Below are 57,671 nucleotides of genomic sequence, written 5' to 3'. Positions count from 1 at the left end.
CTTTGAACGCCGCCCTGCCCGCGTGTCCATGCGTGTCGAGCGTATAGCCAAAATCGGCGGTGAGGAGCGATGCGTCGAGACAGCGCGAGCCGTTGACACCGCCCTCCTCGGCAACGGTGAAGACAATCTGGAGATTGCCGTGCGGGATGTCATCCTCCTTCAGACAGCGCAGTGTCTCAAGGATGGCAACCACCCCCGCCTTGTCGTCCGCACCGAGGATGGTCGTACCGTCGGAGCGGATGACACCGTCCTTTAAGACCGGTTTGATATTCGCGCACGGCTCAACGCAGTCCATGTGCGCCGTCAGCATGACGGTGGGGACATCCGCGACGGTGCCCTTGAAGTTCGCGACGATATTGCCCGTGTTTCCACCGAGTGCCTTGCCCGCCCCGTCCTCGTGAATCTCCGCCGCACCGAGATCACGCAGACGCGCTGTCAGCAGATCGGCGATCTCACGCTCATCGAGTGTGGAGCAGCGGATGGAAACCAGTTCGAAAAATTCGTCCAGTACACGCTTTTTGTCAATCATGGCTGCCTACTTTCCAAGGAAGAGGACGATCATAAAGGTAATCGTGGCGAGCAGCATCGGGAGTGCGTTGCGCTTCGACAGCTCCATCGGGCTGACCTTGGCAAGCCCCGCGCAGACGAGTGCCGCACCCGCGACGGGGGACATCGAGCGTCCGATCGAGCCCGCCATCTGCGCCAGCGAGCCAAGGTCGATGATGCTCATGCCGAACGATGCCGCCTGCGGCGTGATCGCACCGTTGAAGGCAAGCGCAGCAGCATCGCCCGAGCCGGAGATAATGGCGATGATGAATGGGCCGAACGCGCCCGCAATCTTTGCGATGGACTCCGATCCCTTCATCGCCTCGATGAGTGCGTCCGTGAGCCCCATCGCGGACATTCCTGCGGTAAAGACCGCCGCAGAGACGATGAGACCGATGACACCGCCGTACGCCTCGCCCATGCCGTCGAAGAACTTCTTCGTGATCTCCTGCGGATTCTGCCGTGTGACGATGAGGGCGAGCACCGTGCCGACGATCATTGCCGTCGGGACATCCGTGAGCGGCAGGACGGCGATCTGCTTGCTGCCGAGGACGAGCAGGACGAGCGGCACAAGCGGGACGAGTGCGTAGAGCGGATTGACCTTGAAGTCCTTGCCGCCCTCCTCCTTTTCGAGCTGTGCATGATAGGCGAGGCGGCGCGCCTCGTCGGGCCCTTCCTTACGCATTGCTGCAATGATGGTCAGTGCGACAACGGCGACGATGGATGCGACAATCGCGGCGGGCACCTGCGCCATGATGACGGTCATGAGATCGGTCTGCGCGAGATCCGCGACGAAGATGTTGTGCGCCTGTCCCGGGCTGATCGCACTGCCCCATGTCCCTGCGAGGACAGCCGCGCCCGCCATTGCGGGATGGACACCCGCCGCCATGAGCGTCGGGATGAGGATGCTGCCGACCGCCGCCGAGCAGCCCGCCGCGCTCGGAATGGCGATGTTGATCCACCATGTGAGCAGCGTTGCGAGCGGGATGAGGATGAATTTGCTCCGCGTAATCACTCCCGAGATGGACTCGACGAGATGGCGGTCGCAGGTCGTGATCTTCATGACGAACGAAAAGCCCATGACCGTACAGATCACGGGCACGAGTGAACCGTGTACCATCGTCTTGCTGAACGTCGCGACTGCATTGCCCGTGACACCGCCGATGAAGCACATGAGAAAGCCCGCAGCGAGGAGCACCATGCGCGTCTCATACTTCTTGATGATGGCGGCAAAGGCAAGAATGACGATGATTCCACCTGTAATTGCCAATGAAAAGACCTCCTTTGAAATAATCGAAAACCATACAAGTCTTCGACAAAAAAGAATAAATTCCTTCATACAAAAGGGACTATTGCACGAAGCTAGAAAACTTCATGCAACAGTCCCTTGTTATTATGTCAGCGGTATCGCTACAAGCGCCCCTTTCACCGCTTGCTGACCTGTCCAAGAAGCAAGCCCATAGGGCGCAGCTGATTGGGAAACAGGTCGTATGCGAAAACGTCCCAAGAACACGAGCGTTAGCGACGTGTGATTGGTTGACGTTGACCGCTCGCGGTCCCCCTCCCCTCGTGACGCACGGGGGAGGCTGGAATTATGGCATCTTAGCTTCCCCCGTCGCAACGGGGGAAGTGGCGAGCGCAGCGAGCCGATAGGGGCGTTCATGCAACAGTCCCTTTGTTGGCTGTTATGCAATTCCCGGACGCGTCATCTGGCGCGGTGAGAGGATGTGATTCAGCTCCTTTTTCGAGAGAATGCCCTGCTCAAGGATGATCTCGCGGATGGGCTTGCCCGTTGTGTACGCCTCGCGTGCGAGCTCGGCGGACTTCTCATAGCCGATGTGGGGCAGGAGTGCCGTCACGATGCCGACACTGTTGTCGAGCCATTTTTGACACTGCTCGACGTTCGGCTTCAGATCGATGAGGAGCTTGTCGACGAAGGTGTTGACCGCGCGCGTGATGTAGTTCAGCGAGTTGAACATATTGAACGCCATGACCGGCTCCATGACGTTCAGCTCGAACTGTCCGTTCTCCACCCCGAGCGTCACGGCGAGGTCGCCCGCGATGACCTGATAGCACGCCTGATCGAGCACCTCTGCAATAACGGGGTTGACCTTGCCCGGCATGATCGACGAGCCCGGCTGCCGCATCGGGAGGTGCAGCTCGTTCAGCCCGCAGCGCGGTCCCGATGCCATGAGACGGAAGTCGTTTGCGAGCTTGATGAGGACGAGTGCCGCATTCTTGAGCGCGGAGGAGAAATCTGCAAATGCATCCGTGTTGTTCGTCGCATCGATGATGTTCTGCGACGTACGGTACTGCTCGCCCGTGATCTCCGAAAGCCGTTTGGCGACCGCCTTGATGTAGGCGGGCTCGGCGTTCAGCCCCGTACCGACGGCAGTGCCGCCCATGTTGATCGTGTGGATGTGCCGCTGGACATAGCGGATGCGGCGCATGGAGCGGCGCACGGCAGAGGCGTACGAGCCCATCTCCTGTCCGAGCGTGATGGGAACGGCATCCTGCAAATGGGTACGTCCCATCTTGAGGATGGCGCGGAACGAGGTCGCCTTTTTCTCAAGCTCTGTGGCGAGACGGTCGAGCGATGCGAGAAATACCGTGCTCTTTGCCGAGAGGCAGACCTTGATGCCCGTCGGGAACGCGTCGTTTGTCGACTGCGCCATATTCGCGTGGTTGTTCGGCGAGATGATGTCATAGCGTCCCTTCGGATCGCCGCGCAGCTCGAGGGCGCGGTTGCAGAGCACCTCGTTCATGTTCATGTTGATGGATGTCCCCGCACCGCCCTGAATCGGGTCGACGGGGAACTGCTCGATATGCCCGCCCGCGATGATCTCGTCTGCCGCCTGCACGAGCACGTCGCCGATCTCGTGCGGGAGACGGCCTGTGTCCATGTTCGCGAGAGCCGCTGCCTTCTTTACCTGTGCGAGTGCCTTGATGAAATCGGGATCGAGCTTTTGTCCCGTGATGTTGAAATTCTCGATGGCACGCATCGTCTGCACACCGTAGTAGACATCATCGGGGACTTCCAGTTCACCAAGAAAATCGTGTTCCGTTCGCATGATACTCTCTCCTTTCGATGACTGCTGTATTGTCAGTCCAGTGCCTCAATCATTGCCGTAAAGCCCTTGACGAGCGTCTCAACACCCCTTGTTGGGTACTGGCTCTCAAGCCCCTTGCGCACAGCCATCTGCTCGGGCAGGTAGGGGATGTGGACAAAGCTTGCGGGGATGTGCGCCTTGCCCGCTGTGGTGAGGAGGTGGTTGCAGACATACGTCCCTGCCGAGTTCGACACGCTCGCGGAGATGCCCGCCGCCTTCATGTTGGCGACCTTCTTCTTGACCGGCAACGTCGCCCAGTAGGCGATGGGGCCGTCCTTCGCGATGGGGGCATCGACGGGTTGATTGCCCTTGTTGTCGGGGATGCGGAAATCGTCGATGTTGATGCCAATGCGCTCGACCGTAAATCTCATAGCTGTCGAGTGCCTCCTTATCGCTCTCCGTCACCGACCAGATTCCGAGGGGCGTTGCCGTGCCCTTTTTCTCTGTGAGTGTCAGATAGACGCGCGGCGCACTGCCGCGATACTCTAGCGCCGTGTCCGCGAGCTGCGCAGTACCAACAATCACTGCGCTTGGACATCGCTCCCGCATTGCCGCGACATTCAGATTACTGCCATAGGCAGCATAGAGTCTCTTCATCACATTCCTCCTGTTTTTCAACAATTGTATACAGTATACAACATAATGTAAAGAATGGCTATGGGTTTTGAAAAATAAAAATTGTTTTGTGTATGTCGGACATAAGAACGAGGGGGCTGCTCTCCGAAGTAAAGCTTCGGAGAGCAGCCCCCTCGTTCTTATGAATGGTAGGATTTTGTGTGGTCAGTGAATCTCAATCTGCTTGCGTGCGGGTGCGTCCGCCGTCTTCGGCAGGTTCACCTGCAGCACGCCGTCCTTGAACTCTGCGTGGATGTTTGCGTCGTCGATGCCGTCGATGTAGAACGAGCGGCTTACCTCGCCCGTGTGACGCTCGCGGCGGATGTAGTTCCCCGCATCGTCCTTCTCATCGTTGGATTCCGTGCGCGAGGCGGCGATCGTGAGATAGCCGTTCTCGTAGTGGAGGGCGATGTCCTCCTTCGTCATGCCCGGCAGATCGGCGGTCAGCTCGTAGTGATCGCCGCTGTCCTTCACGTCCACCTTGAACGAGCTCGCGCCCCAGTTCGCAGCGGGGAAGTCATCGCGGAAGAAGGAATCGTGCATTGCGTCCAAGAGTGCGAACGGATTCGCGTTGTCACGCTGTGAGAGGTTCCGACGGCCGGCAAAAGGTACAAGTCCAAACATGGTAATCAACTCCTTAGAGGTTTGCGGCATATGCGATGTTTGGTATTCGATATGCCATTCAGTTGCTTTTGATTGGGCAGGTGATTTGAATCACCTTTCGATTGTTATTATATCTCAAATAGTCAAAAAGTCAATATGTCAAAAAGAAAAAATTGAAAAATTTTTGGAAGGGACTATAATAGGGAAAGCAACACCATTGATTTTACGAGGAGGAATGATATATGGAGAAGGATATTCTTTTTATCGGCTATCCGAAGTGCTCGACCTGCCAGAAGGCGGAGAAGTTTCTGCGTGCGCACGGGTGCGATGCTCCGATGCGTGACATCAAGTCGGAGAAGCCGACGGCAGACGAGCTGCGTGCGTGGCACGCGCAGAGCGGGCTGCCGCTGAAGCGTTTCTTCAACACGAGCGGGATGCTCTATCGCGAGCTTGCGCTCAAGGACAAGCTGCCCGCGATGACGGAGGAGGAGCAGTACGCAGTGCTTGCCTCGGACGGAATGCTCGTAAAGCGTCCGCTCCTCATCACGAAGGATCGCGTGCTCACGGGCTTCCGCGAGAAGGAGTGGGCGGAGCTTTTTGCGTGAGAGAGGTGTATGTATGAAGCGCGAATATATGGACGGCATTCTCTATGCCCTGCTCTTTGCGATACCGGCGTATATTCTGGGGCTGTACTTTCCGATTGTGGGCGGCCCCGTGTTCGGCATTCTGCTCGGTATGCTGTTCGCGAAGAAACGGCGGCCGCAGGCGACCGAGAGCGGTATCAAATTCACGGGCAAGAAGATTTTGCAGTATGCGATCATCCTGCTCGGCTTCGAGATGAATCTCTTTCATGTGGTGGAGGTCGGGGAGCAGTCGCTCTACGTCATGATCTTCACGCTGCTTGCGGCGTTTGGCGCGGCGTTCCTGATGGGAAAGGTTCTGGGGATGGACCGCGATATGACCGCGCTCGTCGGGGCGGGAACAGCGATCTGCGGCGGCTCTGCGATTGCGGCGGTCGCGCCCGTCATCGGGGCGAAGGATCGGGATGTCGTGATCTCGATTGCGACGATTTTTTTCTTCAACGTGCTTGCGGTCTTTATCTTCCCGTTCCTCGGACACACAATGGGAATGTCGGACGCGGGATTCGGCATGTGGGCGGGCACTGCCATCAACGACACGTCGTCGGTTGTTGCGGCGGGCTATGCCTACAGCCATGATGCGGGCGCGTATGCGACCATCGTAAAGCTGACGCGCACGCTGATGATTGTGCCGGTCTGCCTGTTCTTCGCACTGCTCATGATGCGCGGTGCGGCGCAGAGCGGCGCAGGCTTTTCGCTGAAGCGCATCTTCCCGATGTTCGTGCTCTACTTCGTCCTCGCGTGCATCGTGAACACGACGGGCATTCTCCCCGCTGAGGTTTCGCATGGGCTTGGGATGCTCGGCAAGTTCTCCATCGTGCTCGCGATGAGTGCAATCGGATTGAATACGGATCTGCCGTCGCTCCTCAAGCACGGGACGCGCCCCCTTTTGCTCGGCATGGTCTGCTGGATCGCCGTCGCGGGGACATCGCTCATTGTGCAGCACGCATTGGGGTTGCTGTGAGGTGAACGATGACGGCTGAACATGAAATCGAGCTCCGCCCGTTTCCGCCTTTTTTGCCGCCCAATGCAACCGTACTCATGATGGGCTCGTTTCCGCCCGCCGCCGAAAAACGGGCGATGGAGTTCCACTACCCGAACTTCCAGAACGATATGTGGCGCGTCTACGGGCTGGTGTTCTTCGGCGATGCGATGCATTTTCAGCGTGTAGGGGAAAAGGTGTTTGACGCGGAGAAGATCAAGGCGTTCCTCACTGGGCGCGGCATTGGCTCGTGCCCCGGCGTGCGCCGTGCCATTCGTATGCATGGGAATGCCTCCGATGCCTACTTGAAGGTTGTGGAGACGGTTGAGCTGCCCGAGATTTTGGAGAAAATCCCGCATTGCCGCCGCATCTGCACAACGGGCGGCAAGGCAACGGAGATCCTGCTCGCACTGCTTGAGACGGAGGTCAAGGCAAAGGACTTCAAGACGGGCACGACGATAACTGCGCGCTGCGGTGACCGTGACCTCTTCGTCACGCGCCTGCCGTCTACCTCGCGTGCCTACCCAATGAAACTGGAGAAGAAGGCCGAGGCATATCGGAAGTTTTTCGTTGAGGCAGGCTTTACGGTGGCAGAGCAGAATAGGTAAACAAAAACGGCACGCTGTGCGTTTTGCACACAGTGTGCCGTAATTTTTGTTTTTTTAGAAAAGATCCTTGGCGAGGACGATGGTCTGTTCGCGTGAGGGGCCGACGGAGACGATGCCGAGGGCGATGCCTGTGATCTCTGCCATGCGCTCAAGGTACTTGCGCGCGTTCTCGGGCAGCGCGTCATAGCTGCGGATGCCCGAGATGTCCGTCTTCCAGCCCGGGAAGGTCTCGTAGACGGGTTCGACCTCGGCGAGGACGTTGAGGCTTGCGGGAACACCCTTCAGCAGCGCACCCTTGTACTTGTAGCCCGTGCAGATCTTGATCTCGTCGAAGCCGTCGAGGATGTCGAGGCGCGTGACTGCCATGTAGTCAATGCCGGAGAGCAGCCCCGCATGGCGGACGACCACGGCATCGAGCCAGCCCGTACGGCGGGGCCGTCCCGTGACCGTGCCGAACTCATGCCCCGCCTCGCGCAGCTTCTCGCCGATCTCGTTCAGCTGCTCGGTGGGGAAGGGACCCTCGCCGACACGCGTGCAGTATGCCTTGACAATACCGATGACCTTGTCGATCTTTCGCGGCGCAACGCCCGCGCCGATGGTGACACCGCCCGAGATAGGGTGCGATGCAGTGACGTACGGGTATGTGCCGTAGTCGATGTCGAGCATGGTCGCCTGTGCGCCCTCGAAGAGAACCTTGCGCCCCGCGTCGATCTCCTCGTTGAGGAGCGGGATCGTGTCCGTGACGAGCGGACGCAGACGCTCGGCGTAGCCCTCGTACTCCGCGAGTACTTCCTCGTAGTCGAGCGGCTCGTGATGGTAGACGGCGGCGAGCTCGCCGTTCTTGCTGTCGAGGTTCTTCTTGAGCTTCTTCGCGAACTCAGCCTTTTCCATGAGGTCGCAGACGCGGATACCGATGCGGTCGTCGCGATCCATGTAGCAGGGGCCAATGCCGCGCCCCGTTGTGCCGATCTTGTCCGCGCCGCGCTGTGCGTCGCCGATGCCGTCCATCAGGCGGTGATAGGGCATGACGACATGGGCGCGGTCGGAGATGCGGATGTTCGAGGTGTCGATGCCGCGCGCCGCCATGGCGTCCATCTCCTGCAGACAGACCTCGGGGTCAAAGGCGACACCATTCGCGATGATGTTGTGCGTGCCCTTGTAGAGGATGCCCGACGGCAGGAGGCGCAGCTTGTACTCCTCACCATTGGCGACGACGGTATGACCTGCGTTGCAGCCGCCCTGGAAGCGGACGACGGTGTCTGCCTGGCTTGCGAGGTAGTCGACGATCTTCCCTTTGCCCTCGTCGCCCCACTGTGTGCCCGTAATAACGATGGTTGACATGATAAAGTCCCCCTTAATCCTCTCTCTTAATTAAAGATCAAAGCGCGCAAAGATGGAATCCACATGGCGCAGGAAATACTTGTAGTCGAAGCACGCGTCGATCTCTTCCTTCGTCAGATGTGCGGAGATGTCCGCGTCCTTCTCGACGTTCGTGCGGAAGTCCTCCTTTTCGAGCCAGCGCTTCATGGCGTTGCGCTGTACCCATACGTAGGCGGTCTGACGTAGGATGCCCTTGTTCACCAGAGCCGTGAGGATGCGCTGACTGTAGATCAGTCCGCCCGTGCGGTTCATGTTGTGCAGCATGGCGTCGGGGTAGACGAGGAGTTTGTCGACAATGCCCGTCAGCTTGTGCAGACAGTAGTCCACGTTGATGGTCGCATCGGGCAGGATGACGCGCTCGACAGAGGAGTGCGAGATGTCGCGCTCGTGCCAGAGTGTCATGTCCTCCAGTGCCGCGACGGCGTTGCCGCGCACGAGGCGTGCCATGCCCGAGACGCGCTCGCAGTTGATCGGGTTGCGCTTGTGTGGCATCGCCGACGAGCCCTTCTGCCCCGCCTTGAAGAACTCTTCCGCTTCGCGGATGTCTGTGCGCTGGAGGTTGCGAATCTCGGTTGCGATTTTCTCCATTGTGCCCGCGATGATGGCGAGCGTCGTGACGAACTCGGCGTGACGGTCGCGCTGGATGACCTGTGTCGCGAGGCGGACGGGGGTGATCCCGAGCTTTTTGCACGTCAGCTCCTCGATGCGCGGGTCGATGTTGGAGTAGGTGCCGACCGCACCCGAGAGCTTGCCGACGGAGACGATCTCCTTCGCCCGCGTCAGACGCTCGATGTCGCGCTCGATCTCCGCGCTCCAGAGAAGCATCTTCAGTCCGAATGTCATCGGCTCTGCGTGGATGCCATGCGTACGTCCGATGCAGGGCGTATGGCGGAATTCCTCTGCACGGCGGCGCAGCACCGTACGGAACGCATTCAGATCATTGAGGATGATCGCGGCGGCATCGCGCATCATGACGCAGTACGCCGTGTCCTTGACATCGCTTGAGGTCAGCCCCTTGTGGATGTATTTCGAGTCCTCGCCGACGTTCTCCTCAAGGTTCGTGAGGAAGGCGATGATGTCGTGGTCGGTGGTCTTTTCGATCTCGTTGATGCGTGCGACATCGAACTTCGCGTTCGCCTTGATGTTCTCCACAGCGGCGGCGGGGATCTCGCCGAGCTCCGCCATCGCCTCGCACGCGGCAATCTCCACGTTCAGGATGGTTTGCCACTCGTTCTGGATCGACCAGAGATGCCCCATCTCCGGACGTGTATAGCGTTCGATCATTTGCTTCCTCCTGCACTGTGCATGAAAGACATAAAACAACACCCATATCATAGCTCTGTATGCGTGGAATGTCAATCATGCACCGCGCAGCAGGAATATTTGGGCATTATCATTTTCATTTCAGAGGAGGTGCGTTATAATAGAACAAATGAGAGGGGGCGATTTCATGGCGTTTCGGCGTATTCTTGCCATCGGCGATGTTCATGGATATGCGGACAAACTGCGTGTCCTTTGGAAAAAGATCGGATTCGGCGATCAACAGGATATGCTTGTTTTTCTCGGCGACTATGTCGATCGTGGGGAAAAACCCGTAGAAGTCCTCCGTTTCGTGCGGGAGCAGGTTGCGCGTTATGAGAACGTCCACGCACTCTGCGGCAATCATGAGGCGATGATGCTCGCCTATCTGAAAGAGTACGGGCTGGGGAGGACGTTTCTCGGACACTTCGATGTTTGGCTGATGAACGGCGGGAAGGTGACAAAAAAGCAGCTCGCGGCTCTGAGCGCGGCGGAGGCGAACGAACTCATCGCCTTTGTCAAGGCACGCCCGCTCTATCATCGCGTGCAGCACAACGGGCAGAGCATCCTTTTTGTCCATGCGGGTATCAACCCGCATCGACAGAAACAGACCTCGAACGACCTTCTCTGGATTCGTGAGGAGTTCTTTGAACACTACAGCGGTACGGAACTTGTCGTCGTCGGGCACACGCCGACGCAGTCGATCGGTGGGCTCGACATGAACCGGAACACACCGCTCTTTTTGAAGAACAACATCATCGCCTGCGATACGGGGAGTTTCCTCCCCGACGGGCGGATCAGCTGCGTGGATGTTGCACGGTATCTCGTGCTGCGTGCGGAGGGGTGCAAACCGACGGCAGAGGAGTGCGCTTCCTGCTGCATGCAGTCCGTGTGAGTTTTGGATGAAAATACACATATAAAGGAATGGATGGATGACAAAGAACAAGATAATGAATCGACGCAGGTTTATCAAGATGGCTGCCGCAACGGGGGTACTTGCACTTGGCGGTGCGGCACTCTGGAAGTTCGGCGGGCTGGGTGCACTTCGGGATACGGCACTGCGCCAGTTCCCGGGAACATTGTATGTGGAACGTCTGCGGCAGCTCGTAGCGGCGGACGCGGGACGGGGACGCGTCCTGATGTGGGAAGTGGCATCGCCCATCGACCAGCAGATGGTTGAGGTGCGTGTGCAGGGGGCGGAGGAAGTCATGCGCCGCTATGCCGTGACGGATGAGCGGTTTACAGATGATGACATTGAGGTCTGTCAGTATGCGACGGAGCTCGATCGGCTGATGCCGGGCACACGGTATCAGTACCGTATCACGGCGGGCGGTGCGGCCACGGACTGGCAGGAACTCTATGCGCCGACGGGGAGCGAGTCGTACAAAATGCTGATCTTTCCCGACTCCCAGTCGAGTGACTATGCAGACTGGAAGCAGCTCGCGCATCTTGCGTGGGCGCGCAACACAGACGCACAGCTCTTCGCCTGTATGGGCGATCTCGTGGACAACGGCGAGGATCGTCTGCAGTGGACGGAGTTCTTCGGCGGCATCAAGGAGATGCAGCGTTCAATCCCGATGGCACCCGTCATGGGGAATCATGAGACGTACAACCTCGACTGGAAGGTGCGTCTGCCAGAGGCATATCTGTCGTATTTTAAGACCCCATCAAACGGGAGCAAGGTGTTTGATCGCTACTACTACTCCTTTGATTACGGCGATGTGCACTACATTGTGCTCTGCACGCAGCAGAAAGAAATCGATGCGTTCAAGAGTGGTCTGGTCGCGGAGCAGATGGCATGGATGCGCCGCGATCTCAAGGCGCACCGAAAGCGTTGGAACGTTGTCCTCATGCACAAGGATGTCCTGCAATATCGGATCAACGGCCGTCCCGAGCGCACGGAGGGGATTGACGAGGACAATGGGCGGGTGTGGATGCCCGTCTTTGATGAGCTCGCGATTGATGTTGTGTTCACGGCGCATCTGCACACCTATCGGAACCGCGGGCACATTTATCATTTTGCAAAAACGCCCGACAAGAAAGGTCCGCTTTACATTCTCACAGGCGTTGCGGGCAACGTGCGCTACCCGAATCTCTGGATCGACCATGCCTTCGACGAGGTGACGCTGCCGCAGCCCGAGACGGACAACTATCTCACGATGGAGGTCACACGGGATGCACTTGAGATTGCGTGCTTCCTGCCCGACGGCACGGAGATGGATCGCGTGCGCGTGACGAAGAAGTAGAGCCAAAAATATTTTGTCCCCGTATCGGAAAAAGGATACGGGGATTTTTATATATGAACGGCACAATAAACGTCAACCAAAACAAAATAAATTGGTTGACAGTGAAACACGAAACGTGTATGATAAAGCAAGTTTATTTCACCGATAAATGCGCTTGGAGGTATCTGAACATTATGAAGCTACGAGAAATAATCCTTTGCGGGCTATTCATCGCACTTGTTGCGGTCGGTGCATTCGTCCGCATCCCCGTCGGGACGGATGTCTACACGCTCCAGTTCCTCTTTACGCTGCTGGCGGGGCTGATGCTCGGCGCACGGCTTGGGGCACTTGCGGTGGGCACATACGTCCTGATGGGGCTGGTTGGGATTCCGGTCTTTGCCTCGGGGGGCGGCCCCTCCTATGTGCTGCAGCCAACGTTCGGGTATCTCGTGGGCTTCATTGTGCAGGGCTGGGTGACGGGCGTATTCGTCCGCACGGGCGCACCGACCTTCCGCCGCGCACTTGCCGCGTGTCTTTTGGGCATGGTGGTGGTCTACGTCTTCGGCATCTCGTATTTCTACTTTGCGTCGAACTATATCATCGATGCACCGATCGGCTTCTGGGTGGCGATCTGGTACTGCGGTGTGCTGCAGGTTCTGCCGGACTTCCTGCTCTGCGTTGCGGCGGCATACATCGGCGTGCGGACGCAGCGGGCAGGGCTGTGGCTGTAATGGGGCGGGTTCGCTCAGTAGCACGACAGCATATCGCACAAGATACATAGGTCAGCAGAAAGGGAGTTCATTGATAGCATGGGCAAGGCACTATTTATTACAGGAACAGGAACGGATATCGGCAAGACTTACGTCACGGGACTGATCGTAAAGAAGCTGCATGATGTGGGGCTGCGTGCAGGCTACTACAAGGCAGCACTCTCGGGTGCGGAGGTCGCCGCCGACGGGACCCTGCTGCCGGGCGATGCGCTCCACGTAGCGCACGCTGCGGGGCTTGCGGCGGAGGATACAACGGTCTCCTATATTTACCGCGACGCGGTATCGCCCCATCTCGCCGCGCAGATCGAGAACCGTCCGATGGACTTTGACAAAGTGGAGCAGGACTACCATGCGGCGAAGGAGCGCACCGACTATCTGACAGTGGAGGGGAGCGGCGGCATCATCTGTCCCCTGCGCTGGGACAACACGGAGCACGTCGTTCTGGACGATCTTGTACTGCGGCTCGGGCTAGGCGCACTCGTCGTCGCGGATGCAGGGCTCGGCACGATCAATGCGGCTGTGCTGACGGCAGAGCATTTGAAGATGCGCGGCATTCCGCTCAAGGGCTTTATCTTCAACAACTGGACGGGCGGCAGAATGCAGGAGGACAATGCGAAGATGGTTGAGGCACTGACGGGGGCGCGCGTGCTTGCCTGTGTAGAGCACGACGCTATGGAGCTGCCGATGGCGGCGGATGCACTCGCCGCACTGTACCAATAAAGGAGAGAGAAGGAGAGCATTATGCCGACGATTGAGGAGCGCGACCTGCGCCATATTTGGCATCCCTGTGCGCAGATGAAGGACTACGAGGACTTGCCGCCGATGGTGATCGACCATGCAAAGGGGGCGTGGCTCTACGATGTGCACGGGAATTCGTACCTCGACATCGTGAGTTCGTGGTGGGCAAACCTCCTTGGGCATGCGAACGAAAAGATCAACGCACGGATTACGGCGCAGCTCGACCGTCTCGAGCACGTTATCTTTGCGAATTTCTCGCATCGCCCCGCTATCGAGCTTGCTGAGCGTTTGGCGCAGCGCGTCCCTGCGGGACTGACAAAGTTTCACTTCAACGACAACGGTTCCTCGGCGGTCGAGGCGGCACTCAAAATGGCGTTCCAATACTGCCACCAGACGGGACGCTCGGAAAAGACGCGCTTTATGTGCCTCTCAGAGGGCTATCACGGCGAGACCATCGGCGCACTCTCGGTCGGGAGCATGGACCTCTTCGCTAAGATGTATCAGCCGATGATGATGGACAACATCCACATCGAGGCACCCGACTGTTACCGCTGCCCATACGGGAAACAGCGCGAGAGCTGCGCGTGTGAGTGTTTCGTCCATGCGGAGCGTGCCTTTGCTGAGCATGGGCACGAGACAGCGGCGATGATCGTCGAGCCCCTCCTGCAGGGGAGCGCGGGGATGCGCATCTATCCCGAGGCGTATCTCAGAAAGCTGCGCGCCCTCTGCGACGCGTACGACGTGCTCCTGATTGCAGACGAGATTGCGACGGGGTTCGGGCGTACGGGACGGCTCTTTGCGTGTGAGCGTGCGGGCATTACGCCCGACCTCATGTGTCTCTCGAAAGGCCTGACGGGCGGGTATCTGCCGATGTCGATCACCGTTGTGAAAGAAAAAATCTATGAGGCGTTCTACGCCGATTGGAACGAGGGCAAGGCGTTCATGCACTCTCACACCTATGCTGGCAACCCACTCGGCTGTGCGGCGGCACTTGCCGTACTCGACATCCTCGACGAGGAGAATGTATTGGAGCAGGCGGAGAATACCGCCGCATGGCTGACAGAGCGCATGACGGATGCCTTCGGCGCACATCAAAGCGTCGGCGAGATTCGCCACATCGGACTGATTCACGCGGTCGAGCTCGTCGAGGATCGCGTGGAGAAACGTCCCTTTGACGGCAAGAAACGCCTCGGCTATGCCATCTATCGCCGCGCATTGAAGAACGGGCTGCTCCTGCGCCCGCTCGGCGACGTGCTCTACTTCAACCCGCCGCTGAATATCAGCAGAGACGATCTCGAAATCGCTATTGAGCGAATGAAGCTCTCGATGGACGAAGTGCTCGGCGCATAACGCGACAGAAAAGGAGACATCCGACGGGGTGTCTCCTTTTTGATGAAAAGCTGCGCCGTATGGTGATTGAACAAAATGCGCTTCAATGCTATAATGACAGCCTTTTCAATCCCCTCCCTTTCCTATATAGGGTGCAGGATTTTTTCGGTGGATTTGTCTACAACTTGTCTACAAAATTACTTGCCTACAACCTCACCGAATATGCGAGCCGTTTCCTTTTTCATCTCGTCCGTGTCATGCGTATAGAGATTCTGCGTGATCGTCGCGTCCGCATGGCCGAGGCGGGCGGCTACATCGACGGGTTTTGCACCTGCTTCGATGAGTTTTGTCGCGTGCGTATGGCGGAAGCTGTGCGGGTTGAGGTGGAGATTCCGCAGCAGCGTTTCTATGCGCGCGTGCTTGTGCGGGAGTCCGCTTGGCAGGATGCAGAGGAGCGGGCGGCGGATATGGTCGGCGGGCGGTGGCATCTTCTTTGGAAGAATTACAAGCCTGTGATCCTCTGTCGATTCATAGACGATTTGATACGCCTCCCCTAGGAGCATCTCTTGCTTCGCTTGTGCCGCTTTGAGCGTGCGGAAGTAGGAAAGTAACGCGGTGTCCGCATAGAAAGAACGGGCGCTTGTGGGCGTTTTCGGCGTCTCGAAGTATCCTGTCCGCTGCCGCTGGCGTACGATGGTGATTTCTCCTGTTGTGAGGTCAACATCGTCCCATGTGAGCCCGAGTGCTTCGCTGAGACGCAGCCCCGTGTGATATAGGATTTTGTATGTGTGGTAGTATTTTTCCTCTGCGGGGATGGCGGCGAACTGTTCCGGGGTGATGATTGTGCGCTTTATGACTTTGCGCGGTGCGCTGCGGGGGATGGATATACCTGCGGCTGGGTTTGCCGTGATGAGTTCGGCGGGATAGACAGCGTACTTCAGGGCGATAGAAAGAACCGCCTTTGTCTGCTGTATCGTCCCGTGGGACAGTCCCTTTCTTGCAAGTGTCTGAACCAATAGGTCGATATCGCGGGGGCGAAGTTCCTGCACATACAGATTACCCAGATATGGGAGGATGCGTGAGTTGACTGTATCGCAATAGCTGATATTCGTCATTCGCTTCACGTTTGGACGCACGACATTCTCGAGCCACGAAGCAAGGTAGTCCTGTAGTGTCACTTTCTCGGACGTAATGCCGATATTCCCACTCTTCCAGTCGGCATAGGCTTTCACCCCTGCGTCAAATGCTTCATCCTCGGTGGCAAAACCTCCTTTTTCTTTCATGCGGCGCGGATTCTTCGAGATGTCGAAGCTATAGGAATAGGTGTTTCCGCGCTTGCGTATGCGTATCTTGGACATAAATAAAACCTCCTTGTGTTTACAAAGGAGGCGAATCATGGTAGAATTTAGGTGCTTTGGGCATGATTCGCGTCATGTCTGCCGCTCGGTGTTCGTAGCATCGGGCGGTTTTTAATTTGATTTTTTTTGCACTTTGTGCGATAATCAATATGTAGAAGCTGACTTGTGATGGATAAGGCTGGGTTCCCGAATGGGAGTAGGCCTAAGGCTTAGAATCCTTTGCCCCTGGGGTTGGCTTCCCTACTTTGGTTTTAAGACTCTGGACGATATGTTCAGGGCCTTTTTTGATTTGCTCCACAATCAGGTTGATTGCTTTGTCGCTATATGAATAGGTTGGATTTGTGTTTCGGTCATAGACATAGCAGTAGCAGGGGTCGCTTTTCAGATCATAGAACCTGACAAAAAGGTTGAAGACATATGCGTTGAATGTATGTCGTTTGCTTTCGTCCGGCGTAGATGGATTTACAAAGGGGATTTTATCTCTCTCTATGAGGGCTTGTATGCGCCCCAAGCATTCTCGCATACGATAAGGGCATGATTTCTGCATATCATGACGTTCTTTCAAAATGAAGGCAGCGTGTTCAGCGTCCTTTGTGATAGAGAAACTGGCAGCGGCTTGACCTTGCTTTTTCGTTATATAGAAATCATGTTTGACTGGAATGGCAAAGTTGGTATGATCCACTGTGTTGATTGTTCTGCCGATTGATGACATGATGGTCAGGATGTGCTCAGCTAAGCTGTCTGGGTATCTGGCACGTATTGAATCCTCTGTTACTTCTTCCATTCTTACAGAAAGCGTGAGGAAGTTGCTGCCCAGTTTGTCGGTGATGTCGATATGGAAAAATTGCAGCAGTTTGTTCATATAGTTGATGACGCAGGATTGAAACAGCGGTACATATATTTGCTCATATTCCTCTGTGATGAAATGTGTGCTTGTATTGCGCAGGTCGATAATTTTTTCAAGATTGATTCGTAGAGGATCTTTGTCGTTTGTGAACACTTCCTTTATGCAGGCGTTCAATGACTTTGTCCGTTGTTTATCGCCTTTGTAATAAATGGCAGCTTCGCCGTAGGTTTGCATGATATGGGCTTTGAGCAATAGTTCCCATGCATTGCAGATAAAGAAGCTGAATCCTTCGACCCGGTAACGAATGGTGGGTTTGTTGTAGAGTTCGACCGCAACAATAAAAGCCTCTTGGCTTTTCTCAAGTAGTTTTTCCGATAAGGATATTTGGGCGTTGTTCACGGTGTCGCTCCTTTGATGTTGGTTCACCGCTCTCTCTGTTGGCGCAGGGAGGGCGGTTTTTATGTGGGAAGAAATCGGCTCTTTTTCCTACTTGGATGTTCAACTGGGAAAAAAGAGCCGATTTTTCCTAGTTGGTTAGATGCTCTGAACTGTGCTATACTGTATGCGTTGCCTCCTCCATACCGGCACGGGAAGGAGGTGTGTCAAGGATGTTACTATCGTTTTTGCTCTCCGTCTTGGCGGGGATAGTCTGCCACTATCTCTGCAAATGGCTTGACGGATGAGAAAAAGGCAACAAGCCTAGGCGCTAGTCCCTGCCTGCAATATGGGAACAGAAAAGCCCCCAAGTTCGCACCTTGGGGGCTTTTCGTGTGTCGTAATGTCACTATCGTTTGCCAAGCACATTATAACACAAGTCCCCGATGAGATGCAAGTGATGCGTTACTGCCGCCCTAGGTGCGGTCTTTTTTTATGCCATTTTTGCAGCGCGAATCAGGCAATCTTCTCCACCTCAATGGGCGTGCTACATTCATAAAGATGCTCTGGCGCGATATCTACGTCATCGTTCCAAATGACTGTGCCGTATGCTGCCTTTGCTCGCAGGAAGAAAGGCAGGCTTTTGAGCGGGGCGAAGATTGGCTTCTCAAGCAGGGGATGCGCGTCATAAATGCGCTGCGTGCCGCCCGTGAAGGTGATAAGCAGGGTATAGTCCTCTCGTGCCTTCACATCCTCAACAATCCATACAGGCTGTTTCATGGTGTCCACTCCTTGTGTATCAATAAATCTTCCAAGTAAAAAATGGACTTCGCGCGGGTCGGGGTGGCGTTGATTGATGATACGTGTTACCTCGTCGCTGTCAATCTCGGTGGAGTAGGCGAGCAGATGCGCAGCGTATTCATTCGCCTCTGCCTCAAGACGACTGCGAACGTAATAGGCGCGGTCGGGGTGAAGATAGTAACCGTATCCTGCGTGCAGACGTGCGTGTCCGAGTTCGTGGCAGACCGTCACCTTTTGCCCTGCATAGCAGAGATCTTCATTCAGAACGATGTATTTGCGCCGCAGGACGTGGACGAGAAAACCACGCATATCATCGGGCAGGGGAAGGTGTACGATTGTTATGCCGAGATCGCCCGCGAGCTGAAACGGGTCGCAGGTGCGGTATTTGTTGACGAGATTCTTGACGCGGACTTTGATGTTGAGCATAGCACATCAGTCCTTCTTCCGTTTGTTCTGCCTTTTCGCATCCCAAAAAACGAACTCTAGGGCACTGCGTAATTTCTGCTGGTCTTCCTCGTCAAGGCGGTATATATCGCCGTCAAATAACACCTCTGTTTTGTTGAGGAATTTCGCGAGATCGTTCATGTCACGTTTGGAGGGGGAGGATGGTTTTTCTGCGGCAGGTGTTTCCCATAAAGTGTTCATATCCACATTGAAAAAATCTGCAAAAGCCTCCAACACCTCAAAACTAGGCTTGCGACGACCGCTTTCATACATGCTTATGGAGCTTTTTGCCAATCCAGTTCCGTTTGCCAATTCTTCTTGTGTGAGCCCCTTTGACAAACGTAGCTTTTTGAGTGTATCTGAGAAAGCCACACTACCACCTCCGATGTAATTAAGATACCACGAAAAGTGGATTTTCGCAATAAAAAGTTTACTTTAAGTGTTGACATTGTTTTGGAATCGTGGTACACTCACGGTGAATATCTGAGAAAGGGGGGATTTCGGTGAATAGAGCATTGATTGCTCAACGGCTTATCCATTTGCGCGGGAAGCGGACACAGGCAGAGGTGGCAAAAGCCGTTCATATCAGTAAGTCCGCACTTTCGTCGTATGAATCTGGTGCACGGATGCCGCGTGATGAAGTGAAGATCGCACTTTCTAAGCTGTACGGGAAATCCGTTCACGAGATTTTTTTGCCTGATTAGTTCACTTAAAGTGATAAAGCGAGCAAAAAACACATCTCAACGAGGCAAAGGAGGTGAGGGGATGAAACGTCTGATTGAATGGCTTGATAATTGGGTGCTTGAACACGAGGGGACGATGCTCCTGCTCAATATCTTATTCATATCAATCGCTGTTGTGTGTACGGCTCTCAACGTAAGAGGGCTGCTACGCTAGTAATGGTGGCGATGATTCCACTGATCGCGGCAATCCATGCGAGGCGTTGATTCTTCTGTCGTTCTTGGTAATGGTACAGGATGTCCTTTCCTGCATCGTCGAGTTCAAACCGATCATCGGGGAGGAAGTGATGTTCTTCTTCGGGGGAATATCTTGTCGGTGTTATTTGCGATAAAAGGCGTTCTTCGTCCAGATGGCTGTGTGTGACGTAGTAAAGTGCATTTTCTGTGAGTTCGGGGATGGCACGGAGGATTTGCTCGTAGGTATCTGTTCCAGATGCGACAAGCGAGACGAGTTTCTCTTTGGTCTGTGTGTTCATGTAAATGCTCCTTTCTGTACTGATTATACCACGGCGGAAAGGAGGACAACCACTGCGAGGGAGGTGAGGGGATGGAGGTCGTTCCAACAACGCGGGAAGCAGCGGAGGCGATGGACGGCGCACGCGGCGAACTGGATGAACTGAACGGGTACATCAAGACGCTTGAGAACATCAAAGACCGCATGATGAAGGTCGATTCGTTTGAGGTCAAGGGTTCTGCGGGGCTATCGCCTGAGTCGTACTCTGTCTATTGTCAGATCGTAGAGCTGCTGGAAAATGTCGGTGTCAAACAGAAGGATGATAAGCAGACGAAGGTCGCGCGTATGAATGCGCTCCTCTTCGCTCATCACGCGGATATCTTTGCCAAAGCCATGCGCACGCAGAAGGGCAACGAGAACTATACCGCGATAGATTACTTCAAGAAGCGGTTTGATTTGCGCTATGGCGGGAAGGATATGCGTTCGGGTGATGTACTTCATCAGGCGGCGATGCGGCGCAGTGATGCTGTAAACCTGGAAGAATTTAGTCGACGGATGCGTGTGCCGGACGCTGACAGCAGCAGTCGAAACAAGAAATTCCTGCGAATGACATCCCCTAGTGGTGCGGTCGTTGATGTTGCTCAAGATGATATGATTCATACGCATAATCGTCATCCTGAAATGACGGATGCAGATTACACAGATATTCAAGAGAATATGGAGAACTTCCAGCGTGTTCACTTGGATATGACAAGCAAGGGAGATTACGGCGGCAAAACGATTCTGTGCAAAATAAAAACGCCACGCGGAGCGGCGGGCGTGGCTTATGAACTTCTTCCTACGGGGAGAATCTTCCTCAAAACGGCGTTCTTTGACAATGAGAAGGGGATTGATAGCTGGATTACAAAGAGTGGCACAAGCAAAGACCTCATGAATCTGGAAACAGAAAAAAGAGGTAACGCCGCGTCCATGCTTACAGGTCACCCCAGCCGGACAGCTGATGCTGCCGACAGCCTAACGCCTTCGGTCGTTCGTCCTCTTTCATTTTCTATGATACAGGAGATGCTTGGTATTGTCAATCAAAAAGAGACGTTCGAGCAGAGTGCATGGCACGGCTCGCCGTATGACTTCCGTGAATTCCTGCTTGAGATGATTGGAGCGGGTGAAGGTCGACAGGCGCATGGATGGGGACTGTACTTTGCGCAGAATCGGGAGGTGTCGGAGCGGTATAAGGAGTGGCTCAAGAAGGCAAAAAAGAAAGCAATCCACACACTGACATATGACGGTAAGTCTCTCAACGAACAACCGCCTGACGTACAGGGGGCACTACGGGGATTCGAGAACTACTATCTTGACCTGCTGAGAGGAAAGAGTGCGGCTGATGTATTTCGTCTTTGCGTAAAATGATTGATGTTATTCCTGTGAAGCCTTGACACTATTGCTTCGGTGGATACATCATGCGATTTAACATATCACGCCTTTGCGCAACCGGATATTCAATGCTATAATGACAGTGATTTTCATGAAGGAGGTGCGGCGATGCCGATGGATGAGTTTGCGTGGCGCGTGCGGTTGGCACGGCGGCGCAAGGCACATGCGCGAAAGTTTCAGCTTGCGGCGGGGCTGATCGTTGTGACGATTCTGGTGCTTGCGTGGTATCTCGCCTACTATATCCAACGTCCCGCGTACGCTTTGGAGCAAGCGGCGAAGGCTGTTGCAGCGCACGATACGGATCTCTTCCTGCGGCGCGTGAATGTCACGGCAGTCGCCGATGCGGGCTATGACGACCTCACCTATGTCCTCTTTGCGCGCGACACGAGCCTCAAGGAGGCGGAGCGCAATGCCTCGGGGAAATTCTACGAAAAGGTCAAGGACAGTGTCGCGTCCGGGATTGCACGGACGATCACAGATGCTGTGCGCACAGGGGAGTGGGTGGAGCCGGAGGGGACGGACGAACTCAAGGGACGGCAGCTCGGCATCGACTTTGAGTATCTGATGGAGTGCAGTCATCTGCGTGACACAGAGCTTGTTGAGATGGGCGAGATCGTGCGTGACGGGAGTGCGGCGGTGGCCACCGTGACGGTGCGCGACGGCGGAACGGGGCTTGAGTTCCCCCTGCAGCTGCGCATGGAGCAGCGGGAGACCGGGTGGCAGATCGTGCGCGTGGCGAACTACCGCGCCTATCTCGAGGCGGTGCAGACAGCGACGGGTACCGATATCTCGCGGTATATCAAGGCGACGCGTCCGATTGTGGATCGTTATAATGGTGTTTTTCGTTCGTCACAGCATGAGTTCCGCAGCTTGACGGAGACGGCATGGAGTACGTATACGATAGAGCACCGCAAGGCACTCATCCGTCTCTTGCAGGAGAATATGATCCCCGCGCTGAAAAAATATCAGCGTGAGCTGGACGAGGTCGAGGTCCCGCGCGGCGCAGACTATCTCGCCGCTCAGCGTAAAGCGGCGACGGAGGCATCCATCGCGTCCTACGAGAGCTTTGTCAAGGGGCTTGACAGTGGGATGCCCGAGGACTTCGCCCGTGCCGAGACCCTGCACAAGAAGGCTCTGACTTACGATCTGCGTGTTGGTGACATGATCCGCCGCAGTGCGGTGAATGCGGAGACGCCCGCGACCCCGTGAGAGGATAGATAACTCCAAGCCTCCCCTGTCGAAGCGGGGGAGGGGGACCGCGAGCGGTCAACGTCAACCAATCACACGTCGCTAACGCTCGTGTTCTTGGGACGTTTTCGCATACGACCTGTTTCCCAATCAGCTGCGCCCTATGGGCTTGCTTCTTGGACAGGTCAGCAAGCGGTGGAAGGGGCGCGTTGAACTTAAAAGAAAAAATCCTGTTCCCGATGTTCGGGAGCAGGATTTTTGTGTGTGTGTAAAATCAGAATCGATAGGTCAGCTGGATGCGCGTGTAGTCGCCGAGACGGAAGTGTTCGGGCGTGTAGAGCGTGTCGCGCATCTGCGTGCTGCGCGCGCCGAAGGTATACATCGCCTCAAGCATGAGGTCACGCGCAGGGACGAAGGCAATACCCGTGGTAAAGGAGCGGATGCCGTCGAGGTAACGGTCGGGCAGATCTGCGCCCGTGCCGCCGAGGAATGCGCCGTGCTCAAAGTTCTTGTAGTCGAGGTAGACACCCCAGCTGCCGGGAATATCCATGTCGGGAATGCCGAAGTCCAGACGCATGACCCAGAAGTACGGCACAGAGCCGCCGCCCGTATAGCGTCCGTAGATGTCCCTGCCGCCGTGGAAGTAACGTCCCGTCGCAGCGCGGTTGATGCCGTAGTCGAAGGAGAACATCGTGCGCGGTCCCAGGACTGCGCGTGCGCCGATGCCGATGACATTCGCGATGGGGAGTTTCTCGCCCTTCACATCCATGCCGTGTCCGAAGGAGTGCAGCGTCCACAGCTCCGCACCGAGGCGGCTGCCGAACTGATGGCGTACCTTGAGGAAGCCCGCACGCTCCATCTTTGGAATCACGTCGTGTTTCAGCAGGAAGCCGGGCTGGCGGAAGGCGATGGGGGCACCGGGGAGAGGGATGGGGGCGCCGTTCACAGGATTAAACTGGATAGAGTCACTGAACCTCTCCAAGAAATGAGAAACTCCATTATATGTATGATTTGATCCTGCGTCTGTGCCGCGGATGGTTGCCGTCTCTCCAACGAAATCCGTGAACATACGGTCGATTGCCTGCGCACGCGTCAGCGGCTGTCCGTCCTCCGTCTCGTAGGTGCTGCCTGCATCTTCGACAGACTTTAGGATGTCGTCCATCATCGTCCGAATATTCTCGGAGCGCATCAGCCCCTCGACACCACCATATTTGGGATTATCGAGCAAACTCTGATCGAGTGAATTGTGTGCAGAGATGTATTTCAAAGCCTCTCTGCCATTATCCCGATAGAGGTCTCGAACAACGCCGTCGCCGCGCCGTACAACAACGCGTGCGCGGTAGAATGTGGTATAGGCACTGGATACCTTGCCGCGACTAGGACCTTCTTCCACGAATTTGTTCCATTGGTTTTCATAGTGTCCGCCCGGCTCGGCATTGGCACGGCGCTGCATCTCAGCATCGATAGATTTGAGGATGCCGACCAGATCGCGGATGACCTCAAGCTTCTTTTCGGCGATCTGCACATCGGAGAGTGCGGGATCTCGCACCCAGTTGCCGTTTGCGTCCTGAATCTTGCCCGCGTTGTTATACTTCTCGCGGAAGTTCGCCGGTGCATTCGGGTCGTAGTTCATGGGATAGAGGTGCGCGTTCGTATTGTCGTTCGTATGGGTATAGTAGCCAAGCAGCTCGTTGAGCGTCGGGGCGCGGCGGATGATTGTTGCCTCCTTGTGACTGTAGGCGCTGTCGTAGACACCTGTCGTGCGGGAGAAGTCGCCAAAGCCGGCGGCGACCTGCGTACGATCCTTTGTATAGAGGACGCGTGCGCCGTCATACTCCTTGCCGAACCAGTAGCCCGTTACGCCCATTGGCTCGTGGATGCGCCCGAGCGTCCAGTCCCAGCGTCCCGGGCTGCCCGTGACCTCGGCGCGTTCGATGTGAACACCGCCGAGCCCCTTATTTTCGTCTACGGGATTCGCCGCATCGTTTGCCTTGCCCGTTGCGAGCACAGCCTTGACCCCGAGCTTGTCGTCAATGCGGTAGTCCGCGCCGATGCGCAGACGCTGCCCGAAGCCGTGTCCCGGGCGGTCAGCGTAGTTGCGTGCCGCCGCTTCGTCCGCCTGCGTCTCCTTCGTCTCGCGCATCTCCGCGCGATCATAGCCGCGATAGGTGCTCGTACGCATACGGAAGTCGCCGAAGAAGTCGAGGCTGCCCTTTGCTCTGCCGTCCGTCGCCGTCTCGGGGCGGCGCAGGAAGAAGTCGTCTCCGTAGAAGTTTTTCAGCGGCACACCGTCCCGATCGACGAGTACGCCATCCGCATTGCGATGAATTCCCGTGCCGAGGAACGAGCCGAAATCGTCGAATTTCATATTCACGCCGAAGCGGAACGTGCGGTCATGATAGGCGCGATCGTCGTCCTGATGGTTGAAGAGGTTGTCCACCCCTGCGTAGACGGTGAAGTCCTTGCGGATGTCCTTCTCGACGAGCAGGTTCCAAATGCCGAAACTCTTTTCACGGTACTCGCCGCGCTTGCGGATGTAGTTGCCCGAGCCATCCTTTTCAAACAGGTTGTCTGTCTTGACGGAGTTGCTGTCGAGCATCCGGCTGAAGAAGCTGCCCCAGAACGCCGCACGCCAGCCGTGTGCATCGTCCTTGTAGTTGACACCGACATCGAATTTATGCGTCGGGCGATCGAGCAGGCGGTGCGGCAGATCATTGTCGCTCGCATTGATTGCGTGCAGGTAGGTATAGCCGAGCTTTGCACTCCAGTTCTTGTTGAACTTGTGCTGGACCTCTGCCTCGATCCCCGTGAGCTTTGCCTTGCCGATGTTGCGGAAGCTGTAGATGCGGTCGGGGACGTTGCGGAAACTCTTGCCGTGGAAGTTGAAGTCCACGAGCTGACCCGTGAAGTAGTGGGTCATATAGTCCGAGATCTCGTTGTGGAACACACCGACCTTGCCGTAGGTATGTTCATTCTCTCCCTCGAGTGCGAGATCGATGTTGAACGATTTCTCGGGCTTCAGATTCGGATTGCCGATCCAGTACCAGCCGAGATGATCTGCGCCCGTGCCGCCGTACATCTCCCAGTTGTAGAACAGCTCGCCGAGCCCCGGCTCGCCGTAGCCCGTGCCGATGTTCGCCTTGAGCCGGCGGTGTTTCGCAAGCATGTGTGTCATGCCGAGGTTAAACGTTGCGTGCGACCCGAAGCGGTTGCTGTGGTCGATGCGCAGGATGGGCGTGAGGATGGTCTTCGGCGTGACCTGCCAGCTGTCCTGTACATAGGCGTAGGTCTTTGTGAGATCTGCTTCGCCGATCAGCAGTTGGTTTTTGCGCTCCTCGAACACCTGCCCGTAATATTTCCCGTTGAATGTGATGTTTTTGTCCTGTTTGTAGGCGGGATTCGATCCGTCGTACAACAGCCCGTAGTATCCCAGTGTAGGAGCGTATTTATACATCATGGGCAGGTTATTGAATTTGGGATCGCTGAAATCGTTCTGCGCATTCAAGAGATCGTTGAACGCGTTGAATTTGTCTTCTAAATCAGGATCGGAGAAACCGCTCTCCATGTAGGCTTTTGCCTCTTCATACGTCATCGGCGGCTTTTCCGAGCCGTAGTATTCGCCATTCTTGTCCCAGATAAAGCCGTTTTCGTTGCGGAGAAATTTATAGTTGTGGACATACGAGTCCGGTTCATCATCCTTCCCCGCTGTATTGTCCTCGACCGCGAGCGACTTGTCATAGTCCCACGGGTTGATCCTTTTCGTGTAGCTTTTTGGCGCATTGCGCAGACGTGAGCCCTCGGCGTACTCCTTTTGCCAGCCGAATCCATAGCTGAGATAGTGCGCGTCGTTTACGGCGGTGTTGAAGTGCAGGTCGACGTTCGTCTGCGTGTGGTCAAGATAGTCCACACCTGCGAGACTGTTCTTGCCCGAGTATTTGTCACGCCCGCTGCTGTAGTAAGTGAGGAGGGTCGAGTCGTCCTCGCGCAGCTTGCCGTAGCCGTAGTTCAGTGTGAAGTCCGTATTCTTGCCGATGCGGCCTTCGTAGCTGAGACTGTATGTGTCACGCTTGCGGTCGCGCTGATACACTTGCATCGGCTCGAAGAACGAGCCGAGTGGGTAGAGCTCGCCCTTGTTGCGCCGCTGCATGTTCTCGCGCTCTGTCGTGAAGCGGAAGGAGAGCTTGTTCGCATCGTCAAAGCTGTAGGAACCGCTCACACCGTCGTTCTTGATCGAGCCGTAGAAGCGCAGCGACGGTTTGAAATCCTCATACCAGTTCTCGCCTGCGATGAACTGTTTGCCGTCGGAGTAGACGGGTATCACCTCACGCTTTGATGTCCATCCGCTGAGGTTCAGCTTGCCCATGTCGCCCGAATCCGCACGCAGGTAGAAGTTCGCGGGCAGGGTGTTCGTCTCCGTGCCGCTATGACCGCGGGAGCTGTGATAGCGTCCCTCGATGTTCAGCGAGACTGATGGGTTCTTCACGCCCTGTTTCGTGATGACGTGGATCACGCCGCCGATGGCATCCGCGCCGTACTTCGCGCTCGCCGCACCGCGGATGATCTCAATGCGCTCGATGTTCTCCGCACCGATGCGCAGCAGCTCGTCGCCGTTGCCGTTGTATTTCGCCTCGCCACCGAGCACGCGCTGCCCATCCACGAGCAGCAGCGTGTGGCGTGGGTCACCGCCGCGAATTGATACGCCGACGTTGCCCATTGCGTCGATGGTACGCGTCACACCGACCTCGTTAAAGATTACGTCCTCAACGGACTTCGCCTGTTTGCGTGCGATGTCCTCCGCCGTGATGATCGTCGTTGACTGCGACTCGTATTTCGCCTCTTCCTTTGCGGCATCGGCATCGACGTGAATATCAGCAGTAGATACACTGCCCCCCCCCCTGTGTACCATCGTCCGCCCACACGGTATAGGTGGGCATGGCAAGCCATGTCATAATGGCGCAGGTGAGCAGTCGGTGAAAATGTCGTCCCTTCCTTCGTGGCATAAGATACTCCTTTGATGATAAATATGATATGACAAACATTCTGAATGCAATGCGAAAAAGAATGCGTCTCAATTATATCATCATGAGAGTAAATGTCTATATCTTTGTGAAAAAATTTTTTGTGAATTTTATTTTAGGTTGAAAAGTGAGCAATATTCATATTTTGTGATAAAAGTCACGCATGCGTGTCATTGAACGTCGGCAGCCGAACCAGAGGAGGACTGCCATGACAAAGAAGCTGACATTGTACGCGCTGTAGACGATGTGCATGGAGTGGATGCCGACGATGTCCCACGCATAGCACCATGCGACGCGGAACACGCAGTAGGCGGCGAACGCGGTCATCATGGGATAGAGGGTATCGCCGAGACCGCGAAGCGCGCCGATATAGATCTGATTGATGCCGTAGAGGAAGTAAAACGGGAACGTATAGTAAACAGCATCGAGCGCATTCTCAATGACGGCGGGATCGTCGGTAAAGAGGGTGACAAGCGTCGGCGCGGCAAGACCTGCAGCGAGCGCCATGCCCATCGCTCCGCCCGCCGCGATTCGAAGACTCACACGCAGGCCTGCACGAACGCGTATGAGGTCATGTGCACCGACGTTCTGCCCGATGAAGCTCGTGAGTGCAATGCCGAACGCAAAGAGGGGGTAGTAGAGGAAGCCCTCGATGCGTGCGTAGACGGTCATGCCCGCCATCGCTGCATAACCGAACGAGTTGATGTAGGTCTGGATGACAAGGGATGAAATGCTCATAAAGACCGCTTGCAGTCCCGCCGGAATGCTCGTGCCGAGAATGGGCAGGAGATGGCGTGGGGTGAAAAAGGGGCGATGCAGACGCAGCTGCCAAGCTCCGCGCAGATAAAGGAGCTTGTGTAGGGCGAGGAGCGCAGAGACGTACTGCGCCGCGACGGTTGCCATCGCCGCGCCCGCGATGCCGCAGGGAATGACGAAGAGGAGGAGTACGTCGAGGACGATGTTGAGTATGACGGCAGCGGCGAGATAGTGCAGCGCACTCGTCGTGTTGCCAAGGGCACGCAGGATGGCACTCGCCGTGTTGTAGAGGAGCTGTGCGAGTATACCGCCGAGTGCGATGCGCAGATAGAGGCTTGCCTGCGGGATGAGCTCAGCAGGGGTGGAGAGTGCGGTGAGCAGCTGCTCGGTCAGCAGGATGCCTGCCGCTGTAAAGAGTACGGCAAATGCAAGGACGGTGACGAAGATGCTCTGTACGAGCGCGCTCAGACGTGCGTACTGTTTTTCCCCGTAGAGATGCGAGACAAGCACACTGAGCCCTGCCGAGAATCCGATGAAGAAGTTGACGATGACGGAGAGTATGAGGCTCGCCGTACCGACCGCTGCCAGAGCCTCTGCGCCGAGTGCCTGTCCGACGAGGGCGGTGTCTGCGATGGTGTAGAACTGTTGGAGCAGCTGCGAGAGCAGAATCGGCAGCATGAAGATGAGCAGCTGACGCACAATCGCGCCGCGCGTAAAGTCCTGCTGATCCGCGCTGTGAAAGAGCAGAACGTGCAGATGATGCAGGTTGTGATGCAGAAAGTCATAGGTGAGCGGGTTGCGTATGCCGTAGATGCGCTCGCGGCGTTTGAGGACGCGGAGCTTGCTGAGAATGTTATCCATAATGAGATATTTTATCACATGGGAGTATATATGCAAACAAAAAACGGAGCTATTGTACGAAGTTAGAAAACTTCGTGCAATAGCCCCGTGTCATTATGTCAGCGCTATCGCTGCAAGCGCCCCTTCCACCGCTTACGCGGTCCCCCTCCCCCGTGTCGAGCGGTCAACGTCATCCAATCACACTTCGCTTATGCTTGTGTTCTTGGGACGTTTTCCCATACGACCTGTTTCCCAATCAGCTTCGTCCTATGGACTTGCTTCTTGGACAGGTCAGCAACAGGGGAGGCTAGGATTATGGCATATTAGCTTCCCCCGTCAGAGCGGGGGAGCGGTCAACGTCATCCAATCGCACGTCGCTAACGCTCGTGTTCTTGGGACGTTTTCCCATACGACCTGTTTCCCGATCAGCTACCCCCTTTGGGCTTGCTTCTCGGACAGGTCAGTAAGTGGCGAGCGCAGCGAGTCGATAGGGGCGTTCGTGCAACAGTCCCGCGCTGTTGCCTCATTTCTCAGAATGCAGGGATGATTGCCCCCTTGTATTTCTCGTTGATGAACTTCTTGACCGCCTCGGAGTGGAGCGCCTTCATGAGTGCCTGGATCTCGGGGCGGCTCTCATCGCCCTGACGGACGACAAGGATGTTGACGTACGGGGAGGTCTTGTCCTCCATGAAGAGGGCATCGCGCGTCGGCACGAGATCTGCCTGCATTGCCCAGTTCGTATTGATGACGGAGATGTCCACATCGTCGAGCGTGCGCGGCAGCTGCGGAGCCTCGATCTCCTTGAACTGGAGCTTCTTCGGATTGTCGACGACATCCTGTACGGTCGCAGCAGCGCCGACACCGTTCTTCAGCTTTAGCAGTCCTGCGTGCTCGAGGAGGAGCAGGGCGCGGCCGCCGTTCGTCGGGTCGCTCGGGATGGAGACCTGTGCGCCATCCTTGACCTCATTGATGTTCTTGATCTTGTGCGAGTAGATGCCCATCGGCTCGACGTGGACACCGAGGACGTTCGCGAGCTTCAGCTCGGGATGCTCGGTGACAAAGTTCTTGAGATACGGCTCATGCTGGAAGAAGTTCGCGTCGATTTCCTTGTCATTCGTCGCGAGGTTCGGCTGGACGTAGTCGTTGAACTCGACGATCTCAAGCTTGATGCCTTCCTTTGCAAGCTCGGGCTTTACGATCTCGAGGATTTCGGCGTGCGGTACGGGAGATGCGCCGACCTTGACGACCTTCTCCGACTTTGCGCCGGCATTGTCCGCACTGCCGCCGCAGCCGACGAGGGCGAGCGTTGTGAGTGCGAGTACGAGCGTGAGTAATTTCTTCATAAAAACCTCCTTAGAAATCATCTTTTATTTAGCCGTGCGGCAAGGCTGTTGCCCGCAAACTGCACGAGCTGGACGAGAACGATGAGGATGACGACGGTCGCGATCATGATGTCGGGGCGGAATCTCTGATAGCCATAGCGAATAGCGAGGTCGCCAAGGCCGCCGCCGCCAATGGCTCCTGCCATTGCCGACTCGCCGACGAGGGCGATGATGACGGTCGTGAGCTGGCTCACGATGCCGGGCATGGACTCTGGCAGCAGAACGCGCGTGATGATCTGCATTGGAGTCGCGCCCATCGCGAGTGCCGCCTCAATGAGACCGTGCGGCACTTCGCGCAGCGATGTTTCTACCTGCCGCCCAATGAAGGGGACGGAGGCGATGACGAGCGGCACCATCGCCGCCGTCGTACCGATGGCAGAGCCGACGATGAGTCGGGTGAGCGGGATGATCGCCACCATCAGGATGATAAACGGGATGGAACGCACGGCATTTACCACTGCGCCGACCGTACGGTTCACCATCGGTGCGTCGAGAATTTCTCCCTTGCCCGTGACGTGCAGGAGCACGCCGAGCGGTACGCCGATGGCGGTCGAGATTGCCATGCTGACGATCACCATGTAGATGGTTTCGCCCAACGCCTTAGTCAGCAGGGGCATCATTTCGGCGGACATAGCCGATCACCTCCTGTTTCAAATGCTGTGCGGACAGATATGAAATCGCCGCCTCGATCTCCCTGCGCTCGCCGCGTATGCCAATAATCATGCGGCCGAACGGGAGATCCTTCATCTGGTCAAGCGTGCCGAAGAGCATTGTGACCTCGATGTCAGGGAAGCGGCGGATCATATCGGCGAGCACGGGATCGTCCGCACGCTCGCCGAGGAAGGTCAGGCGCAGCAGCATATAACTGTCGGGGGACGGTTCTTTCGTGATGGGGTTGCCGCGAAATGCGGTCGGCAGCTCGTTCGAGAGCAGAACGCTGATGAACTCCTTCGTGATCGGCTCGCGCGGTGCGGTGAACACATCCACCACATCGCCCTCCTCAGCAATGACACCGCCGTCAATCACGGCGACGCGGTCACAGATATCCTTGATGACCTGCATCTCATGTGTGATGACGACCACCGTCAGACCCATGCGGCGGTTGATGTCGCGGATGAGTGTAAGGATGGACTTCGTCGTCTGCGGATCGAGCGCCGAGGTTGCCTCATCGCACAGCAGCACCTTCGGATCGCTCGCGAGTGCACGCGCGATGCCGACGCGCTGCTTCTGCCCGCCCGAGAGGTGGCTCGGATAGTTGTCCGCCTTGTCGGCGAGCCCAACGAGGGCGAGCAGCTCCGTAACCTTTGGTTTGATTTCGCTTGCAGATTTGCCTGCGAGCTTCAGTGGAAATGCGACGTTGTCGTAGACGGTCGCGGAGGACAGCAGGTTGAAGTGCTGGAAGATCATGCCGATGTGGCGGCGTTCCTCGCGCAGCTCGCTCTCGCTCATTTTCATCAGGTCGCGTCCGTCTATGAGCACCTCGCCGCTCGTCGGACGCTCAAGCATATTGATGCAGCGGATGAGCGTGGACTTGCCCGCGCCCGAGAGCCCAATGATGCCATAGATCGTGCCGCGCTCAATGGAGAGGTTGATCCCGCGCAGCGCGTGGATGTCTCCCTCGTATGTCTTTACAATATTCTTTAGGTGTATCATTTTATGTAGCCTTCCTTTGGCTGAGATTCTGGTTAAACGTAGCACACACGCGATTTTTTGTCAATATTTCCAACCACAGTGCGTGATAAATGGCATTAGATTCTCCCTATGAATAAATAAAAAAGATTCTGTTGTCACCGAGCATAATCTTCGCTATAATATGGTCAGACCATATCAGAATACTCTCCTCCGTGAGAAAAGATGTTGCTAATGAGAATCGTTTGCGATATAATAGTATATCGGACGAGTTTTCAGGCGTACTCATGCTGCGCCTTGGCATGGAGGGGATATTACGATGCGTTGTCCAGATTTTGAGCATCTGCTCGGCTATCACGCTGCACCCCTGCTTGCGGGTCTGACGGCAGGAAGTCTCCTGTCCTTTCAAAAGAGCCGCTTTCAGGATTTTGACGCGCTGCTTGCGTCCTATGAGCCCTGTTTTTCTTGTAAGGGAATCTCGACGTTCCGTGTCGCGGAGGGCGAGGAGTATGTCCTCATTCTCTTCTATCGTACGGAGCTCGTCGCGCGCGCACTCGCCGTGCCTGCGGCGCAGGATATCCTGTGCGAGGCAGGCTACCGCATTACAGACAGTATGGAGGAGCGTCTCGAGTTCCTGCGTCTCCGTATGCGTGTACGCAAGACGCTGCCGCCGGAGGTCGGGCTCTTCCTCGGCTATCCGCCGGAGGATGTGCGCGGATTCATCACGCGGCGCGGGCAGGACTTTGTTTACAGCGGATACTGGAAGGTCTACACGAACGAGGCCGAGGCACGCGCGCTCTTTGAGCAGTACTCGGTCTGCACGCAGGAGTTCTGTACGCGGCTGGAGGCGGGGCGTCCCCTTGCCGAGTTGGTGCAGGCAGTATAGGGAGAGAAGATCTCTCGGGTTTTCTATGAGGAGGATTTCACATGGCAAAGGTAGCAGTTGTGTACTGGTCCGGCACGGGCAACACGCAGAAGATGGCAGAGGCTGTCGTCGAGGGCGCACAGGGTGCGGGTGCTGACGTTGAGTGCTTTGAGGTAGACAGCTTCACCGTGGATCAGATCGACGGCTATGACGGGCTTGCACTCGGCTGCCCCTCGATGGGTGCCGAGGAGCTTGAGGAGGGCTCGTATGAGCCGTTCTTCGCAGCGGCGGTCGAGAGCGGCAAGCTCTCCGGCAAGCCGGTTGTGCTCTTCGGTTCGTGGGGCTGGGGCGCAGGTGCGTGGATGGAGACATGGTCCGAGCGCACGAAGGAAGCCGGTGCAAATCTCGTTGACACGTTCATCGTCGAGAACGAGCCGGACGATGAGGGGCTCGAGGGCAGTAAGAACCTCGGCGCGGCTCTCGTCGGCGCGTGCTGATATGCACTGTGTAATTGCTTGATTGAAAAGGGTCGCTTTATGTGAGGCGGCTCTTTTTCTATGTATCGAAACATTTGTTAGCAGGAATTTCAGGGGTACAGAGAGAAAATATACAGATATGTGTCTGCTGTAATTTTACTTCGAGCGTTGGATTGAGATAGAGGGAAAGGGCTGATATCTATGGAGACTGAGGTAGCAGCTTCCGCTGTACAGGCGGTGGGCTTCATTCACCCCGTCATGGCGGACGTGATGACAATACTCTCGTTTGTTCTCGTTGTCGCCGCTGTTGCGATTGCTGCCGTTGCGACCCACTATGCGTGGAGACAAACGGGCGGCACGGTCGATGTCATCGAGGGGCATGTCTCGTGGCTGCGCACGGAGGCGGAACGCCTCGCGGCGGAGATTCAGGCATCTGTCACGAAGGACAGTCAGACCGCTGAGGAAGTGGCAAAGCTCAAGGAACAGGTCGGTTTGCTCGAAAACCGTATTTTGCAGGTCGAGGAACAGGCGAAACAGTTCGCTGCGGATCTCGAGGAGCTAAAATCGCGCGCCGCCGCACCGGCACCTGAGCCGGAACCTGAGCCTACGCCGGAGCCAGAGCCGGAGCCGGAACCAGAGGAGGAAGAGATCGACCTCGATGCACTGCTTGAGAGCAAGCCGATCTGGCAGGATCTCCTCGATGACTACCATGCCATGCGCGAGACCTTCTCGCCCGAGCGTGGCGCAGAACTTTGCCAGCCGCTCATCGACAAGTATTCTCTGCATCTCCTCATCTGTTCTGATCACGCCGCTGTCGAGAACGGTAAGGCGATGCCGAAGTTCGAGACGGTGGAGGATGTCAACGAGGCGACGTTCTGGGCGTACGACATTCCGGGACAGCCGAACGACATCGCTGTCATCCCGAGCCCCATGTTCCCGTACGATCAGAAACTGCACGAGGAAGCGGGCATGAAGGAAACCTTCGCCGCGCGTTACGAGGTGGGCAAGAGCTATGATAAAATTACCGTCGATATGCCCGCACTCTTCTCTCTGCATAAGGATAAGTGGCACATCGAGCAGCCGGGACTTCTGAAGCTCGAGGAGTGAGTACTGGTGTGAAATGGAAAGAGCCGCATCGAGATGTGATCTCGGTGCGGCTCTTTTGCGTGCGATATGCACGGTTGCCATTCATTTATAGTTGTTATACCGATGCAATTCCATGGGAGAGTCGCCGTACTTTATCCTTTTCTCTTTTCTGTTATTTTTTCTTCTTGTTGCTCGTGTCTTTGAGACAAGCTTCCAAAAGGATCTGGCTCACGAGGATGTCGGTATTTGCGGGGGCGATGGCGGCACCATCTGTGAGGGCTTTCCATGCGCCCGCGTAGTCCTTTGTGTGGATGAGGGCGACGGCGAGTGCACTGTAGCTGTCCGCGTTCTGTGGGGCGCGGCGGACGGCATCGCGCAAGGCTGCAGCTGCTTTTACAGGATTGTTCTCCGCGAGGAGTGCGAGCCCGTAGTTGTGGAGGGCGGCGGCATCGTCGGGGGCGACTTTCAGATAGACTTCGTAGGCGCGGCGAGCTTCCTTGATGTTCCCTGCGCCCGTATGGGCGAGTGCAATGCCGAGGTAGGGCTCGCTGCGCTTCGTGTTGCGTTTCTGTGCGGCGGTGAAGTCGGCAAGTGCCTCGGCGTAGGCTGAACGATGCAGATAGACGAGCCCGCGATAGATGTAGTTGTCGGCATCGCCCGCCTGCATGATGTGTGCGTTCGCGGCACGCAGGGAAGCATCGGAGCCGTCGGGCTGACGTGCGCGGTCACGGATGATGATGATCTCCTGCCCGTAGTTCTTGCCGGGGACTGCCCAGACACCGTTGAGCTGTGTCCAGCGTGTGAGCTGTCCGTAGATGTCGGGACGATTCGTACGGATGAGGTCGTAGCGCGGGTCGGCGATGGGGCTGCGCGGCAGCTCTTTGCGGCTGTAGGCAAGGAGGTGCTGGATGTGGGCACGCGCTCCCGTGCGGATGTTGGGGAAGGACAGCCCCTTTGCACCGTTTCCGGTTGCGCCAAGCCCACAGAAATTATTTTGTCTCCAGTCGACATCGCCGCCGTACGCAAAGAAGCCCGTTTCCTTGAATGCCTGTGCGAGCGCGAGATCGGGGCGCACGCCCTCGTGCTCCGCCTCCTCGTAGTAGGCATGGACGAGTTCCTCGGGGGTGCCCGTGAGCTTTGGCTTCGGGTTGCGGCGCAGGAGGTAGGCGAGCATCTGCTCCTCGGTTGCCGCTGCCTCGCCCATGATGGTGATTTCTGTCGGCTCTGCGGTGGGCATTGGGAGGATGTCGAGGTTCGCTTTCGGTACGGCGAAGTGCAGCCCTGCGGCAAGTTTTGCATCCACGGTCATCCCCTGTGGAATCGTGGCGGGAAATGCGGGACGCGGGATGCTCGGCGCGGGTTCGGTTTGTGCCGCATACGCAGGGGCGGCACAGAGAAAGACGGCAACGGCAAGTACGGCAGAGAACTTTTTGCAGAACACAGGCATTTTCCTTTCGGTGAAAGATGTTCATCTGTGCAGTGCAAGCTCCACGCGAACACCTCGTTACGCAAGTGATCGTGCGCTTGTACGCTTAAATACCGTCGGACTTCTTAAACGCGCTTCGCTTGAACGAAAGAAATCCGACGGGGCGTACCGCGCTCTTTACTCACTTGCTCCACTAGGGTTCGCTTAGAAGTCTTGCACTGTACCGAGCATAATTGCGGAATATCACTTCGTCCCGTAGAGCATGCCGATGCCGCGCATCATGAAGCGCACAGGCGGCGGCATGGGGATGTTTCGCTCGGTGTTCGGGAGATAGGCGATGTCGGCGATGCCCTTCTCCTGCAGGTAGGCGACGAACTCATCCATGTTGCCGTACATATCCTTGTTTCCAAACGTATCGTGGAGGGCGAACGCGCCGCCCTTTTTCAGCACGCGCAAAGCCTCCTCCACGAGCATGAATTTATCCTTTTGCGTTCGTACTTCGTGAAAGACAAAGTTGCTGACAACAGCGTCGAAATGATTGTCGGGGAAGTCGAGTTTTGCTGCGTCGCCGTGCTGAAATGTGCAGCGATCTGCGACACCCTCGGCGGCAGCGTTTGCCTCGCACTGCGCCTGTCCGTAGTTCCACATCGGCGGCCAGTAGTCGATGCCCTGCATCTCGGCGAGCGGGAAGCGTTTCGCCGCCGCAATGCTCAGTGCGCCCGAGCCGCAGCCGACCTCGAGCATTCGTCCCAGTCCGTCCCACGGGAGCTGATCGAGCAGGTAGGTGTGAATGCGGCGCATGAGTCCGCCGCCTTCGAAGGAGAAGACATAGCGGCAGTAGTACATATAGAGGACGACGACGGTCGCGACGAAGGAGAGGATGGCAAGGATGAAGAAGGGCGCGGTCACACGGTCGTAAATGAGCGCATAGAGCGTAGTGAGTACGTAGAGCCCCCCCGCGATTGCTGCGAGGGTTTTCATCATCGGGGTCGAGATCCAGTTGCCGTAGTTCGTTTTCATAGTTCAGTCTCCTTATTCAGTCCTGCAATCACTTCGTCGACCTCGCGGTTGACCTCCGCACGCAACTCTTTGAGTACGGGAGCGAATGCTGCCTCCTTCACACCGTAGGTGCGCTGCAAATCGTATTCGAGCGGCAGCCATGTGTGAGGATCGCCCTCGTTGTGCGTGATGACTGCCTCCATGCGGTCGAGTGCCTTGACGATTTTCGCTTCCTCGGTCTCCATCGCATCCATCTCGGTGAATAGGGAACGTACCTCTGCCGCATAGGGCGCGGGAAGTGCATCAATCCATTCGTCACGCAGTTCGTGTTCCCGTGCGCGGTCAGCATCCGTCTTTTCAAACGTCGGGATGTCACCTGTAAAGACCTCGCCTGCATCGTGCAGGAGTGTCATGAGGAGAACACGTGTGAGGTCGGCGGTGGGAAAGGCGTCACGCAGAAAGTATGCCATCAGCGCCATCCGCCAGCTGTGCTCGGCGACACTTTCCTGCCGTCCCGATGTCATCCACGCATGGCGCGTGCGCTCCTTGAGTCCGGCAATGCAGTGAACAATGGCAAGATACTCCTTTGGCGACATAGCTGCTCCCTTCGTATGGTTGAGAAATCGTTTCTATTATAGCACAGGTGTAACACAAGTGAAATGCACCTGAAATGAAAGTGTTTCCCATTGCCCTTGTCAACACGTCGCGCATATAGTATAGTAGATTCCTATAGGAGGAATGTGTGTGAGACAGAAAATGGGCGTGCTCGGTCCCGTGGGGACGCACAGCGAGGCGGCGGCACGCTATCTCATGGAGTGGCAGAGCCTTGACCGTGAGATCGTATGCTTCGGCGACATCAGCGAGTGCCTGCATGCGGTGGAGATGGGCGTGGTGGACGCTGCGTTCGTGCCCGTGGAGAATTCGCTTGAGGGGGCGATCGCGGTGACGCTCGATGCGCTTGCACGCTCGGATACGCTGCGCGTGCGGCGCGAGGTGATCTGGCCCGTGCACAACTATCTGATGGCGCGCGCAAAGGATGCAGAGATCCGCGTGGTCTACTCACACGCGCAGCCCCTCGCACAGTGCCGCGACTTCCTCCTGCGTCACTGCCCGCAGGCGGAGCTCATCAAGACGGCGAGCACGGCGCGCGCGGCGGAGATCGTCGGCGCATCGCTCGCGGATGCGGGGGCGGCGGCAATCTGCACGCGCCGTGCAGGTGCGCTGAACGGTCTGGTCGAAATCGCGGGCAGGATCGAGGATCGCGGCTCGAACTGCACACGCTTCTTTGAGGTTGTGCGCGACGGCATGCTCCCGCCGCCTGCAGAGGAGCCCGATACGGTGCTTCTCGTCTGTCAGATTGACGGTACGCGGCCGGGGGCACTCTACGATGTGCTCGGCGAATTTGCGCATCGCGCGGTGAACCTCACACGCATCGAGTCACGCCCCGCGCGGACGGAACTCGGCGCGTATATGTTCTTTTTCGATCTCGACGCGCACAGCGATGCGGATGCCATACGCGATGCCATCGATGCCGTCGCAGAGAAGAGCGTCTGGCTGAAGGTGCTCGGTGTTTTCCCCGTACACACGGCACGCAATGAATAGTAAGGAGCGATATAAATGGTTGTTATTATGAACTCGGATGCCTCGCAGGAGGATATTGAAAACGTCATCCGCGCCATTGAGGAGCAGGGGCTTGAGGCGAAGGTCATGGAGGGCGCGCGGCAGAAGATCGTCGGCGTGATCGGCGACAAGACAAAGCTCGCGGCGACTCCGCTCGATGCGATGCACGGCGTTGAGACGACCGTTGCCATCTCCAAGAGCTACAAGCTCGCGAGCCGTGAGTTCCATCCCGCCCCGACGGTCATCGACGTGCGCGGCGTAAAGATTGGCGACGGGACCCCTGTAGTCATGGCGGGCCCCTGCGCCGTCGAGTCGCGCGAACAGCTGCTCGCGACGGCAGAGATTATCAAGGCGGGCGGCGCACAGTTCATCCGCGGCGGCGCGTACAAGCCGCGCACCTCGCCCTACGCATTCCAAGGGCTTGAGGAGGAGGGGCTGAAATACCTCGCCGAAGCGCGCGAAAAGACAGGGCTCGCCGTTGTGACCGAGGTCACGGTGGTCGAGGCAGTGGATACGGTCGCCGCCTATGCTGATCTCCTCCAGATCGGTGCACGCAATATGCAGAACTTTGGTCTCCTGCGTGCGGTCGGGCGTGCGGGCAAGCCTGTTATGCTCAAGCGCGGACTTGCGGCGACGATTGACGAGTGGCTGAACGCGGCAGAGTACATCATGAACGAGGGGAACCCGAACGTCATCCTCTGCGAGCGCGGCATCCGTACCTATGAGACGTACACGCGCAACACGTTCGACATCAGTGCGATTGCGGCGATCAAGCATCTCTCGCATCTGCCGATCATTGCCGATCCGAGCCACGGCACGGGTAAGTGGCGCATGATTAAGCCGATGTCGCTTGCCTCCATCGCAGCGGGCGCGGACGGGCTCATCATCGAGGTGCATCCGAACCCTGCTCGCGCTCTCTCCGACGGTCCGCAGTCGCTCACGCCCGAGAACTATCGTGATCTCATGGCAAGCGTGCAGAAGCTCAGCCGCTTCATGGCGGAGGAGAAGATCGCGCCGATGGTGATGGAGTAAGCCGTTCCTTACAATGTATTGTACTGTGCCCCGCCCCACTTTGTGGTGCGGGGCTTTTGTGCTTCCTTCAACCAAACATATAACATTAAAAATTGACTTTTAACACTCAAAAAGTTAGAATGGAAGAAAAGAGTTAAAAAGGAAAGGGGGAGAGATTGTGCTGCGAGAAGAATTGGGGTTGGAGATACGCTATGCTTCGTGGGAAAAGGCTAAGAAACTGCCGTTATTTCTACGTGCGAATTATCAATTTTATCGCGCCGAGATCGAATCATCCTCTTGTATTTTAATCGAGCCGGAGAGCACCCTAGTCAGTGTAACCACACTAAGAAAGCATATAGCGCAGGTAGAGTTGTTCGCACAGCTTCCTGTTGTACTCGTATTCGATCGTATATCCGAGTCGCGCAGAGGTGCACTGATAAAATATAAAATTCCCTTTATTGTCAGAGGGAAAATGAGTTATTTGCCCTTTATCGGAACCTACATGGTGCCGGGAGAGCGATTGCAGCCTGTAAATCACTTTCTTCTGGCGACACAGATCACGTTTTTTTATTGTTTATACGTTTCTGCACAGAGAGTTCCGCAAGCAGTATTGTCTGATTGGCTTCCTTTTTCGGCGATGACGATGAGCCGTGTCGCGAAACAGTTGGTGGAGTCGAAACTCTTTCGTCGCCATAGAGAGGGATTGCGCGTTATCTTGCGTAGAACTGATGAGCCGAATGTCCTGTTCGAGCGGGCACATGTGTTTTTGCGCTCTCCGGTACACTCCATCGGCTATGCAGATCGTACGGTGCTGACACCTGATTTTTTCCTTGCAGGTGAGTCGGCGCTATCAGAATACAGTTGGCTGAATCCACCCTCATGTGATATCTATGCTGTTTATCGTAGAGATTGTCCGATCGAGCTGCAGGAGGAACTCGTTGATGAGGAGCGTCAGGTGCGCGTGGAGCTGTGGCGATATGCTCCACATATCCTCAGCAGAGATGGCTGTGTAGACCCGCTGTCACTTGCACTGTCACTGCGGGAGAATACGGATGAGCGAGTCGATCAGGCAATCGAGGAGATGTTGGACGACGTTTGGGAGGGACGGTATGATTCCGGGACTTTTGACATTTGAGCAACATTTTCGCATGGTTAGAGAACAGTATGTCATCATTGGGGGAACTGCGTGTGACTTGCTTATTCACGAGCAGGGTGGTGATTTCCGTGCAACAAAGGATCTCGATATGGTCTTGATCGTCGAAACGATGACATCGAATTTCGGGGAGACGTTCTGGGCGTTTATTCGTGAGGCGGGGTATGAGACGTGGTGCAGATCGGATAAAACACCGCAATACTATCGTTTTATGAATCCAAAATATGACCAATATCCTAAGATCATCGAGTTGTTCTCACGACAGCCGGATTACATCACACCAAGATCGGATATACACTTGGCTCCGATTCACGTCGATGATGACATATCCAGTCTGTCTGCCATTCTGCTGAATGATGTATACTATGAGTTCCTGCGATCAGGGATCGTTTCTTCCAGTGTGGGGGTTCCCGTCTTGGATATCCCTTATCTTATCGCATTTAAGGTCAAGGCATGGCTTGATAATCGTGAGAGAATGTCACAGGGGGAAGATGTGCATCGTAATGATATAAGCAAACATAAGAACGATGTGCTTCGTTTGGTTTCCTATGTGCAGCCTGATATTACTACACCTGTTCCAACAGAGATTTACACGGATATAGATCACTTTTGCAACGCGATGGAAAATGAAGAGATCAATTTCAAACAGCTTGGACTGGGAAATGTGAGCAAAGAAGAGGTTTTGCAAGCAATCAGAGAGAGTTTTACGATGGGATGACGTGATTCTTCGCATATGAAAAAGCGCGATCGCATGAACTCTGACCTGCATCATGCAATCGCGCTTTTGTAGCACTTGCTTGTTATAAATAAAATACGATCCTCAAACCTCTGCAATCACTTCGATCTCGCAGAGGGCTCCTGCGGGCAGGGCCTTTGCTGCGACGCAGGAGCGGGCGGGCTTCCCTGTGAAGTGGCGTGCGTAGACCTCGTTGAATGCGGCAAAGTCCGCCATGTCCGCGAGGAAGCAGGTGGTCTTGACGACGCGCGTGAGGTCGGTGCCGGCGGCGGCGAGGACGGCTCTGAGGTTCGCGCAGACCTGCGCCGCCTGTCCCTCGACGGTATCCGAGGTGATCTTTCCTGCGGCGGGGTCGATGCCGATCTGACCCGAGGTATAGACGAGGCTGCCGACGCGCATCGCCTGACTGTATGGACCGAGGGCGGCGGGGGCGTGATCGCTGTGAATCGTTTCCATTGTAGTCTCCTTTTCATAAAAAAGGAAGCCGTTTCACAAACAAGCGGCTTCCTTTCGTCATTTTTGAGTCGTGTTTAATGGATCGTCGTGACGCGGACGGCAACGGAGCCGCCCTCGTTGTAGGTCATGCCCGCGACCATGACGACCTTGTCGCCCTCCTTGACGTAGCCGTGCGAGAGTGCGCCGCGCGTGCAGGACTCGATCATGTCCTCGACACCAGTCCACTTGCGTCCCTGCATGGGGTAGACACCCCAGCGCAGGTTGATGTGACGCGCAATCATCGGGCTTGGTGCGTAGGCGACGATCATCGCCTTCGGGCGGTACTTCGATACCACGCGCGTCGTGTAGCCGGACTGGGTCGGTGTCAGAATAGCGGCGGCACTCGTCTCATAGGCGAGCTGTACCGTTGCGTGAGAGACGGCGTCCGTCACGGAGGAACGCTCGCGAATGCTGCGTGCACGGATGATCGTGTCGTACTCGAGCGACTGCTCCATGCGCAGGGCGATTGTGCTCATCGTCTTGACCGCCTCGACGGGATAGTCGCCGCTTGCCGTCTCGCCGGAGAGCATGATCGCGTCCGCGCCGTCGAAGATCGCGTTGCCGACATCCGAGACCTCCGCACGGGTCGGGCGTGGATTCGTTGTCATGGATTCAAGCATCTGCGTCGCGACAATGACGGGCTTGCCGACCGCGTTGCACTTGCGGATGATCTCCTTCTGGATGACCGGCACATCCTCCGCCGGCACCTCAACGCCGAGATCGCCGCGTGCGACCATGATGCCGTCCGAGACCGCGAGAATCTCGTCAAAGTTATTGACCCCCGCGAGGTTTTCGATCTTCGGGATGATCTCCATGTGACCGCCGTACTTTGCGATCAGATGGCGGATCTCCTCCACGTCCGCCGGACGCTGGATGAAGGATGCCGCAACGAAGTCCATATCGTTCTGGATGCCGAAGATGATGTCGCGCTCGTCCTGTTCGGAGATCGCGGGCAGTCCCAACTCGACACCCGGTGCCGCCACACGTTTGCGCGTCGACATCGGTCCTGAGTTCTGGATCGTCGTCACGATGTCCTTGCCGCGAATCTCATCGACCACGAGTCCGACGAGACCGTCCGAGAGGAGCAGCGTGTCGCCTGGTTTTACCTCGTTGTAGAGGTTCTTGTGGTTGACACTGACGTGCGTCTCATCGCCCGGCGTATCCTCGTAGGTCAGCGTGAACTGCTTGCCCTTTTCAAGCTGTACCTTGCCGTCAGCAAACTCACCAAGGCGCATCTCAGGACCCTTCGTGTCGAGGATGAGCGAAATGACCTTGCCCGACCGCTCTGCCGCTGCACGTACCTTGTTGATGCGTTCGAGGTGCTCCTCGTGTGTACCATGGGAGAAGTTGAAGCGTGCGCAGTTCATTCCGCTCTCGATGAGCGCGTCAACAATTCCCTCCGGATCCGTTGCCGGACCCTGTGTGCAGATAATTTTTGTCTTTTTCAGCATATCATGTCCCCCGCTTTTAGGAATCACTGATAAGGTGCTTCCCTTGTTCCTGAAACTTACTACTACTGTCATTTTACACTCTTTTTAGAGAGAAGTAAAGAAAGCAGGATATAAAAGTACCTGAATGATTCTCCTTATGAAAGAATACAGGAATGCAATTTGACAAATCTTCGTTCTTTCCATTATGATGTTGCTTATTCTTTTGGAAAGGATGGTTTCTATGGATTTTCTCAACTCTATGGTCGGCTCGATCAATGATTTTCTGTGGACTTATATCATCATCGTTGTGCTTGTGGGCTGCGGTCTGTGGTTCACAATCTCGACCGGATTTATTCAGCTGCGTGCGCTGCCCGAGATGGTGCGGCTGCTCGCGGGGGAGCTCGGTCGCCGCCCAAGCGGACGCAAGGCGATCTCCTCGTTTCAGGCGTTCTGTGTCAGTACCGCCTCGCGCGTCGGTGTCGGCAATATCGCGGGCGTTGCGATCGCCATTGTGACGGGTGGTCCCGGTGCTGTGTTCTGGATGTGGGTCATCGCCTTCATTGGGACAGCGACGGGCTTTGTCGAGAGCACGCTCGCCCAGATCTACAAGATTCCTCGTGGACACGGCCTCTTTCACGGCGGACCTGCGTACTACATTCAGAACGCCCTTGGGCAGCCTGCGGTCGCCAAACTCTTTGCCGTGCTTATCTCGGTCACGTTCGGTCTGATCTATGTCTCCGTGCAGGCGAATACGATTGCGATCTCGATGGAGAAGGCATTCGGCGTTGATACCTACCTCATGGGCGGTGTGCTCGCCGTACTCGCGGGAGTGGTCATCTTCGGCGGCATCCATCGTGTCGCATCGTTCTCTGCACTGCTCGTGCCGATCATGGCGGGCATCTATCTCTTCATTGCACTCATCATCATTCTCATGCACATTGACCAAGTGCCTGCGATGTTCGTGCTCATCCTGCATGATGCGTTCAGCCCACAGGCGGCTGTTGGCGGTGGCATCGGCACGGCGATCCTCACGGGCATCCGCCGCGGGCTGTTCTCGAACGAGGCGGGCGAGGGCTCGATCCCGAATGCGGCGGCGACGGCGAACGTCACACACCCCGTCAAGCAAGGACTTGTGCAGGCGTTCGGCGTCTACGTCGATACATGGATTGTCTGCTCGGCGTCGGCGTTTATCGTCCTCCTCACGGGTCAGTACACCATTGGCGGTGACACGACGGGCATCGCACTCGCGCAGGATTCGCTCGCAAGCGTCTTCGGCCCGTGGGCATCCAGCCTTCTCGCCGTGCTCATCTTCCTCTTTGCGTTCAGCTCCGTTGTCGGCAACTACTACTACGGCGAGATCAATATACACTTTCTCGGCGGAAATACAGGGCGTACGCTGTTCCTCTATCGGCTTGGTGTCGTTGTGATGGTGTTCTTCGGCTGCATCGCAGCACTGGGACTTGTGTGGAACCTTGCCGACCTTTTCATGGCGATGATCTGCCTTACAAACCTCTATGCTATCGCGCGCCTCGCTCCCCTTGCACGCATTGCGCTCACCGACTACTTTGTGCAGAAGGCAGCGGGGAAGAATCCTGTTTTTGATCCCTCCATCATGCCCGATCAGCATGGTATCGTTGGGTGGGGTGAGGAGCAGTTCAAGCCGCAAAGACACTGAGGCGTTGCCGATCAGACAAAGTCTGGCGGAAAGACGCAGACGTTGTCTTGTTAATGAGATAAATAGGACCTATGACATGGGCTGTTGCACGAAGACTGAAAGTGTAGTGACCCCCAAAAGTTAGACCTGAAAGCGTAGGAAAATGAAATCCTGCGCTTTTTCTATGCGGCGAGATGTTTGCGACGATACTGAGCAGGACTGAGCCAACCAAGAGACTTTTTGATACGATGCTCGTTATAGTAGACGATATATTCCTCGATCGCCGTCTTGAGTTCCTCGTAGCTATGGTAGACGCGCCCATAGTAAATCTCTTGCTTGTGCATCCGATTGAGCCGTCGAAGTTCTGGAGCGTGGGTGTGAGGAGGCGGTTCTGATGGAGATTAACTGGACATCGGTCGTCCTCATGCTTTTTGGAACGGTTTTCGGGTTTATCGGGTATCAGTACAAGGAAATCCACGGGCGACTCAAAGAGGACATCGAGAAGAACAAGCAAGCGGTTGTCAAACTGGAGGATCGAATCGTGGATATGCAGACCAGATTCCCGAAAGAATACGCATCGCGGGATGATTACCTGCGCAGCGTTGCCAATCTGGATACGAAGGTTGACCGCATCTCGAATGAACTCATTTTGATTAACAAGAACATTGGACGGCTTGCAGGGGGTGAAGTATATCGCTATACTGCGCCGTACTGGGCGATGCAGCTCGGTGTCGGCAAGACGCGGCCGGTGGGCAGAGCGGCACAGCTCGACTGCTATGTACGCTACTTCTGGTCGCATACGAATGGTGCATCGGCTCGGTTGAATTCGGGGGAGACCTACGACTTCCACGCGACGGACTCGCATCGTCTGCGTGCAGGGGCCCGCTACACGCGCCGCAACTCCGCCTCCGCACTGTATGCGGGGCTCGCACTTGAGTACGAGATGGGGAACGGTGCGGCGGCGCACTTCCAGAGCTACGAGATGCCTGCCTCCGGTGCAGCCGGTGTGAGTGCTCTCATGGAACTCGGCTGGCGCAGTGCGCCGAAGTATGGGCGCGTCACCTGCGAAGTCAACCTGTCCGGTTGGCAGGGACGGCGGAGCGGTTGGCTGGGCAGCGCCTATATCGACTGGAAACTCTGAGTATCGTCTCCACATCGAAAGTGGGGGCAGCTCTGCAAAACAGCCCCGAAGGGCGTGCTGCACAAAGGCGTTTGGTCCTGTGCGGCACGCCTTTTTTGTGCGTCGTGTGCGCTCAGGCACGCACTGAGAAATTCAGTCGTGTCACCTTGATGCAGCTTTTTGCTGGCACCGTGCATGGGATCTTCGGCACAGACTTTGCCATGCGTTCGGTTTGTTTCCTTGCTGGACGAAAGAATCTACGCCAATCGGATGAATCTTGTGTCGTTTATCGGCAAATCCTGAGATATGAACGTGTGCACAATCGTTGTAAGAGTTGATCGATTGAAAAATAATTGCAGTTTTTATATCATAGATATTTTCTTTTGGAAAAAAATGTGGTAATATCGTCCTAATGGAAAATTATATTTTATGGATCGCGTTGAAAACGCAGAATTAGGAGGCGAACTGCTTGTTCAAAGAAATGAAATCACGTCGTCTGGCACTGCTCGTTGCAATTGCGCTCGGTGGGGGCGGATTCCTTTCGTCTGCGCAGAATGTGTCTGCGGCGGATGTGACGGGGAATCATGTGGAGATCGACTCTGCGCATGCACCATCGGATAATGCCATGGATGATTCGAGCCATCCGTTCGGTACAGCAGCAGGGTTTATCCGTGCGGAATCCGATCATAGCAACGTAACGAACAATACACTGATATTCAAAGATCGGCACTATACGAAGGATTTGTTTGGGGGATTTACCTTCGGCAAGGGAAATGTGACGGGAAATAAGGTTTTCATCCGTCAATCGTCAGCGATTCCCGGCTCGGTTACGGAGGGCGTATACGGTGGTGTGACGGATGGCGGCGGGCACGCCGAGAACAATGAAGTCACATTTGAGGGAAAGCGGACGAACGGCGATCTCATCGGCGGGATGACGACGAGAAGGTCGGCAGATCCCTCTGCGCCGAACGGGAGAGGCAATGCAAAGGGAAATATCGTGACGCTCAAAGCCGGCGATGTAGGTTCTTCTTCTGATCCTAAGAACGTTTATGGCGGTTACACCACATCACGAAGTGATGGCGACGCAATCGAGAATAAAGTATTCATCGAGGGTGGCACTGTTTGGGGAGATGTTCTCGGCGGTGCTGCCAATGAGGGGGGTAACGCCACGGGCAATCAGGTCACCGTCAAGGGCGGCGATGTTCACCAGCTTGTTTACGGTGGTTATGCTGCGAATGGAAATGCCACGGGCAATACCGTCACCATGGCGGGGAATGGTACCATTCACCAGCATATCTACGGCGGATGGGCGGCGAACGGCAACGCTACGGGGAACACGGTCAATCTCGGTGACGGCGCGGGCAGTGCAGTAGGGACGATTACCGGCACGATCTATGGCGGCAGAACGAGCGGGACGAAGGATCAGACGACGGGGAACACGCTTAACGTCAATGCCAATGCACAGGCGGGCAACATCAAGAATTTTGAGACGATCCATTTTAATTTCAGCCATGTGAATACGAGCAATCCGCTGCTCAAATTGGTCAATACGTACGGCGAGAAAACGCATCTCAAAAGCCTCAACCAGCTCCATGTGAAAAATGCACCGGTCGGCGGCGGCACTCTGATCGAGAACGCGCACGGTATTGATGTTGACGATCCTGCGGATGTGGGACGAACGGCTGACAAGACGGAAACCATCTTCAAGAAACACACGGCCGGCGACAAGATCACCTATCGTACCTATCAGTTCAAGGATGCGACGACAAAGGATACGGACGGTACAGCAACATGGGGCGGTCGTTCTGTCATTGGTAATACGACGACGAAAAACGAAATAACATTGACCGGCAACCATGGCGCACAGAGTGTCTATGGCGGTTGGACGAGCGGCACGGGCTCAACGGCGACGGGAGAGAACGCGAAGAACCACAGCATCGACAACAAGATCACGTTCAACGGAGCGGCGACCGATACGGTGAACAATATGTTCGGCGGCGTGACCGTCTCGCCGGGGGGCAGTGCAACGGGCAACCGTGCAGTGCTGAACAGCGGCAAGGTGACCGGCTCGCTGACCGGCGGCTCTGTGGGTGCAACCGGCGGGAATGCAACGGGGAACTTTGTCGACATCAACGGCGGTACGGTGCAGCAGTCAACCTATGGCGGTTCAGCCGGTGGTACTGGGAAAGCGGAGAACAATACGGTTACGCTCACAAATGGTACGGTGGGCGGCGATATCTTTGGCGGTGTTGCTTCGTCCGGAGCCGCAACGGGCAACAAGGTCAATATCAACGGCGGGTCAGCGGCGAATCACGATGTCTACGGCGGTTTCTCAACGAATGGTGATGCGACGGGGAACACGGTCACCGTTACGGCAGGCTCGGTACGCAATATCGACGGCGGACGTACGGGGAGCGGAAACGCGACGGGCAACACCGTCAATATTGGCGATGGGCAGGCTGCCTATACAGGGAGCATCTCCGGCAACATCAACGGCGGCAGCAGCTCGGTGGGCGGCAGAGACTATACGACGGGCAATAAACTGAACGTATACGGCAATGCCACAGCAGCCAACATTAACAATTTTGCCGAGATCAATTTCCGTTTCAACGAACATATGAATAAGAATGCGACCTTCCTGACGCTTTCGAATACGACAGGAACGACGATCCGCAGTCTCAGCGACATCAATGTGCATGGTGCGCACGCGATGAAGGGCACGCTGATTAGGAACACGCATGGCGTTACCGTCGCTGATGGTGTGAACCGTCTCGTCAAGACTATGACGGATGCGTACAAGGAGTTCGTCCTTGCGAAAGGTGCGCATGAGGTCACCTATGAGGGGTATGCCTTTGCCAATCAGACGACACCGACGACCGTTCAAAACGGCACAGATAAATACACATGGGGCGGACGTTCTGTCGGCGGCAATTCGACGCATGACAATGAGATTACCGTGAACAGCGACAGCCATACGAACGTGTACGGCGGCTGGACGAGCGGTACGGGTACGACAGCAGCGGATAAGCACAACAGCTACAAGAACAAGGTCACCGTTAAGGGATCTGCGACGGTCAGCGGAAACGTCTACGGCGGCTTTACCGATGTGGCGGGCGGCAATGCAACGGGCAACGAAGTCACGATTGAGAAGTCAATCACGGGCGCAGTTGTCGGCGGCAAGGCTCTCGGTGAAGCCTCGGGCAATACCGTTACCGTTAAGGCGAATACAGGCGCAGTCACGGGCGGCGAAGGCGCGACGACGAACAACAACACCGTGAACCTCCATGGTGCGACGGTGAGCGGCGCGGTCACGGGCGGCACACAGGCAAGCGGCACGGGCAACACGCTGAATGTGAAGGGCATGAACACGGCACAGAGCGTCGCGGGATTCCAGAAAATGACGTTCGACACAACAGGTGTCGCTGCGAGCGGAACAATGCTGAATGTCACGGGCGGCGGACAGACGAAGGTCGACTGGAACACGCTGACGGCGGGCGGCAACGGGCGCAACATTACCCTGATGCGGAACAATAACGGCATCGACTTCGGCAGTACATACACCGCTGGTGCAGTGAAGTCCGGACTGAGCGCGGATAAAAAGAGCGAGACGAATGTCAGCGTCTCGTCGGACCAGAAAGAGATCAAGTACACAGGTTACCAGTTCACGGGAGTCACGGCGGCTTCTGTCGATGGGACAAACGCATACGGCGGTGTCTCCAAGGCGGGCAATGCAACGCACCACAATGAGATCACTGTGAACGGCAGCTATACGAACGTGTACGGCGGTCATACGTCAGGCACGAGCAATACGGATGTCGAGAAGAAGGACAGCCACGATAATACCGTCACCATTACGGGCGGCACGATTACGGGCAAGGTCTATGGCGGCTATACCGAGGCTGCGGATGGCAAGACCTACAACAACACGATCAACCTCAACGGCGGCAATCTCGCGAATGCCGAAATCTCGGGCGGTAACCGTGCGATTGGCAGTGAGAAGGGCAATACGCTGAATGTCAACACGGCGGCGACGGTCGGAAAGATTGAGAATTTCTCCACAGTCGCGTTCAAGAACGCCTCCTCGAAGCTGACGTTGACGGCGGCAAATGCGAACTTCGATCTGAACTCCATTAAGGCGGACTTTGCGGCGACGGAGAGCGAGGTCGAGCTCGTCGAGAATGCAAACGGTCTGACGCTAAAGGACGGAAAAACCTTCCGTACCGAGCTCAGCACTGACCGCACGAAGGAAACGAATATCGAGGCACGCGGCAACACGCGGATCGTTCGCTACGGCTACACATTCAAGGGAGCGACGGCGGCAGCGTCGACCGGTACCGAGATGTGGGGCGGGCGCTCGGCTGCGGGCAATACCACCACGGGGAACACGATCTCTGTGAATGACAGCAACCACAAGAAGGTCTACGGCGGCTATACCAGCGGCACGGGAACGTCTGCGACGGGGGCTGATGCGGGCGACAGCCATACGAACACGGTCAATGTCGCGGGTGGTGTCTATACTGCCATCTACGGCGGTCGGACGGATGTCGCCGGCGGCAAGGCTGTGTCGAATACGGTCAATGTGACGCAGGATGCACAGGGGAGTATTGTCGGTGGCTACTCCGCGAGCGGTGAGGCATCGAACAACGTGGTCGATGTCACGGGACATACGTTTACCGGCAATATCACAGGCGGACAGGGGACGGTGACGAACTACAACGTGATCCGTCTCCGCAATGCGGCGGTCACGGGCACAGTCACGGGCGGTACGGCGGCAAATGGGAAGGACAATACGCTTGCCGTTTCCTACGGCTCGGGTACGTCCTCGTCGGTCGGCGACATCACCAACATCCAGAACCTCCGTTTCGACATGGAGAATGCGCCCGTGCGCAATGCGAATCCTCTGCTGAAGCTGACGAATGTCAGCAGTGGCGATAAGAACCTCACGGGGATGAAGTTTGCTGTTCATCGCAGCGGTGCGACGCAGAAGCTCGCAAAGGGCGACACGTTCACGCTCATGGAGAATACGACCCTCGGCGGGCGTAATATCACCGTCGGCAGCAATGTGACGGCAGAGGGCAGGGACGGCGTTTCGCGCAGGTATACGTTTGACATCACGCAGGATCCGCATGACGCGCATAAGCTCATTGCAACGGTCACGAAGGCGGGCATGGACGAGCAGTCCAAGTCCATTGTCGAGACGCGTGCGGGTGCGAGTGCATTCATCAATGACGGTGCTGACTTCCTCGCGGGTACGGGGATGGATGCGGCGAAAAAGGAGGCACGCGCAGCAGCTGCGGCTGCGGGCGGCAGCTACGGTCTCTGGGCAGGAATGGGCGGCGGCTCACTCCGCCACGAAACCGGCTCCTATGTCGATATGAAGGGCTGGAACCTCGGTGTCGGCTGGGCGCGTGAGAACGCAGTGCAGGCGGGTACGCTGACCTTTGGCCCCTTCATCGAGTACGGGCGCGGCAGCTATGACTCCTATCTCGATGACGGTACGCACGGCAGCGGCAAGACCAGCTATGTCGGCGCGGGCATGATGGCAAGGCTTGAGATGGCAGCAGATAACTGGATTGACGGTGCACTGCGCGTCGGTCGTACGAAGAGCGACTACACAGGGCTTGCAAACTATGATACGACAAACACTTACTATGGTATGCAGGTCGGCGTGGGCAAGGATTTCCACGTCCGCGCAGCGGATACGGTCAGTGCGTACGTGCGCTATGCGTATTCACACACAGCGGGTGCGAGCGCACACCTCAGCTCGGGCGAGATGTACGACTTCGATGCAGTGAACTCGCATCGTCTGCGCATCGGCGCGCGTTATACGCACGGTGCGACGGCACTCAGCCAGTTCTACGCAGGGCTTGCATGGGAGTATGAGCTCGATGGCGACGCACGCGCGACCTCACAGGGCGACAGCGCACCGAGCCCCTCGCTGAAGGGGAGCAGTGCGCTCCTCGAGCTCGGCTATCGCTTTGCGCCGCAGGGCAGCCGCATGAGCTATGACCTGAATCTCAACGGATGGCAGGGCAAGCGTCGGGGCGTTACAGGCGGTGTCTCCGTCAAGTGGGCGTTCTAAGAGCTGCCTCTCATTCATAAGCAAACGAAACGTGAGATTGGATTTCCTCGGATGAGGAGTCCAATCTCTTTTTGCTTTCATTGTCTATAGGGCTTGCAGATATTATTTTCTGTGAAAGACTTTACTTTTCGCGTGTGCTTTCGTAAAATATAGGACAGATAGTGATTCGCATAAGCGTGGCATGGGGGTTGCTGTATTTGTCGGTAATTCTCTAGGGACAGGGGATGTTTTTATGCTGAAAAAGGCAATTGCGGTTGTCACCTCGGGCGGGGACAGTCCGGGCATGAATGCGGCGGCGCGTGCGGTGGTGCGCACGGCGATCTATGAAGGCGTGGAGGTCTACGGCGTGCACAACGGCTACAGCGGCATGGTGCACGATGACATTGAAAAGCTCACGACGCGCAGTGTCAGCGATCTGATTCAGCGCGGCGGTACGTTCCTCGGGACGGCACGCAGTAAGTCGTTCATGACGCCCGAGGGGCGGAAGACGGCGTTTGACAATCTGTGCAAGCGCGGCATCGAGGGGCTCGTCATCATCGGCGGTGACGGCTCACTGACGGGCGGCTCACTGCTCAGCAAGGAGACGGGAATGCCGATCGTCGGGCTGCCCGGCACGATCGATAACGATGTCTGGGGCATGGACTACACGATCGGCTGTGATACGGCGTGCAATACGATCGTGGACGCGATCAACAAGCTGCGCGACACGGCTTCGGCGCATCGCCGCATCATCCTCGTCGAGGTGATGGGCCGGCACTCGGGGTGGCTTGCGATGATGTCGGGCATCGCGGGCGGTGCGGAGTACATTCTCGTGCCCGAGGTGGCGTACGATCTGGAGGAGATCAGCTGCGAGCTGCGGGAGATGTACGAGGCGGGCAAGCGCTACAGCATCATCGTGGTCGCGGAGGGCGCGGGCTCTGCGGTCGAGATTGGCAAGATCATCGGCGAGAAGACGGAGATCGATACACGCGTCTCGGTGCTTGGACACATTCAGCGCGGCGGCTCGCCGACGGTGGAGGATCGCATCAAGGCATCGATGCTCGGCGAAAAGGCGGCACTTGCGATCATCTCGGGGGTCAACGATGTGATCTTCAGCTTTAACGAGGGACAGGTTGTGAGTGTGAACCTCTTTGAGGCGGTCAATAATACGAAGACGCTCGACCCCGAGCTGGTACGTCTTTCGCGTGTCCTTGCATAGTGGATATGATGGAGAGCTGCTGCGGCGGTTCTCCATTATTTTTTCCTTGACAATGGCGCGTAAATCATGCTAGACTGTGAGGCGTTGCAGAAGTGAATAGCTTTTTTGAGAGCACAGTGGAGAGTTGTCCGAGTGGTTGAAGGAGCACGCCTGGAAAGCGTGTGTGCGGTGATACCGTACCGAGAGTTCGAATCTCTCACTCTCCGCCATTTTTATTGATTTTTCTCAGGGCGGGCTGCAGTGTCTTGGTCTCACGCAATGGGGCCCTGTGAACCCCGTCAGGTCCGGAAGGAAGCAGCGGTAAGCGGATCGTCTCATGTGCCGTGAGGGTGCCTGGGGACTGTGGCCTGCCGTGGGAGAAATCGCGTGATGTCAGCAGCCTGGTGGGCTGCTTTTTTGTTGTTGGGAGGTTTCGTCATGTCCTACGTTGCACTCTATCGCCGTTGGCGGCCGGAGACGTTCGCCGATCTCGTGGGGCAGGAGCACATCAGTCATACGCTTGCGCGTGCGGTGACGATGGGGCAGACAAGTCATGCCTATCTCTTTACGGGGCCACGCGGGACGGGTAAGACGAGCACGGCAAAGATTCTCGCGCGTGCGCTCAACTGCGTCGAGGGGCCGACGCTCACGCCGTGCGGTGTGTGTGACTCCTGCCGCAGCATCAACGACGGCTCGTCGATGGATGTGTTCGAGATCGATGCGGCATCGAACCGCGGCATTGATGAGATCCGTGATCTGCGCGAGTCGGTAAAGTTTGCACCGGCGGCAGGGCACTATAAGATCTACATCATCGACGAGGTACATATGCTGACGACGGAGGCGTTCAACGCTCTTCTCAAGACCCTTGAGGAGCCGCCCCCGCAGGTGCTGTTCATCCTCGCGACGACAGAGCCGCACAAAGTGCCCGCGACGATCCAGTCGCGCTGTCAGCGGTATGATTTCCACCGCATTACGGTGACGGAGATCCGTGACCGCCTGACATACGTCTGTCAGGAGTCCGGCATCACGGCGGATGCGGATGCGCTCGGCATCATCGCCGTGCAGGCAGACGGTGGGATGCGTGACGCGCTCTCGATTCTCGACCAGTGTACCGCACTCGCAGAGGGGGTGCTCACGGCGGAGCGCGTACAGGAGGCTCTGGGACTGGTCGGGAATGCATGGACGCAAAAACTGGCAGAACAGATCGCAGAGCGTGACGCGGCGGGGCTTGTCACTCAGCTCGGAGAACTGCTGCAAAACGGGCGTGAGCTGAAGCAGATTCTCGCAGAGCTCGCGCAATATTTCCGCAGTCTGATGATCGCCGGTGTGGGCGGCGCCCTCTCTGCGGCAGAGCTTACGGAGGGGCAGGCAGATGATCTGCGGGAAACGGCGGTACGTTTTACGCAGGATGAAATCATGGCAATCTTGCAGACGCTGAACGAGACGATGCAGGAGATCCGCAGTGCGCCGCAGCCGCGCATCGCAGTGGAGGCAATGCTGATCGGCCTTTGCCGTCCATCGGAGGGGACGGTGGAAGTAACCGCTCCCCTTGTGTCAAATCCCGCCGATACGGCACGCATCGCTCGGCTTGAGGAGGAAGTGCGCCGACTGGCGGCACAACTCGCAGGGGTCGGGACGGCACAGGCTGCCACGGTGGGGAGCGGAGCGACAAGCGCAGTTGCTGCTATATCGAAACCGTCGGCGCATCCCGCGCAAAAAAAAGCAGCTCCCAAACGCATTGCAAAGAGCGGGAATGCGGACGTACCTCGACCGGGAGCACCGCGTCAGCTCGATGGGGCACTGTGGAAGAAGTTCGAGGCACGGCTCAAAGAGCGAAATCGTCTCGCTTCATCCCTGCTCTCGGGCGCGGACTACGAAGGCGCGACAGAGACGCATTTTTTCATTCGTCCCGCAACAGATATGGCGCGTGACTACATTATGAAGCGGCATCGTGCCGTCTTTGAGGAGGTCATGACGGAACTTGTGGGACGGCCGCTTCTCGTCGTCTGTACGGGTGATGAGGAGGAGATTCCACCTGCGACATCTGTGCTGCAGGAGCCGGCGTACCCTGCGCCCGTCGCGGAGCTGCTGAAGATCGCGGGTGACGGCGCTCGCGTGGAGGAGGTTGCCGCACCTGCCATGCGACCTGTGCCGAAGCCACAGCCGCCCGCACCGCCGAAACCCGCTGCGCCGGCGGTGGAGGAGAATGCACCCTATGAGGTGTATGAACCAACGGCGGACGAGGAGGCGGAGATGTTCGACTATGATGAACTGCCGCCTGACGAGAACACTTGACGTTGCACGCGGTTTTTGTTAGGCTAAACATATCTACTATATAAAAGGAGAGTTATTATGTTCAATGGCGGCGGCAATATGGCCGGTATGATGAAAAAAGTCCAGAAGATGCAGAACGAGATGAAGAAGATGCAGGACGAGCTCAAGCGCAAGACCGTCGAGGTTTCTTCCGGCGGCGGCGCGGTGAAGATCGTCATGGACGGTGAGAAGCAGGTGCAGAGCCTCATCATCGCACCCGCAGCGGTCGATCCCGAGGATATCGAAATGCTGCAGGATCTCATCTCGGCAGCATTTAATGAAGCAACTAAGAAGGTCGACGAAATGATGGCGCAGGAGATGGGCAAACTCACGAGTGGGCTTGGACTGCCGCCGGGACTTCTCTGATGCACAGTATCGCACCGCTCACACAGTTGATGGAGCAGTTCCGTGCGCTGCCCGGTATCGGGGCAAAGACGGCGGCACGCCTTGCCTACCATGTTCTGGATATGGACATGGAGCGGGCACGCCGCCTTGCCTCTGCCATCATCGAGGCGAAGGAGAAGATCGGCTTCTGCTCCACCTGTTTCAACCTCACGGATAGCGACCCGTGCGCGATCTGCATGTCGGATCGGCGCGACCACACAACAATTTGCGTCGTTGAGCAGCCGCCCGATGTGGCGGCAATGGAGCGCATGAACGACTATGCGGGCGTTTATCATGTCCTGCATGGTGCACTCTCGCCGATCGAGGGCGTGGGGCCGAACGATATTCGCATCCGTGAACTCGTCACGCGTGTCGGAACGTCCGACGTACAGGAGGTCATCGTCGCGACCAACCCGAACGTCGAGGGGGAGGCGACTGCGATGTATATTGCAAAACTGCTCAAACCGATGGGCGTGCGGGTCACACGCATCGCGCACGGGCTTCCCGTCGGCGGCGACCTCGAGTATGCGGATGAGGTGACCCTTTCGCGCGCTATGGAAAACAGGAGGGAAATCTAGTTTGGAGATTATTGCGGGTATTGCCGTTGGCATCATTGTATTTGCAATTCTCGGGAAACTCATTGCACTGCCATTTCGTATTCTATGGAAACTCATCACGAACAGCATCGTCGGTGCCATCATCCTGTGGGTCATCAACCTCTTTGGTGTCGGCATCAAGATCACCTTTCTCAAGGCACTCATTGTCGGTATTCTTGGTATCCCCGGCGTTATTCTCGTGCTGATTGCACATATGATGTGAGCACTCATAGAAAAAGTTGAGAAAAAGATAAAAAAGGGGGTTGACGAAGGGAAAGCATCTGTGTTATATTATGACAGTCGCGCCGATGAGAGCCGCGAGGAACTGCAAAGAACCTTGAAGCCTTACGCGGTGCAGGATGTACCCTGAAAACTACACAATGCAAAACAAGTTAGAATTAAATCTAACAAGCCAGATGCAACATCGTTGATGTTAGTCAACGAACACAATTCTTTTACAAGAATGACATAATGAGCCAACAGGCTCTCGGATAGGGGCAACCCTTTAGCGGAGAGTTTGATCCTGGCTCAGGACGAACGCTGGCGGCGTGCTTAACACATGCAAGTCGAACGGAGCGAATGAAAGCTTGCTTTTATGAGCTTAGTGGCAAACGGGTGAGTAACACGTAGACAACCTGCCGACAGGATGGGGACAACATTCCGAAAGGAATGCTAATACCGAATGAAGCGGAGGAGAGGCATCTCTCCTCCGTGAAAGATGGCCTCTGAATATGCTATCACCTGTCGATGGGTCTGCGTCTGATTAGCTAGTTGGTGAGGTAACGGCTCACCAAGGCGACGATCAGTAGCCGGTCTGAGAGGATGAACGGCCACATTGGGACTGAGACACGGCCCAGACTCCTACGGGAGGCAGCAGTGGGGAATCTTCCGCAATGGGCGCAAGCCTGACGGAGCAACGCCGCGTGAGTGAAGAAGGTCTTC

47 protein-coding genes, 1 tRNA gene, 1 rRNA gene, 1 other RNA gene and 2 pseudogenes (1 of these 52 running past the window's edge) are annotated in these 57,671 nt (G+C 56.4%); 29 read left to right on the top strand and 23 right to left on the bottom strand.

The window, feature by feature from the left end:
* From HMPREF9334_RS03535 to HMPREF9334_RS03515, 5 genes are all read right to left on the bottom strand, one after another.
* Positions 1–529: the 5' end (the start) of a M20/M25/M40 family metallo-hydrolase gene (locus HMPREF9334_RS03535; RefSeq protein ID WP_006692125.1), read on the bottom strand. Its footprint begins 599 nt before the window's first position; the window shows 529 of its 1,128 coding nt (coding positions 1–529); its start codon is at positions 527–529; its stop codon lies beyond the left edge, outside the window.
* Between the two features lie 6 nt (positions 530–535).
* Entirely contained in the window at positions 536–1,816 is a 1,281-nt protein-coding gene (gene dcuC / locus HMPREF9334_RS03530) for a C4-dicarboxylate transporter DcuC (protein WP_006692124.1), read from the bottom strand.
* Between the two features lie 415 nt (positions 1,817–2,231).
* Positions 2,232–3,617, bottom strand: coding sequence for an aspartate ammonia-lyase (locus HMPREF9334_RS03525; RefSeq protein ID WP_006692123.1), 1,386 nt, complete (start codon positions 3,615–3,617; stop codon positions 2,232–2,234).
* Between the two features lie 32 nt (positions 3,618–3,649).
* Positions 3,650–4,027, bottom strand: a complete 378-nt coding sequence (locus HMPREF9334_RS03520; RefSeq protein WP_006692122.1) for a pyroglutamyl-peptidase I family protein — start codon at positions 4,025–4,027, stop codon at positions 3,650–3,652.
* Positions 4,028–4,436: 409 nt separating this feature from the next.
* Positions 4,437–4,895 carry an Hsp20/alpha crystallin family protein gene (locus HMPREF9334_RS03515; protein ID WP_006692121.1) on the bottom strand — a complete coding sequence of 153 codons (459 nt, stop codon included), beginning with the start codon at positions 4,893–4,895 and terminating at the stop codon, positions 4,437–4,439.
* Positions 4,896–5,116: 221 nt separating this feature from the next.
* On the opposite strand from HMPREF9334_RS03515, the gene HMPREF9334_RS03510 reads away from it, so the two are divergent.
* From HMPREF9334_RS03510 to HMPREF9334_RS03500, 3 genes are read left to right on the top strand one after another with little or no spacing between them, the layout of a single operon-like run.
* On the top strand, positions 5,117–5,479 hold the full coding sequence (locus tag HMPREF9334_RS03510) for an arsenate reductase family protein (protein WP_006692120.1): 363 nt from the start codon (positions 5,117–5,119) through the stop codon (positions 5,477–5,479).
* 13 nt (positions 5,480–5,492) lie between these two features.
* Positions 5,493–6,476, top strand: a complete 984-nt coding sequence (locus HMPREF9334_RS03505) for a YeiH family protein (protein WP_006692119.1) — start codon at positions 5,493–5,495, stop codon at positions 6,474–6,476.
* An 8-nt stretch (positions 6,477–6,484) separates the two neighbouring features.
* Positions 6,485–7,102: a hypothetical protein gene (locus HMPREF9334_RS03500; protein ID WP_006692118.1), complete on the top strand. Its 618-nt coding sequence runs from the start codon at positions 6,485–6,487 to the stop codon at positions 7,100–7,102.
* Between the two features lie 54 nt (positions 7,103–7,156).
* Here HMPREF9334_RS03500 and HMPREF9334_RS03495 read toward each other — a convergent pair whose 3' ends face one another.
* Entirely contained in the window at positions 7,157–8,443 is a 1,287-nt protein-coding gene (locus HMPREF9334_RS03495; RefSeq protein WP_006692117.1) for an adenylosuccinate synthase, read from the bottom strand.
* A gap of 30 nt (positions 8,444–8,473) precedes the next feature.
* Positions 8,474–9,766, bottom strand: coding sequence for an adenylosuccinate lyase (gene purB / locus HMPREF9334_RS03490; RefSeq protein ID WP_006692116.1), 1,293 nt, complete (start codon positions 9,764–9,766; stop codon positions 8,474–8,476).
* Positions 9,767–9,932: 166 nt separating this feature from the next.
* Between purB and HMPREF9334_RS03485 the strand changes: the two genes are divergently transcribed.
* The 5 genes from HMPREF9334_RS03485 to bioA all read left to right on the top strand — a co-directional run bounded on the left by HMPREF9334_RS03485 (position 9,933) and on the right by bioA (position 14,864).
* Positions 9,933–10,676: a metallophosphoesterase family protein gene (locus tag HMPREF9334_RS03485; RefSeq protein ID WP_006692115.1), complete on the top strand. Its 744-nt coding sequence runs from the start codon at positions 9,933–9,935 to the stop codon at positions 10,674–10,676.
* Positions 10,677–10,713: 37 nt separating this feature from the next.
* Positions 10,714–12,027 carry a metallophosphoesterase gene (locus tag HMPREF9334_RS03480; protein ID WP_006692114.1) on the top strand — a complete coding sequence of 438 codons (1,314 nt, stop codon included), beginning with the start codon at positions 10,714–10,716 and terminating at the stop codon, positions 12,025–12,027.
* Between the two features lie 173 nt (positions 12,028–12,200).
* A complete protein-coding gene (locus tag HMPREF9334_RS03475; RefSeq protein ID WP_006692113.1) occupies positions 12,201–12,737 on the top strand; it encodes a biotin transporter BioY in 537 nt (178 codons plus the stop codon).
* Between the two features lie 78 nt (positions 12,738–12,815).
* Entirely contained in the window at positions 12,816–13,496 is a 681-nt protein-coding gene (gene bioD, locus HMPREF9334_RS03470; RefSeq protein WP_006692112.1) for a dethiobiotin synthase, read from the top strand.
* Positions 13,497–13,517: 21 nt separating this feature from the next.
* Entirely contained in the window at positions 13,518–14,864 is a 1,347-nt protein-coding gene (gene bioA, locus HMPREF9334_RS03465; RefSeq protein ID WP_006692111.1) for an adenosylmethionine--8-amino-7-oxononanoate transaminase, read from the top strand.
* Between the two features lie 176 nt (positions 14,865–15,040).
* On the opposite strand, the gene HMPREF9334_RS03460 is transcribed toward bioA, so the two are convergent.
* The 4 genes from HMPREF9334_RS03460 to HMPREF9334_RS03440 all read right to left on the bottom strand — a co-directional run bounded on the left by HMPREF9334_RS03460 (position 15,041) and on the right by HMPREF9334_RS03440 (position 19,040).
* Positions 15,041–16,201, bottom strand: coding sequence for a site-specific integrase (locus HMPREF9334_RS03460; RefSeq protein ID WP_006692110.1), 1,161 nt, complete (start codon positions 16,199–16,201; stop codon positions 15,041–15,043).
* A 202-nt stretch (positions 16,202–16,403) separates the two neighbouring features.
* The gene (locus tag HMPREF9334_RS03455; RefSeq protein ID WP_006692109.1) at positions 16,404–17,447 is read right to left on the bottom strand and encodes a DUF3644 domain-containing protein; all 1,044 of its coding nucleotides are present in this window, start codon (positions 17,445–17,447) and stop codon (positions 16,404–16,406) included.
* Between the two features lie 492 nt (positions 17,448–17,939).
* Positions 17,940–18,650, bottom strand: coding sequence for a DUF2442 domain-containing protein (locus HMPREF9334_RS12450; protein ID WP_006692108.1), 711 nt, complete (start codon positions 18,648–18,650; stop codon positions 17,940–17,942).
* A gap of 6 nt (positions 18,651–18,656) precedes the next feature.
* Entirely contained in the window at positions 18,657–19,040 is a 384-nt protein-coding gene (locus tag HMPREF9334_RS03440) for a helix-turn-helix domain-containing protein (RefSeq protein WP_039957261.1), read from the bottom strand.
* Positions 19,041–19,171: 131 nt separating this feature from the next.
* On the opposite strand from HMPREF9334_RS03440, the gene HMPREF9334_RS03435 reads away from it, so the two are divergent.
* Positions 19,172–19,372 carry a helix-turn-helix transcriptional regulator gene (locus HMPREF9334_RS03435; RefSeq protein WP_039957260.1) on the top strand — a complete coding sequence of 67 codons (201 nt, stop codon included), beginning with the start codon at positions 19,172–19,174 and terminating at the stop codon, positions 19,370–19,372.
* 167 nt (positions 19,373–19,539) lie between these two features.
* On the opposite strand, the gene HMPREF9334_RS03430 is transcribed toward HMPREF9334_RS03435, so the two are convergent.
* Positions 19,540–19,884 carry a hypothetical protein gene (locus HMPREF9334_RS03430; RefSeq protein WP_006692105.1) on the bottom strand — a complete coding sequence of 115 codons (345 nt, stop codon included), beginning with the start codon at positions 19,882–19,884 and terminating at the stop codon, positions 19,540–19,542.
* Positions 19,885–19,955: 71 nt separating this feature from the next.
* On the opposite strand from HMPREF9334_RS03430, the gene HMPREF9334_RS03425 reads away from it, so the two are divergent.
* Positions 19,956–21,269: a hypothetical protein gene (locus tag HMPREF9334_RS03425; RefSeq protein WP_006692104.1), complete on the top strand. Its 1,314-nt coding sequence runs from the start codon at positions 19,956–19,958 to the stop codon at positions 21,267–21,269.
* Positions 21,270–21,401: 132 nt separating this feature from the next.
* Positions 21,402–22,502: a hypothetical protein gene (locus HMPREF9334_RS03420; protein ID WP_006692103.1), complete on the top strand. Its 1,101-nt coding sequence runs from the start codon at positions 21,402–21,404 to the stop codon at positions 22,500–22,502.
* A 253-nt stretch (positions 22,503–22,755) separates the two neighbouring features.
* On the opposite strand, the pseudogene HMPREF9334_RS03415 reads toward HMPREF9334_RS03420, so the two are convergent.
* The 5 genes and pseudogenes from HMPREF9334_RS03415 to HMPREF9334_RS03395 all read right to left on the bottom strand — a co-directional run bounded on the left by HMPREF9334_RS03415 (position 22,756) and on the right by HMPREF9334_RS03395 (position 32,130).
* A pseudogene (locus tag HMPREF9334_RS03415) lies at positions 22,756–27,481 on the bottom strand (TonB-dependent receptor plug domain-containing protein).
* A 156-nt stretch (positions 27,482–27,637) separates the two neighbouring features.
* Complete coding sequence (locus HMPREF9334_RS03410; RefSeq protein WP_006692101.1) at positions 27,638–29,116, bottom strand: MATE family efflux transporter; 1,479 nt, start codon at positions 29,114–29,116, stop codon at positions 27,638–27,640.
* Positions 29,117–29,625: 509 nt separating this feature from the next.
* Positions 29,626–30,438: a MetQ/NlpA family ABC transporter substrate-binding protein gene (locus HMPREF9334_RS03405; protein WP_006692100.1), complete on the bottom strand. Its 813-nt coding sequence runs from the start codon at positions 30,436–30,438 to the stop codon at positions 29,626–29,628.
* Positions 30,439–30,455: 17 nt separating this feature from the next.
* Positions 30,456–31,109: a methionine ABC transporter permease gene (locus HMPREF9334_RS03400; RefSeq protein ID WP_006692099.1), complete on the bottom strand. Its 654-nt coding sequence runs from the start codon at positions 31,107–31,109 to the stop codon at positions 30,456–30,458.
* Complete coding sequence (locus HMPREF9334_RS03395) at positions 31,078–32,130, bottom strand: methionine ABC transporter ATP-binding protein (RefSeq protein ID WP_006692098.1); 1,053 nt, start codon at positions 32,128–32,130, stop codon at positions 31,078–31,080. The genes HMPREF9334_RS03400 and HMPREF9334_RS03395 overlap by 32 nt, the downstream gene beginning before the upstream one ends.
* 295 nt (positions 32,131–32,425) lie before the next feature.
* Between HMPREF9334_RS03395 and HMPREF9334_RS03390 the strand changes: the two genes are divergently transcribed.
* The 3 genes from HMPREF9334_RS03390 (at position 32,426) to HMPREF9334_RS03380 (ending at position 34,554) form a co-directional block, all read left to right on the top strand.
* Complete coding sequence (locus HMPREF9334_RS03390; protein WP_006692097.1) at positions 32,426–32,992, top strand: DUF3793 family protein; 567 nt, start codon at positions 32,426–32,428, stop codon at positions 32,990–32,992.
* A gap of 41 nt (positions 32,993–33,033) precedes the next feature.
* Entirely contained in the window at positions 33,034–33,468 is a 435-nt protein-coding gene (locus HMPREF9334_RS03385) for a flavodoxin (RefSeq protein ID WP_006692096.1), read from the top strand.
* Positions 33,469–33,648: 180 nt separating this feature from the next.
* Complete coding sequence (locus HMPREF9334_RS03380) at positions 33,649–34,554, top strand: hypothetical protein (protein WP_006692095.1); 906 nt, start codon at positions 33,649–33,651, stop codon at positions 34,552–34,554.
* A 151-nt stretch (positions 34,555–34,705) separates the two neighbouring features.
* Here HMPREF9334_RS03380 and HMPREF9334_RS03375 read toward each other — a convergent pair whose 3' ends face one another.
* From HMPREF9334_RS03375 to HMPREF9334_RS03365, 3 genes are all read right to left on the bottom strand, one after another.
* The gene (locus HMPREF9334_RS03375) at positions 34,706–35,980 is read right to left on the bottom strand and encodes a glucosaminidase domain-containing protein (protein ID WP_006692094.1); all 1,275 of its coding nucleotides are present in this window, start codon (positions 35,978–35,980) and stop codon (positions 34,706–34,708) included.
* A gap of 222 nt (positions 35,981–36,202) precedes the next feature.
* Positions 36,203–36,979, bottom strand: coding sequence for a class I SAM-dependent methyltransferase (locus HMPREF9334_RS03370; RefSeq protein ID WP_006692093.1), 777 nt, complete (start codon positions 36,977–36,979; stop codon positions 36,203–36,205).
* Positions 36,976–37,554: an HD domain-containing protein gene (locus HMPREF9334_RS03365; protein ID WP_006692092.1), complete on the bottom strand. Its 579-nt coding sequence runs from the start codon at positions 37,552–37,554 to the stop codon at positions 36,976–36,978. The genes HMPREF9334_RS03370 and HMPREF9334_RS03365 overlap by 4 nt, the downstream gene beginning before the upstream one ends.
* 148 nt (positions 37,555–37,702) lie before the next feature.
* Here HMPREF9334_RS03365 and pheA point away from each other — a divergent pair, with 148 nt between their 5' ends.
* From pheA to HMPREF9334_RS03345, 4 genes are all read left to right on the top strand, one after another.
* Positions 37,703–38,560, top strand: a complete 858-nt coding sequence (pheA, locus tag HMPREF9334_RS03360) for a prephenate dehydratase (RefSeq protein WP_039957258.1) — start codon at positions 37,703–37,705, stop codon at positions 38,558–38,560.
* Positions 38,561–38,575: 15 nt separating this feature from the next.
* Positions 38,576–39,610: a 3-deoxy-7-phosphoheptulonate synthase gene (gene aroF / locus HMPREF9334_RS03355; RefSeq protein ID WP_006692090.1), complete on the top strand. Its 1,035-nt coding sequence runs from the start codon at positions 38,576–38,578 to the stop codon at positions 39,608–39,610.
* A 157-nt stretch (positions 39,611–39,767) separates the two neighbouring features.
* On the top strand, positions 39,768–40,724 hold the full coding sequence (locus HMPREF9334_RS03350; RefSeq protein WP_006692089.1) for a hypothetical protein: 957 nt from the start codon (positions 39,768–39,770) through the stop codon (positions 40,722–40,724).
* Complete coding sequence (locus HMPREF9334_RS03345) at positions 40,699–41,460, top strand: nucleotidyl transferase AbiEii/AbiGii toxin family protein (protein ID WP_006692088.1); 762 nt, start codon at positions 40,699–40,701, stop codon at positions 41,458–41,460. The genes HMPREF9334_RS03350 and HMPREF9334_RS03345 overlap by 26 nt, the downstream gene beginning before the upstream one ends.
* A 102-nt stretch (positions 41,461–41,562) precedes the next feature.
* Here HMPREF9334_RS03345 and HMPREF9334_RS03340 read toward each other — a convergent pair whose 3' ends face one another.
* Both HMPREF9334_RS03340 and pyk read right to left on the bottom strand, forming a co-directional pair.
* Complete coding sequence (locus HMPREF9334_RS03340; protein ID WP_006692087.1) at positions 41,563–41,934, bottom strand: RidA family protein; 372 nt, start codon at positions 41,932–41,934, stop codon at positions 41,563–41,565.
* A 74-nt stretch (positions 41,935–42,008) separates the two neighbouring features.
* Positions 42,009–43,424: a pyruvate kinase gene (pyk, locus tag HMPREF9334_RS03335; RefSeq protein ID WP_006692086.1), complete on the bottom strand. Its 1,416-nt coding sequence runs from the start codon at positions 43,422–43,424 to the stop codon at positions 42,009–42,011.
* 220 nt (positions 43,425–43,644) lie between these two features.
* On the opposite strand from pyk, the gene HMPREF9334_RS03330 reads away from it, so the two are divergent.
* Complete coding sequence (locus HMPREF9334_RS03330; RefSeq protein WP_006692085.1) at positions 43,645–45,078, top strand: alanine/glycine:cation symporter family protein; 1,434 nt, start codon at positions 43,645–43,647, stop codon at positions 45,076–45,078.
* 161 nt (positions 45,079–45,239) lie between these two features.
* On the opposite strand, the pseudogene HMPREF9334_RS11550 reads toward HMPREF9334_RS03330, so the two are convergent.
* A pseudogene (locus HMPREF9334_RS11550) lies at positions 45,240–45,407 on the bottom strand (IS3 family transposase); the annotation flags it as partial.
* 44 nt (positions 45,408–45,451) lie between these two features.
* Between HMPREF9334_RS11550 and HMPREF9334_RS03320 the strand changes: the two are divergent.
* From HMPREF9334_RS03320 to HMPREF9334_RS03280, 10 genes are all read left to right on the top strand, one after another.
* On the top strand, positions 45,452–46,198 hold the full coding sequence (locus tag HMPREF9334_RS03320; RefSeq protein WP_006692083.1) for an autotransporter domain-containing protein: 747 nt from the start codon (positions 45,452–45,454) through the stop codon (positions 46,196–46,198).
* A gap of 448 nt (positions 46,199–46,646) precedes the next feature.
* The gene (locus HMPREF9334_RS03315) at positions 46,647–52,259 is read left to right on the top strand and encodes an autotransporter outer membrane beta-barrel domain-containing protein (protein WP_006692082.1); all 5,613 of its coding nucleotides are present in this window, start codon (positions 46,647–46,649) and stop codon (positions 52,257–52,259) included.
* Positions 52,260–52,491: 232 nt separating this feature from the next.
* Positions 52,492–53,457, top strand: coding sequence for a 6-phosphofructokinase (gene pfkA / locus HMPREF9334_RS03310; protein ID WP_006692081.1), 966 nt, complete (start codon positions 52,492–52,494; stop codon positions 53,455–53,457).
* 118 nt (positions 53,458–53,575) lie between these two features.
* Positions 53,576–53,666: transfer RNA gene (locus HMPREF9334_RS03305), tRNA-Ser, on the top strand.
* Between the two features lie 33 nt (positions 53,667–53,699).
* Positions 53,700–53,799: signal recognition particle sRNA small type (ffs, locus tag HMPREF9334_RS11545), an RNA gene on the top strand.
* Between the two features lie 75 nt (positions 53,800–53,874).
* Positions 53,875–55,731 (top strand): DNA polymerase III subunit gamma/tau, encoded by a 1,857-nt coding sequence (gene dnaX / locus HMPREF9334_RS03300; protein WP_006692080.1) that lies wholly within the window; start codon positions 53,875–53,877, stop codon positions 55,729–55,731.
* A gap of 57 nt (positions 55,732–55,788) precedes the next feature.
* Positions 55,789–56,115 carry a YbaB/EbfC family nucleoid-associated protein gene (locus HMPREF9334_RS03295; protein WP_006692079.1) on the top strand — a complete coding sequence of 109 codons (327 nt, stop codon included), beginning with the start codon at positions 55,789–55,791 and terminating at the stop codon, positions 56,113–56,115.
* A complete protein-coding gene (gene recR / locus HMPREF9334_RS03290; RefSeq protein ID WP_006692078.1) occupies positions 56,115–56,711 on the top strand; it encodes a recombination mediator RecR in 597 nt (198 codons plus the stop codon). Before HMPREF9334_RS03295 ends, recR begins: the two co-directional genes overlap by 1 nt.
* Position 56,712: 1 nt before the next feature.
* Positions 56,713–56,952, top strand: coding sequence for a pro-sigmaK processing inhibitor BofA family protein (locus HMPREF9334_RS03285; RefSeq protein WP_006692077.1), 240 nt, complete (start codon positions 56,713–56,715; stop codon positions 56,950–56,952).
* 282 nt (positions 56,953–57,234) lie between these two features.
* A 16S ribosomal RNA gene (locus tag HMPREF9334_RS03280) occupies positions 57,235–57,671 on the top strand; the annotation flags it as partial.

It is taken from the genome of Centipeda infelix ATCC 43532 (genome assembly GCF_000234095.1).
GTDB classification, from domain to species: domain Bacteria; phylum Bacillota; class Negativicutes; order Selenomonadales; family Selenomonadaceae; genus Centipeda; species Centipeda infelix.
The sequence above is the reverse complement of the archived record's forward strand: the minus strand, read 5'-3'. Positions and strand labels throughout refer to the sequence as shown.

What these genes read in the sequence shown, in the direction of transcription:
- HMPREF9334_RS03525 (WP_006692123.1), bottom strand. Translation starts at nt 3,617, where the DNA reads ATGCGAACGGAACACGATTTTCTTGGTGAACTGGAAGTCCCCGATGAT.
- HMPREF9334_RS03520 (WP_006692122.1), bottom strand. Translation starts at nt 4,027, where the DNA reads ATGAGATTTACGGTCGAGCGCATTGGCATCAACATCGACGATTTCCGC.
- HMPREF9334_RS03515 (WP_006692121.1), bottom strand. Translation starts at nt 4,895, where the DNA reads ATGTTTGGACTTGTACCTTTTGCCGGCCGTCGGAACCTCTCACAGCGT.
- HMPREF9334_RS03510 (WP_006692120.1), top strand. Translation starts at nt 5,117, where the DNA reads ATGGAGAAGGATATTCTTTTTATCGGCTATCCGAAGTGCTCGACCTGC.
- HMPREF9334_RS03505 (WP_006692119.1), top strand. Translation starts at nt 5,493, where the DNA reads ATGAAGCGCGAATATATGGACGGCATTCTCTATGCCCTGCTCTTTGCG.
- HMPREF9334_RS03500 (WP_006692118.1), top strand. Translation starts at nt 6,485, where the DNA reads ATGACGGCTGAACATGAAATCGAGCTCCGCCCGTTTCCGCCTTTTTTG.
- HMPREF9334_RS03495 (WP_006692117.1), bottom strand. Translation starts at nt 8,443, where the DNA reads ATGTCAACCATCGTTATTACGGGCACACAGTGGGGCGACGAGGGCAAA.
- purB (WP_006692116.1), bottom strand. Translation starts at nt 9,766, where the DNA reads ATGATCGAACGCTATACACGTCCGGAGATGGGGCATCTCTGGTCGATC.
- HMPREF9334_RS03485 (WP_006692115.1), top strand. Translation starts at nt 9,933, where the DNA reads ATGGCGTTTCGGCGTATTCTTGCCATCGGCGATGTTCATGGATATGCG.
- HMPREF9334_RS03480 (WP_006692114.1), top strand. Translation starts at nt 10,714, where the DNA reads ATGACAAAGAACAAGATAATGAATCGACGCAGGTTTATCAAGATGGCT.
- HMPREF9334_RS03475 (WP_006692113.1), top strand. Translation starts at nt 12,201, where the DNA reads ATGAAGCTACGAGAAATAATCCTTTGCGGGCTATTCATCGCACTTGTT.
- bioD (WP_006692112.1), top strand. Translation starts at nt 12,816, where the DNA reads ATGGGCAAGGCACTATTTATTACAGGAACAGGAACGGATATCGGCAAG.
- bioA (WP_006692111.1), top strand. Translation starts at nt 13,518, where the DNA reads ATGCCGACGATTGAGGAGCGCGACCTGCGCCATATTTGGCATCCCTGT.
- HMPREF9334_RS03460 (WP_006692110.1), bottom strand. Translation starts at nt 16,201, where the DNA reads ATGTCCAAGATACGCATACGCAAGCGCGGAAACACCTATTCCTATAGC.
- HMPREF9334_RS12450 (WP_006692108.1), bottom strand. Translation starts at nt 18,650, where the DNA reads ATGCTCAACATCAAAGTCCGCGTCAAGAATCTCGTCAACAAATACCGC.
- HMPREF9334_RS03430 (WP_006692105.1), bottom strand. Translation starts at nt 19,884, where the DNA reads ATGAACACACAGACCAAAGAGAAACTCGTCTCGCTTGTCGCATCTGGA.
- HMPREF9334_RS03425 (WP_006692104.1), top strand. Translation starts at nt 19,956, where the DNA reads ATGGAGGTCGTTCCAACAACGCGGGAAGCAGCGGAGGCGATGGACGGC.
- HMPREF9334_RS03420 (WP_006692103.1), top strand. Translation starts at nt 21,402, where the DNA reads ATGCCGATGGATGAGTTTGCGTGGCGCGTGCGGTTGGCACGGCGGCGC.
- HMPREF9334_RS03410 (WP_006692101.1), bottom strand. Translation starts at nt 29,116, where the DNA reads ATGGATAACATTCTCAGCAAGCTCCGCGTCCTCAAACGCCGCGAGCGC.
- HMPREF9334_RS03405 (WP_006692100.1), bottom strand. Translation starts at nt 30,438, where the DNA reads ATGAAGAAATTACTCACGCTCGTACTCGCACTCACAACGCTCGCCCTC.
- HMPREF9334_RS03400 (WP_006692099.1), bottom strand. Translation starts at nt 31,109, where the DNA reads ATGTCCGCCGAAATGATGCCCCTGCTGACTAAGGCGTTGGGCGAAACC.
- HMPREF9334_RS03395 (WP_006692098.1), bottom strand. Translation starts at nt 32,130, where the DNA reads ATGATACACCTAAAGAATATTGTAAAGACATACGAGGGAGACATCCAC.
- HMPREF9334_RS03390 (WP_006692097.1), top strand. Translation starts at nt 32,426, where the DNA reads ATGCGTTGTCCAGATTTTGAGCATCTGCTCGGCTATCACGCTGCACCC.
- HMPREF9334_RS03385 (WP_006692096.1), top strand. Translation starts at nt 33,034, where the DNA reads ATGGCAAAGGTAGCAGTTGTGTACTGGTCCGGCACGGGCAACACGCAG.
- HMPREF9334_RS03380 (WP_006692095.1), top strand. Translation starts at nt 33,649, where the DNA reads ATGGAGACTGAGGTAGCAGCTTCCGCTGTACAGGCGGTGGGCTTCATT.
- HMPREF9334_RS03375 (WP_006692094.1), bottom strand. Translation starts at nt 35,980, where the DNA reads ATGCCTGTGTTCTGCAAAAAGTTCTCTGCCGTACTTGCCGTTGCCGTC.
- HMPREF9334_RS03370 (WP_006692093.1), bottom strand. Translation starts at nt 36,979, where the DNA reads ATGAAAACGAACTACGGCAACTGGATCTCGACCCCGATGATGAAAACC.
- HMPREF9334_RS03365 (WP_006692092.1), bottom strand. Translation starts at nt 37,554, where the DNA reads ATGTCGCCAAAGGAGTATCTTGCCATTGTTCACTGCATTGCCGGACTC.
- aroF (WP_006692090.1), top strand. Translation starts at nt 38,576, where the DNA reads ATGGTTGTTATTATGAACTCGGATGCCTCGCAGGAGGATATTGAAAAC.
- HMPREF9334_RS03345 (WP_006692088.1), top strand. Translation starts at nt 40,699, where the DNA reads ATGATTCCGGGACTTTTGACATTTGAGCAACATTTTCGCATGGTTAGA.
- HMPREF9334_RS03340 (WP_006692087.1), bottom strand. Translation starts at nt 41,934, where the DNA reads ATGGAAACGATTCACAGCGATCACGCCCCCGCCGCCCTCGGTCCATAC.
- pyk (WP_006692086.1), bottom strand. Translation starts at nt 43,424, where the DNA reads ATGCTGAAAAAGACAAAAATTATCTGCACACAGGGTCCGGCAACGGAT.
- HMPREF9334_RS03330 (WP_006692085.1), top strand. Translation starts at nt 43,645, where the DNA reads ATGGATTTTCTCAACTCTATGGTCGGCTCGATCAATGATTTTCTGTGG.
- HMPREF9334_RS03320 (WP_006692083.1), top strand. Translation starts at nt 45,452, where the DNA reads ATGGAGATTAACTGGACATCGGTCGTCCTCATGCTTTTTGGAACGGTT.
- pfkA (WP_006692081.1), top strand. Translation starts at nt 52,492, where the DNA reads ATGCTGAAAAAGGCAATTGCGGTTGTCACCTCGGGCGGGGACAGTCCG.
- dnaX (WP_006692080.1), top strand. Translation starts at nt 53,875, where the DNA reads ATGTCCTACGTTGCACTCTATCGCCGTTGGCGGCCGGAGACGTTCGCC.
- HMPREF9334_RS03295 (WP_006692079.1), top strand. Translation starts at nt 55,789, where the DNA reads ATGTTCAATGGCGGCGGCAATATGGCCGGTATGATGAAAAAAGTCCAG.
- recR (WP_006692078.1), top strand. Translation starts at nt 56,115, where the DNA reads ATGCACAGTATCGCACCGCTCACACAGTTGATGGAGCAGTTCCGTGCG.